The sequence below is a fragment of the Sphingopyxis sp. genome, assembly GCF_035250425.1.
In the GTDB taxonomy this organism is placed as follows: domain Bacteria; phylum Pseudomonadota; class Alphaproteobacteria; order Sphingomonadales; family Sphingomonadaceae; genus Sphingopyxis.
Window position 1 is genome coordinate 1 of the sequence record NZ_DATFFD010000186.1, and the last position, 41943, is coordinate 41943.

A 41943-nucleotide genomic window follows, 5' to 3' on the forward strand; every position below is an offset into this window, starting at 1 on the left:
GGTCCAGAATTTTACCCCCCGCCAGCGCAAGGTGCGCATCCTGGCGACCCTTGGCCCCGCGAGCGCCAATCCCGAGATGATCGCCGCGCTGCACCGCGCCGGCGCCGATGCGTTTCGCGTCAATATGAGCCATGGCGACCACGTCGGCCACGCAAGGGTGATCGCGGCGATCCGTGCGCTCGAAAAGGACACGGGGCGTCCGACGACGATCCTTGTCGATCTTCAGGGGCCGAAGCTGCGCGTCGGAACCTTCAAGGACGGTCCCGCCGAGCTGGTGAACGGCAAGAGCTTCACCCTCGATACCGACAAGGCACCGGGTGATGCGACGCGCGTTTACCTGCCGCACCCCGAATTGTTCGCTGCGCTCGAAGCGGGCACGCGGCTGCTGATCGACGACGGCAAGCTGGTGCTGCGCGTGAAGAGCGTCGCGCCGGACAAGATCGAGACGGTGGTCGAGGTCGGCGGCAAGATTTCGGATCGCAAGGGCGTCAATGTCCCCGACGTCGTCGTTCCGCTCGCGGCGCTGACCGAAAAGGACCGCAAGGACCTGACCTTCGCGCTCGAACAGCATGTCGACTGGATCGCGCTGTCGTTCGTGCAGCGCCCCGAGGACGTCGCCGAGGCGCGCACGCTGATTGGCGGCAAGGCGGCGCTGCTCGTCAAGTTCGAAAAGCCGTCGGGCGTGCAGCGGATCGAGGAAATCCTGGAACTTGCAGACGCGGCGATGGTCGCGCGCGGCGATCTGGGGGTCGAACTGCCGCCCGAGGCGGTGCCGCCGCTGCAGAAAAAGATCGTCGCGACGGCGCGCCGCATGGGCAAACCCGTCGTCGTCGCGACGCAGATGCTCGAATCGATGATCGTCTCGCCCTCGCCGACGCGCGCCGAAGTGTCCGACGTCGCGACCGCGGTTTACGATGGCGCCGACGCGATCATGCTGTCGGCCGAAACCGCGGCGGGAGCCTTCCCGGTCGAGGCGGTGACGATGATGGATTCGATCGCGCGCTCGGTCGAAAGCGACCCCGATTATTTCCGCCGCCTGCATTTCACCGAGACCGCACCCGACGCGACGACCGCCGATGCGCTCGCCGAGGCGGCGGGCAGTATTATCACGACGATCGCCGCCGACGCGATCATCTGCTTCACCGCATCGGGTTCGACTGCACGCCGCGTTGCGCGCGAGCGGCCCGGCGCGCCATTGCTCGTCCTGACCCCGAAGAAGGAAGCGGCGCGGCGCATGGGCCTTCTGTGGGGCGCGCATGCGGTGCCGACGAAGGATATCGGCAGCTTCGAAGAGATGATCGCCAAGGGCAAGCGCATGGCGCTGCGCCACGGCATCTGCAAGGCGGGCGCGAAGCTGGTGATGATGGCGGGGGTTCCGTTCGGCACCCCAGGATCGACCAATGTGCTGCATGTGGCGACGCTGACCGGCGACGAGCTGCGCGGCTACAGCTGACGATCAGATCCTCCCTGCCGCGAGGCGGCGGGGAGGGGGACCGCGCCCGCAGGGCGTGGGAGGGGTGAAGCGTCCAAGCCCCCTCCGTCAGTGGCTTCGCCGCTGCCACCTCCCCATGGCTTTGCCACAGGGAGGATCGATTCACCGTAGATCGATTCAAATCGGCACATAAGTTACCGGCTGATTCACAAAATTTTCGGCGTGATTCAGAACGGGACGTTTAAAAATGGTAAATGGACTTTGCACCATTGACGCTGCGCGGCATAATTGGTGCAAGTAGCGCGTCGGACCCGCGTTGGGGGGCTCCGCATCGCCAGTCCGGAGGTTTTTCCCGCGTGTCCGCACCGTTCCGTTTTCCGCGCTTTTTTGTCACCAGCCCGGCGCCCTGTCCCTATCTGGCGGGCAAGACCGAGCGCAAGGTGTTCACCGAACTCAGCGGCAATAGCGCGAACGAGCTGAACGACGCGCTGGGCCGTATCGGCTTCCGCCGCAGCCAGTCGGTCGCCTATCGCCCGAGCTGCGCCGATTGCTCGGCGTGCGTGTCGGTGCGCGTCTGCGCGAGCGAGTTCACGCCGAGCAGCTCGCAGAAGCGCAACCGGCGCCGCAACGGCGATCTCGTCGCCACCGCATGCAAGCCGTGGGCGACCGAAGAACAATATGCGCTGCTGCGCTCCTATCTGGGTTCGCGCCATCCCGATGGCGGCATGGCCGATATGGACGAGCAGGATTTCGCCGACATGGTCGAGCAGACCCCGGTCGACTCCTATATGATCGAATATCGCGAGCCGGCGGCGGATGGCGGCAAGGGCCGCCTTGTCGGCTGCTGTCTGACCGACCGGCAGGGCGACGGTCTGTCGATGATCTACAGCTTCTTCGACGCGGCGCATCCGATGCGCGAGGGACTCGGCACCTATATCATCGTCGACCATGTCCAGCGCGCGGCGCGGGCGGGCCTGCCCTACGTCTATCTCGGCTATTGGATCGAAGGGTCGGCGCGCATGGCATACAAGGCCCGCTTCCGTCCGCTCGAACGGCTCGGCCCCGACGGCTGGTCGCGCTTCGAGCCGGTCGCGTCGGATCGCATTGCTGCGATCTTCGAGCTTGCCTGAATAACGCTCGGTTTAGCCGTCGCCCCTGCGAAGGCAGGGGCCGCTGGAGGTTTACACTGCCGTCGCCGAGAAAGGACGCCAGCGGCCCCTGCCTTCGCAGGGGCGACGGTCAGTTGCGAACATCTCGCAACCACCAGAATCTCCGCCTCGCCGGTTGACCTTTCCCCGCTTTCAAGGGCATAGCTTTGCGTCCAGGACATTAGTCCGGGTCGCATCCGTTATGAATTCGCCGGGGGGCTGGCGAGAGGGGGAAAGGATGCCCGTGCGCGCGTTCGTCAGCATCATGGCCAGCGACTGCAAAAGCGGCTTCCGCCGCGCGGTGGTGCGCGCATGAGCGAGCCGGTCCCCCTTGATCGCGTGAAGGTCGCGATCATCGGTTCGGGCCCGGCGGGGCTCAGTGCCGCATCGCGCGCCGCGCAGCTCGGGCTCAGCCATATCCTGCTCGAAAAGACCGACCATCTTTCCGATACGATTTTCAAATATCAAAAGGGCAAGCGTGTGCTTGCGACGCCCGAGCGGCTCGACCTGCGCTCCGACTGCCGCTTTGCCGAGGGCGCGCGCGAATATATCCTCGGCAATTGGGACGAGGATGCCGCGAACAACAAGGTCAATGTGGCGTATCACGCCGAGGTCGCCGAAGTGACCGGCGAAAAGGGCGCCTTCGCGATCAGGACCGCCAAGGGCGATATTTATCACGCCGAGAATATCGTCCTTGCGATCGGCACGCAGGGCAATCCGAACCGGATGCGCTGCGAGGGCGCCGACCTGCCGCACATCATCTATCAGGTCGACGATCCCGAGGATTTCAAGGACAAGCATATCACCGTCGTCGGATCGGGCGACGCGGGGATCGAAAATGCGCTCGGCGTCGCCGAGGAGGCGCTCGAAAACACCGTCACTATCCTCAACCGCTCAAAGGATTTCGCGCGCGCCAAGGCGAAGAATGTCGCCGACATGACCGAGGCGGGCGAGAACGGCTTCATGTCGATCCGCACCGAGACGCAGCCGAAGAAGGTCGAGCCGGGCTGGCTGACGCTCGAAACCCCGACCGGCGAGGAACGGATCGAATGCGACGTGATCGTCGCGCGCCTGGGATCGGTCGCGCCGCGCGGCTTCGTCGAATCGATGGGGATCGAGTTCACCGGCCCCGACCGCGAAGCCTTTCCCAAACTGTCGCCGACCTTCGAAACGACCGTCCCCGGACTCTATGTCATCGGCGCGCTCGCGGGTTATCCGCTGATCAAACATTGCATGAACCAAGGCTATGACGTCGTCGAATTTCTCAACGGCAACAAGGCGCTGACCCCCGCCGACGAAAAGGATCTGGCGGCGATTTTTGCGGCGCTGCCGCAGCAGAAATCGGTTAGCGAGTGGCTCGAATTTCTGCGCACGCGCATCCGCATCTTCGCGGATGTGTCACCGCTCCAAATGCGCGAGTTCATGCTCGATTCGAAGGTCGCCTTCTACCGCAAGGGCGATGTCGTGTTCGAAAAGGGCGAGCCGGGGTCGTCGCTATTCGCGATCGCCGACGGTCATGCGCTCGTCGAGGTCGGCCCCGACTTTACGGTGCCGATCGAAGAGGGGTCGATATTCGGCGAGGTCGGCCTGATTTCGGGCCGCAAGCGCGGCGCGACGATCCGCGCCGGCGAGGACAGCATTTTCGTCGAGGTGTCGCGCACCGCGGCGCTCAAGCTGATGGCAGCGGTTCCGGGTGCGAAACGCGTGATCAACCGCATCTCGCTCGAGCGCCAGCTGCTCCAGATTTTCAAGGGCGGGCTGACGGTCGAGGACTTGGAGCCGATCGTCGAGGACCCTGCGATCGAGCGCGTCCCCGCGGGCAAAGTCGTGCTGTCCGAAGGCGACGAGGGCGATGACGTCTATGTCATCCGCTCGGGTTCGATGGTGGTCGAAAAGGACATCGGCGGCAAACCGATCTTCCTCCGCTACCTACCCGCGGGCAGCTTCTTCGGCGAAATGGCGATGCTCAGCGGCGAGCGGCGCAACGCCACCGTCAAGGCCGCAGTCGCGAGCGAAATCATCCGGCTGAAGGGCGAGCAGTTCAAGGCGATGCTCGCCAAGCGGCCGCAGGTGCGCGAGGCGACCGAGGCCGCGGTCGCCGAGCGCGCGGCGATGAACAGCTTCATCGAATCGCGCAAGGCGAGCTATTCGAGCGCGGTCGATCTCTATTCGGACACCGCGAGCTTCATCATGAAGGAGGGGCTGGGCGAGGCGACCGACGCGCTGCTGATCGACGAGAATCTGTGCGTTGGCTGCGATAATTGCGAGAAGGCGTGCGCCGACAGCCACGAAGGCCTGTCGCGGCTCGACCGCGAGGCGGGCAAGACCTTTGCGCATCTGCATGTGCCGACGAGCTGCCGCCACTGCGAGCATCCGCATTGCATGGCCGACTGCCCGCCGAACGTCATCCACCGCGGCCCCGATGGCGAAGTGTTCATGGAGCCGGGCTGCATCGGCTGCGGCAACTGCATGCGCAACTGCCCCTATGGCGTGATCCGCATGGAAGCCGCGCCGCCCGAGAAGCCGAGCCTGCTGCGCTGGTTGCTCACCGGCTTTGGCCCCGGGCCGGGCGAGCCCTCGCCGAAATGGACGAAGAAACAGCTCGGTGATGAGAAGCCCAAGAAGATCGCGGTCAAATGCGATATGTGCAAAGGCATTTCGGGCGGTCCCGCGTGCGTGCGTGCGTGCCCGACGGGCGCCGCGATCCGCGTGTCGCCCGAAGAATTCCTGTCGATCGCGCGGCTCGAAGAGGACGCGGGTTGATGGCCAGCCTGTTTCAGCGGCGCCGGTCGAAGGCGACCCAGACCGAACGCGTCCGCGAACGCAAGCATGAGGGTTTCCTTCGCTACGCCGGTTTTCGCTGGGCCAAGATTTCGGGCGGGCTCTGCCTGCTGATCATCGTGAGTTATGCGCTGGTCGATGTCACGCCGCGGCACAATGGCGGGAGCTGGTACGGCTATACGCTGGGGACGATCGGCGCGGGACTGATCCTGTGGCTCACCGCGCTCGGCTATCGCAAGCGCAAGATGACGAGCACGGCCTGGTCGCTGAAGGCGTGGACGTCGGCGCATGTCTATCTCGGGCTCAGCCTGATCGTCATCGGCACCTGGCACACCGGGTTTCAGCTCGGCTGGAACGTCCATACGCTCGCGTGGGCGCTGATGCTGCTGGTGATCCTGTCGGGGCTTTACGGTGTCATTGTCTATGCGACCTTGCCCGCGGCGCTCTCGAACAACCGCGACGAGATGACGCAGATGCAGATGCTCGAGGCGATCCGTGCCTTCGACCGCCAGCTGCACAGCGCCGCGCAGCCGCTGACCCCGGCGGACACAGCGCCGGTGCTCGCGGCGCTCGACGAGGATCCGTTCGCGGGCGGTATCGCCGCGCGGCTGTCGGGCCGCTATCCGAACTGCGCGACCGCGGCCGCGCTCCGCATGCTGTCCGCCTCGCACAGCAGCGATGCGGAGGCGCGCGCGAAGGTGGTCGGGCTGCTCAAGCAGAAGGAGGCGGCGTTGACCCGCCTGCGCCGCCATCTCAGGATTCGCGCGCAGCTCGAAATCTGGCTTTACGTGCATGTGCCGCTGACCTTCGCGCTGATCGCGGCGCTGTCGGCGCACATCATCAGCGTCTTCTTCTACTGGTAAGGCGGGGAGGGGGACCATGAGCTTCATCCTGCGCCGTATTTCGACGACGAAGACCGGCAAGCAGATCATCCGCGATACGCCGCTGCCCGGCGACGCGATCACGCTCGGGCGCGAGGGCAGCAATGTCATCCATGTCGCCGACCTGGCGGTGAATCCGCATCATGCGACGATCAGCAGCACCGACGGGCGCCATGTCCGCGTCGCGGCGAACGAGGGGCTGGGCTTCGATTTTAATGGCCGCTCGGTCGAAGCCGCCGATATCGACAGCGGCGCGGGCGGTGAGCTGCGCTTTGGCGGCCACCGGCTGACGATCGCGCGCGAGGGCGAGAATATCATCCTGCTCGTCGAGCGCATCGACGAACTGTCGCAATCGTCGAAGGATGTCGACGAGGCCAAGGCCTTCTCGCTGCAGGGCGTGATGCTGGGCAAACGCATGGGGGCGTGGCTGTTTGGCCTGCTGATGCTGCTCGCCTTCCTGATCGGTCCGATCTGGGCGTGGTACAGCTACAAGAATGTGAACGAGCGCCCCGAAGGCTATCATGCCGACCGCGCGTGGCTGTCGGGGCCGCTGTCGAGCGCGCATGCCAGTTTGAAGAACGATTGCCAGTCGTGCCATGTCGAGCCCTTCGTCGCGGTGACCGACAAGGCATGCGTCGGCTGCCACACCGGCGAGCACAAGGCGATGAGCATGGCGCACGCCAATGCGCCGGCCGCGATGCTGCTCGCCGCGCGCCATCCGCCCGGGATCAGTGAAAAGATACTGGCGGGCTTTGCCAAGACGTTCAACAAGCCCCAGGGTCGCTGCGTCGAGTGCCATACCGAGCATGAAGGGTCGGGACCGATGCCCGCGACGCCGCAGAAATTCTGCGCCGACTGTCACGATGGCATGTCGGCGCGGCTGAAGAGTGCGGGGCATCCGACGATGCTCGCCGACGCCGCCGATTTCGGAACGAGCCATCCCGAATTTCGCCCGCTCGTCCGCTCGTCGCCCGGAACGAAGCTGGCGCGCGCGACGTTGGCCAAGGGAAGGGTCGATTACAACGGCCTCAAATTCCCGCACGACGTGCATCTGCAGGCGACCGGCGGGGTGGCGCGCATGGCGGCGAGTTTCCGCGGCCGCTATGATTTCGGCAAGAAGCTCGAGTGCCAGAATTGCCACCGCGTCGAAGCCGACGGGGTGCGCGTCAAGCCGGTCGAGATGGGGCGCGACTGCGCGATGTGCCACAGCCTCGCGTTCGAAACCGTCGGCGGCGTGACGCGGACGCTGCGCCACGGCGAGCCCGACCAGGTCGTCGCCGATCTCACCGCCTATTACCGCTCGACCCCGCCCGCGCGGCCGCTTCAGCTCGGTGGCATGGCGCGGCGGCGGCCGGGCGCCTATGCCGAGGGGCAAGTCTACAACATCTATTTCCGCGAGGTCGCGGTGCGGCCGTCGCGCGCGCAGGACGCGGTGCGCGCGGTTTTCTCGAAGGGCGGCGCCTGTTACGACTGCCACACGATCTTTGCACCGCAGGCTGGTAATAGCTGGCGCGTTGCGACGGTTAGCCAGACCCCGCGTTTCCTGCAAAAGGGCTGGTTCGACCATGACGCGCACCGCGAGACTGACTGCGCGGACTGTCATACCGCCGCACCGGCATCGAAAGCGTCGACCGACCTGCTCGTGCCGGGCCTGCGCCAGTGCCGCGACTGCCATGTCGGTGAGGGCGGCGCGCGGGTGGTGAAGGTGGAAACCGCGACCGAATCGCCCTGCGCGATGTGCCACGAATATCATTCGGACGGCGGCAAACCGTGGATGCCGCCGCGCAGAGCCAAGAAAAATACCGCGGCAATCACAAATAAACGTCTTGGCGCTACCTATAGTGTGAGCATGATCACAGGAACCGGGGGGTGGGACCTTTACGATGTGACGTGGCGCACACCTCCCTTGCACGGGGCAAGGCGAGGCGGGTGAGGTTTTATGGGTCGGGACCAGCCGACCGGAACGGGGGACGGATATGCTGATCGCACAGATCACAGATATCCATATCGGGTTCGATCCGGACAATCCGGCCGAATATAACCGCAAGCGCCTCGACGAGGTGCTCGACGTGCTGATCGAGGGGCCGAACCGTCCCGATTTGCTGCTCGCGACCGGGGATCTTTCCGATCGCGGCGACGACGACAGTTATCGCCGTCTTGCGACCGCCTTTTCGCGCTGCCCCTTTCCGGTGTGGCCAAGCGTCGGCAATCATGATTTGCGCGACAATTTCCATGCCCGCTTCCCCGGCTTCGATGACGGCAACGGTTTCGTTCAGTACACGATCGAGCTTCCTGAACTGCGGCTTGTAACAATAGATACGCTGGAAGAAGGGCGCCACGGCGGCGCCTTTTGCGCGACGCGCGCGGCTTGGCTGGAGACTGAACTGGCTAAGGACAGCGCCAAGCCCACCTATATCGTCATGCACCACCCGCCGATCGAAAGCGGGATCGAGTGGATGAACACCGACCCCGACGAACCATGGGTCGCGGTCTTCACCGACGTGGTGCGCCGCCACCCGCAGGTCCGCGGGTTGATCTGCGGCCATCTCCACCGCAGCGTCACCGTCGCCTGGGAAGGGCGCACCATCGCGATCTGCTCGTCGACCGCGCCGCAGGTCTCGCTCGACCTTCGGCCCATCGACGAGAACAAGCCCGACGACCGCCCGATGATCGTCGCCGAGGATCCGGCCTATGCCCTCCACCGCTGGAACGGACGCGAACTGGTCAGCTTCTACGATCACGCCGGGGCACACACGATGCTCGCCAAATATGACGAGCGGTTGCAGCCGCTGGTGCGCGAGTTGAAGGCCGAGCGGCCGCGTTAATAGCCAAGCGTCAAATCGACCCGCGGCTCGACAGCTTCGCCTTTCTTCCAGCGACCGAGATTTTCGAGGAAGCGCTGCGCCGATCGGACGAACATCTTGTCCTGCGCGCGGCCCGACAGGTGCATCGTGATATGCGCGTTGTCGAGGCTCCACAGCGGATCGTCCGAGGGGAGCGGTTCGGGGGTCGCGACGTCGAGGAAGGCCGAGGCGATCTGCTTTTCGTCCAGCGCCGTGACGAGCGCGTCCTGATCGACGACGCTGCCGCGGGCGATGTTGATGAGTGTCGATGTGGGCTTCATCGCGGCGAGCTCCGCCGCGCCGATCATGCCGTCGGTTTCGGGGGTCGCGGGAACCGCGAGGATCACCCAGTCGAACTCGCCAAGCTGCGCGCGCCACCGGTCCGGTGTGAGCGTGTTCGGACCGGGTGAGCGGCGCACGATCGTGACGTCGACCGCGAAGGCGTTCAACCTTTCCTCGATCAGCTTGCCGATCGCGCCATAGCCGAGCAGCAGCGCCTTCGATCCGAACAGCTCGACCTTGCCGGGCGAATCCATCAACCATTCGCGGCGCTCCTGCGCGCGGACGACGTCGCGATAGCCCTTGGCGACAGTCAGCATGCCCATCACGACATATTCGGCGATGGTGATCGCGTTGATTCCGGCGCCGTTCGTCAGGACGGTGCCCCGCTCGCGCAGCAGGTCGAGCGGCATGCCGTCGACTCCGGCATAGATCGAATTGAGCCATTTGAGGCCGGTCGCCGCGGTGATGATCGCGGCCATGTCTTTCTTGTCGTACATGTCGAACCAGCCGATCTCGGCCTGCGGCGCCAGTTCGAGCGCTTCTTCCTTCGACGCGAAGAAGCGGGGTTCGATCCAGTCGGGCAGCCGGTTTTCGACAAGCGGGCGGATGAGGCCCGACAGGACGGTGACGGTCTTGGTCATAATTTTCCTACTGCTGAAATGCGTGCCAGCCCGCCCAAGCGAGCGGGACAAGGCCGATGAGATCGACGAGCGCGATGGTGCCGAGCGCTGCGGGGCGCCCATAGGACTGATACAGAAACAGGAAGCTGAGCATCGAGATCGCAGCGAGCAGCGTCGCGATCTTGCGCCCGCCGGGATCGAATGCCGCCCAGAGGCATGCAACGAGCACCGCGAAGAACAGCGCGGCGCGGTGGTGCATCAGCAGGAAGATCGGGCTTCCCGGCGCGAGACCATAGAGCCGCGTGATCAGCGCCGGCCGGAACAAAGCCAGCGCCGGGATCAGGTGGACAAGACCGACAAGCAGCCAGCAGATCAGTTGCGACATGCAACGAGGCTAGCATCCCGCGTGCCTGCGACAAGCCTCTAATTGGCTTGCGGTTGCCAGTCCCATCCGAGCGGATCGCCGTCCATCACCTCGACCCCCGCCGCGATAAGTTTGTCGCGGAGCACATCGGAGGCCGCAAAATCCTTGGCCGCGCGAGCCTCCTTGCGGCGCGCTAGCGTGGCCTCGATTTCTTCCTCGCCGATGGTCGCGGTCTTCGGGCGGACGCGCAGGTCGGCGCGTTCGGTCGTCAGCAAGTTTAGGCCGAGCACGGCATCCATCGCGGCGAGAGCTGCACGTTTTTGGCCGGCGTCGATCTTTTTCATCGCCGCCGTTTCTTCGAGCAGCGTGAGCGCCACCGGCGTATTGAGGTCGTCCGACATTGCAGCGTCGAACTTTGCCAGCAGGTCCGTGAGCCGGCGGTCGGTCGGTTCGGCCGGTCCGGCATCGCGCGCCGGGGCGGCCGCCATCACCAGCCGCTTGAGCCGCGTCAGCGCGGCGCCAAGACCGCCCCAGCTGAACTCCAGCTCGCTGCGATAATGCGCCTGCAAGCACATCAGGCGATAGGCGAGGGGGTGATAGCCTTTGTCGATGAGGAGTTGCACCCGCAGGAACTCGCCGCTCGATTTCGACATCTTGCCGCTGCGGTCGACGAGGAAATTATTGTGCATCCACATCCGCGCGCCGCTGTCGGTCGAGCAGCTGTGCGCCTGGTTCTGCGCGATCTCGTTCGGATGGTGAATCTCGCGGTGGTCGATCCCGCCGGTGTGGATGTCGAAGGGGAAGCCGAGCAGCGCCTCCGACATCACAGAGCATTCGAGGTGCCAGCCCGGCGCGCCGCGGCCCCACGGCGAATCCCATTCCATCTGCCGCGTCTCGCCCGCGGGCGTCTTGCGCCAGATCGCGAAGTCGGCGGGATGGCGCTTGCCGTCGACCGGATCGATGCGGCTTTCGCCCTCATCGGTGCCGTGGCGCGCGAGGCGGCCGTAATCGGTCACCGTCGTGGTGTCGAAATAGAGGCCGCCCTCCAGCTCGTAGCAATGCTTGCCCGCGATCGACTTGGCGAACGCGATCATCGCCGGCACATAGTCGGTGGCGATCGACCAGTGCGCGGGCTGGCGGATATTGAGTGCCTTCACGTCCGCCCAATAGGCTTCGGTATAATGTTTCGCGATGTCCCAGATCGACTGCGCGCGCTCGGCCGCTGCCTTTTCGAGCTTGTCCTCGCCCGCATCGGCGTCGTCGGTCAGATGGCCGACGTCGGTGATGTTGATGACGTGGGTGAGCTTGTACCCCTTGTACGACAGCGTCCTGCCGAGCGTGTCGGCAAAGACATAGGCGCGCATATTGCCGATATGCGGGTAATTATAGACCGTCGGGCCGCAGCTATAGACGCGCGCCTCGCCGGGGTGGACGGGCTCGAACTCTTCGAGGCTGCGCGTCAGGCTGTTGAACAGCTTGAGCGGGGAGGCAGGGGCGTCGGTCATAACCGCGCCCATGCCTTGCTCCGCCCGCTGGCGTCAACCAAAAGGCGGTTTACTGCGCCGGCGGCGTCCACAGATCGTCGTTGCCCGCGCCGGTCACCGGATCGTCGAGCAGCGGCTCGCCCGTCATCGGATCGATATCGCGCATCGTGATCAGCGGCTGCGGCAGGTTGTTGCCGTCGCCGCCGCCATCCTCGTCGGCCTTGATCTCTTCCTCGATCACATCCTGCACCGGGAAGCTATTTTCAAAGTCGGCGGTGATGCAGACGGCCGGGCTGGCGATGAAACAGCCGTTGACCGTCGAGCGGCGGTCATAGCTGCCCGTCACCGGCGCGCTGCCTGCGATCGTCAAAAGCTGGAGCGCGTCCAGCCCGGTAACCTGGCCGTTCGGGCCGAGCTGGATGCCGTTGATCGCGATACGCGACGGTCCCTGCGTGAGCACGTCCAGCCCCCCCCCGCCGAAGGTCAGCCCGCGGCGCTGCGCCGCATCGGTGCCCGCACCGCTGTTCTGAACATAGAAGCCGCCCGATATGTCGGCGCGGATGCCGCGGGCGAAGAGCGCGCCCTCATCGAGGGCAATGCCGTCATTCTCGGCCAGCCGCCTGTTGATCGCGTCCATGTCCGTCGCCGCGCCCACCGCGGCAATGGCGGCCGGGGTGGCGACGATGATGTCGTCCGACGCCATGTTGAGTTGTCCGGCGGGAGCACTGTCGTTGACAAGGCGGACGGTGCCCTGGCCGAGGATCACCTCGAGCGCCTCGTCGGCGAGCAAGTTCAGCATGTTGGCATCGGTCAGCCCTGTGAGCTGGACATTGCCGATCACGCGCATCTTGCCCGGTGTGCGGATCCTCAGCGCGCCATTGGCGCCGAGATTCGAATTCGACGCGCCGCCGGTCATCGTGAAGCCGTCGACGATAACGTCGGGCGGTGCGGCCGACCCGACCGAGGAGCCCCCGGCCGCCTGGACCTCCGGTGCGACAATCTCGATCCGCGTGCCATAGAGGCGCGTCATCTCGTCGGCACTGATATGATAGCTGCCGGGCGATCCGGTGCCGCCGACGAAGGTCTGGTTGGCACTGTTGTTGTTGGCGACCGACAGTTGTTGGGTAACTCCCGCGGTGCCGATGCGGCCGGCCGAGCCGATATCGATCGCGCCCGACGCGAGCGAGATCGATTGGCCCGTAACGACGCCGTTGACGCCGAGCGAAGTCCGCGCCGTCGCGGCGAGGTTGCCCGTGACGGTCACGCTGCCGAGAGTCAGCGAGCCGCTGCTATTTTCGAGCGTGGCATTGGCCGCGGCAAGGCTGCCGATATTCATCGTCGCGCCCTGCGTGCGCAGGTCCGCGGCACCCGCGACATTGGCGTTGCCGACCGTCAGATTGCCGGTTCCCCGGACATAGGCATCGCCGACATCGGTAGTGAGCGCCGCGAAATTCATGCCGCTCCCGCCTTCGATGCGGATCGCATTGGCACTGGCGTTGATGGCGCCCGCGGCGGCAAGGGTGCCGATCCGGACATTGCCGTTGCCGCTGTCGAGGCTGGTCGTGCCGAGGGTCGTGACCATATTGACGTCGATACCGTTTGTGCCGGTCAGCGCGACATTCTGGCCCTCGATCGCGGTGATGCCGATCACCGTCGCCGCGGTCAGCGTCGCATTGCCGAGCGCGCGGACGCCGCCGCCCGCGATGCCGGCGGACGAATTGACGACGATGTTGCCGCCGGCGCTCAATGTCGGGGTCGCAGCGCCGCCCGTCCCGGTCAGCGTCGCGAGGCGGACGTCCTGCGCATTGATCGTGATGTCGCGGCCTGCCGCGACCACGCCGGTGAGGTTCGCGAGGGCCGCTGCGACGACGACATCGCTGAAGGCATCGAGACCCGCGAGCGTCGTCGCGCCGCCTTGCGTGCGGATGCTGCTGTCTCCGCCCGTCGCGCCGAGGCCGAGTGTGGTGGCGCCGTCGACGGCGATGCCGCCCGCCGCCGTGAGCAAAATATCGTCGCCCGCCGACAGAGTGGCCGCATCGATCGTGCCGTTCGTTGTGGTCATCACGATGTCGGCGCCGGTTCCGTCGCCGGTAACGATCGTAAAGGTCGGGCTGCCCGATGCCGTCGAAAAGTCGAGGACGCGCGTGTCGGCGCCGGCGCCTGTCGTGCGGACGTTGCGCGTCGTGATGTTGCCCGGCGCGCGGACGGTGATGTCGTCGCCGCCGGTGAGGTCGTTCAGGTTTGCGGTCGTGCCGGCGAGGATCAGCATGTCCTCGCCCGCAGCGCCGCCGGTTACCGATGCGGCCGCCCCCGCGTTGACGCCGAACATGCGCGCCGCGGAGCTGTCGGTCAGCGTCGCATTGCCCGCGGCGATGACGAACAGATTGCCTTCCGCTGCGCCACCGTTGCGGTCTACATAACCGCCGTTCGCTTGTCCCGAGGCGTTGATATTGGCGTCCGAATTCAGGAAGATATTGCCGCCCGCCACATAGGTGCCGGAAAGGTCGGCGGCCGAGAAGATCGAGATGTTGCCATCGACGTCGGCGTCGTTGACCGCAACCGCGCCGCCGGTGCCGAAGGCGAAGAAGGACGCCGCGCCCGTGACATTGCCGGTGAGCGCGATGCTGTTGGCAAAGAGGTTGATGTCCTCGCCCGCGGCGATCGACCCGCCGCGGATGCCTTCGGCGCCCGCCGCCGTCCCGTCCGCCGAAAGCCCGACCGAGAGGCCGGCGGTGATCGCGTTGAAGGCGATCGACTGGCCCTGGACCTGGACAAAACCACCCGCGGTCGAGTTGCCGAGGTCGACGGCACCCGGCGAGGTGATCGAGATGTCGCCGCCGGTGATGATCGAATTGAGCCCGGTGCGGAAGCTGGCGGCGCTCGCGGTGAAATCATTGACCGCCTCGGCATGCTCGACGCTCGCGGCGCCGCTGCCGTTGATCGCGATGTCGGTGGCATCGAGGCGATCGACGCCGATCGTCGTGGCCGGACCTTCGCCGGTCAGCGAGAGCGTGCCCCTTGCGGCAAGCAGGCTGCCCGCCGCGCCGCTGATGCTGGTTCCCGCTATGAGGAACAGGTCGCCGGCGGTCTCGAGCGTCGGTGCTGCATTGGCCCCGCGCAGATCATGGCGGATATCGATCTGGTCGCCCGCCTGCAGCTGCGCCGTCTCGCCGACGGTCACGCGTCCCGCACCCTCTGCATAGAGGCCGATCGAGCCGTCGGTGCCGAGCGTCAGGCTCGCGGCCTCGATCGTCCCGCCCGTCGCGCCGAGAAAGATGCCCGCGGGCGCTGTGCCGGTGTCGTTGTTGGTCGGATTGGCAAGGCCGCGCACCTCGACGTCGAGGCTGGCGAAGTTGACCCGGCTGCCGCTGCGAATTTCGACGCGGCCTGCATTATCGCCGCTGGCAAAGATATTGGTATTGCCAAGATCGATCAGGCCGGACCCCACGGTGGTCGTCAGCGCATCGATATTGACGCGTCCGCCGGTGGTGCCTGCAAAGCCGCCGTTGGAGCCGGGCTGGCTGCCGCCGCCTCCGCCGAGGCCGGCGTTGCCGCCGCTGCCAGATTGACCGCTGACGTCGATTCCCAAGGCCTCGCCGGCCGTCGTGATCGTGCCGCCGTCGGCGATCAACCGTACCGATCCGCCGACGCCGCTGCCGCCGAGACCACCATCACCGCCGCGATTGCCTTCACCGAAATCGCCGGTGCCGCCCGCGCCGCCGTTGCCACCGGTGCCCGTGCTGCCGAATGCTACGGTGCCGCCGGAAGATGAACCGAGCGTCATCGCCGCGCCATCACGCGCGATGACCTCGATCGCGCCGCCCTGCGCGCCGCCTCCGTCACCGCCCGAAGGCGCGATCGCTGCCGACGAGCCGAAGCCGAGGCCGCCGTCGCCGCCGTTGCCGCCGGTCGCGCCGGTGATGAAATTGGTCTGCGTGACCTTGACGTTCGCATTGGCGCCGTCGGCGAGGACGCTTGACGTCCCGCCAAAGGCATTGCCGCCGTTGCCGCCGCGTCCGTCGCGGCCATCGCCGCCGCCGCCGCCCTGCGCCGTCGAATCGAGTCCAATCGCAAGCGTGCCGGCGTCGAAATCGTCGACGATCGCCTGCGCGATGCCGCCATAGCCATCGCCGCCGTTGCCGCCGACATTGTGCGTGCCGCCCAGGCCGCCGATGCCCTGCGCGACTGCGCTGACATCTACGATTGCGCCGGTCGCCGTGGCCACCCCGATCGTCGCGCGCCCGCCCCGGCCGATGCCGCCCGTGCCGCCGACACCGACGCCCGTCGCGCTGCCCGAGCTGCTCGAGTAGAAGGAAGAGCCGCCTTGGCCGCCGATACCCGATGCATCGGCGTTCACGCTGCTCGCCGTGACCGAGCCGCCCGAGAGGTTGACGCTCGCGGTGCCGCCGGACCCGTTCCCGCCATTGCCGGGCGTTCCGGGCAGGGAGTCGAAACCCGCGTTGACGAAGCCGCCGCCGGTGCCGCCGGTCCCGTTGGCATAAGCCTCGATCACGCTCGCATCGACGACGGCGGTGCCACCGATATTGATGACGGCATTGCCGCCGACGCCCGCGCCGCCGGTGCCGCCCGCGGTGATATTCGCCGGATCCTCATCATTGCCGTCCAGCCCCGGACGGCCTACGCCGCTCGCCGATGCGGTAAGGTCGGCGGCGGTGATCGTCCCGCCCGACAGGTCGATCGTCGCGACACCGCCGGTGCCGGTGCCCGACGCGCCCTGCGCGACGCCCCCGAAGCCATCGGCGCCGATGCGCATGTCGCTGACCGAAATGTCGCCGCCCGTCTGGGTGAAGGTCGCGGTGCCGCCGGAGCCGTTCGCGGTGCCGCCGCTACCGGAGCCGTTCGCCGACAGCTCGATGACGCCGCCCGACAGGGTGCCGCCCTGGACATCGAGGGTGATGGTGCCGCCAAGTCCGTTTCCGCTGGTCTCGATCGGTCCGCCCGGAACCTCGAGTTCCACCGCTGTGCGGCCGTCGGTCGACGCCAAAAGTTCGCCATAGTCGATCTCGCTGGCCGGATCGGCGGCTGTCTGGATCAGGATGGTTCCGCCGGTGCCGGTCGGGTCGGTCGCTCCCGCCGTTAACGCGCCGCCCGACGTGCCGGTCGCGGAGAGGCTGGCGCCGACGCCGAGGTCGAGGCGGCCGCCAGCGGCGATCAGCTGGATCGTCCCGCCCGTCGCCGCCGCGCCGGCGGCGCTGCTGCCGGAAGTCGCGCTGGCGTTGAGCTGGTTCGTCGCGTCGAGGGTCGACCGGATTTCTCCGCCATTGCGGGCAAACAGGTCGATCGTTCCGCCCTGCGCGGTGCCGCCCGTGCCGACGACATGGGCCGTGCTGCTGCTGACATCGACCTCATAGACTTCGGCCACGATTGTTCCGCCATCGGCCACGAAGTCGACATTGCCGCCAAGGCCGTTTCCGGCGCTTTGCTTGACGGCGTTGGACATGCTCCCGCCCATCGCCTGCGTCCTGAAAATATCTCCGCTGCTGATCGTGCCCCCGGCGGTCGCGTTGACGGCGATATTGCCGCCGGTCCCCGCTCCAAAATTTTCGCCGGCCGGGGTTGGCGGAAAGGGATTCATCCCGACTGCGAAGAGGTTGATGAGGCCGCTGATGTCGATGGTCGATCCGTTGGTTGCCGCCAATGTCACATTATTCGCGCGGGCAGTGCCCGACTGGCCGGTCGTGCCGCTTGGCGTGAGGGCGATCCCGGCGGCGGCGGACGCGTCCAGAGTGATGGCGGTGAATTGCGCGGTGACGCCGCCATCGACGGTCAAGCTGGCCGTGCCGCCCAGAGCGTCGCCGCCGGTCGTATTTTCGACGCCGCTGGCATTGCCGCCGCGGCCGATCGCGAAGACACCGACCGAGCCCAGCGAGACGGTCGAAGCCGCATCGGTGTTGATCAGTATCTCGGCGATGCCGCCGGTTCCGTCGCCACCATTTTGCGACTGGAAAAAGCCCGCATTTCCGCCGCCCCGTCCTTCGGCGTCGACGAAGCTTTGCGTCGCCGACAGGGATGATCCCGCGCCCGACACCTGAATGCGTGCGGTGCCGCCAGTGCCGGCGCCCGACTGGGTGAGGCCGATGCCGCCAATTCCCTGCGCGTCGAGCGAAAGCAGGGCAGCCGGCCCTACGCTGCCGCCATTGGCCACGGTGAGCGTCGCGGTGCCGCCCGTCCCGCTGCCGTTGACGGCGGGCGGAGCGCTGGGAAAGTCGAAATCGCCGCGTCCAAGGGCGTTGATGGAAATATTGCCGGTGGTCAGCGTGCTGCCGGCGTTGCTGACGGTGATGCTGGCGTTGCCGCCCCTGCCGTTGCCGCCGATGCCGTTCGTTCCGGTATCGGCGATGCCATTGGCTTCGACCACAACCACCGGCGCGGTTACACTGCCGCCGGTGATCGTAAGGCTGGCCGTTCCGCCTTGGCTGTTCCCCCCGGCCGCCGCCTGCGGCTCGCCGTCCGCATATATTTCCAGGCTGTTTCCAGCCGAAAGCGTACCGCCGGAGACGTTGATTGCCGCGTTGCCGGCGATGCCGGCGGCATTGACCGACTCGATGATCAGGCTGCCATCGGCGCCGCCTCGCTGACCCGTCCCGATGGACAGGGTCGCGCTGCTGTCACCGACGAAGATGCCGTTGCCCTCGACAAAGAATTGGCCTTCGGAGGACAAGGGCGACGGTGATCCCGGCAACTGCAGCGTCGGGGCACCGACGAAGGCGCCGCTGGCGCGCGCAATCGTGTTGCTGCGGAACAAAACGTCACCCGCGGCTATATTGGCGGCAGTCGCATTGACCGGCGTGGTCGCCAGTTCGCCGCCGACGATGTTATAGCCCGCCGACAGGCGCACCGCGCCATCTTCTTCCGTTGCCGAGACGGCGTCGTCATAGCCGATCGCACCCGATACCAGCATCGTCACGGCGTCATTTTTAGGAATGGCGACCATATAGATGCGGCTCTGGTCGGTATCGCCATCCTGATGCGCGGGGCCGGTGGTCGTGCCGGTGTGGGTGATCGCGTTGCCGCCCTCGACACCCCGGGTGACGTTGATGTCGAACAGACCGCTGTTGATGCGGATGTCGACCTGTTCGGCGGCGACATAGGCGGCCGATCCGTCGACCCGGACGGCACCCGCCTGGACGACGCGCGGCGCGACGAGCGCGATATAGCTGCCGCCGGGGTTGCCGACCGCGCTCGCGTTGATCGCGCCGTTGACGGTGATCGCCGACGGGCTGCCCGCCACCCCGTTGAACCGGATCTCGCCGGTCGGCCCAAACAGGCCGTCCGTGGTGACGATGTCGTTGGCGGTGAGGACCAAGCTGCCGACGTTGATTACGCCGGACGCGCCGATCAGGATGCCGCCGGCGTTGTAGAACCAGATATTGCCGCCGCGCGGGCCGGTGGTCGAACCGACATAGCTGTTGACCGTGCCGTTGAGCGCGATTTCGCGGCTCAGCGACCCCCCGCCGCCATTCACGAAGCGGTTGAGGACGGTATAGTCGCCGGTGCCGGTGAAGGTCCAGTTCTCGCCGACCGGCAGGAAATCGATCGCGCCCCCGGTTGGCGCGGTATCGGTGGGAATCCAGTTGATGATGCTCTGGGCCTGGGTGACGTTCACCGTCGTGGTGTCGGTGCCGGGGTTGCTCGAGACCGACGTGCCGACGCCGGCGTTTACGAAGAACGAGCTGCCATTGACCTGCGCCAGCGCGGGTCCGCCATAGGCCAGCGCTGCCATTCCGGCGGTGATCGCACAGCTCGTGAGCAGGCGCCGCTTGCCGTTGCGGATCGGCGTAGAAGTGGCGGTGGCACGCATGGCAGTTGTCCTCGATGCAAAATTCATGCTCAGCGCGCCCTCACGCCAAATTGGGTGGTCAGCGACACGAGCAACCGCGGATCGGGCTTTTCGGTCAGGAAGCCGCCGCGATTGAGCGGGACGGCCATCGTGACGTCGAGTCGCGCCAGATCGCCATAGGCGACGCGCACGCCGCCCCCGGCCGAAAAGAGTTTCTGCGGATCGAGCCCGTCGAAGGCGCTATCCTGGTTCCACACCCACGCGGCGTCGAAAAAGACGAAGGGCTGGAAAGCGAAGCTTTCGGTATTGGCGGGAACGAACGAGCCGTAACGCGCTTCCAAAGCCACGCCGATGCCGCTGTCGCCGATTACCGTGCCGGGGTCGAAGCCGCGTCCGACGGTGAAATTGCCGCCCGAAAATTCCTCATAGGCGAGCAAGGGATCGTTCGCCCACTGCGCGCGCGGCGCCGCCGACAGCGTGAAAAGCTTTGCCGGCCGCCATTCGGCGAGCGCGTTGGCGCGGACGAGAAACGCATCGGGTTGCCCCTCGACGCGCGTCAGCGGGACCGCGCCGGGCAGGAAGCACGCCGTGCCGCCGGGGCCGCAATCGTCGCTGGCGCCGAGGAAGGAGGCGCCCTTGCGGGCTTCGAGCGACGTGGAGAGCGACCAGCGCGGTTCGCTGGGGCTGTAACCGCCGCGCCCCGCGATCGAGCCGGGGTCGATCCAACTCGCATCCGCGCGCACATTGAAGACGCGCAGCCGGTCGCGGTTGATCGGGAGGCTCAAGTTAATGTCCTGATCGATGAAATCGAGCCCGCCGCCGATCGTCACGCGCCGCGCCTGCGTCAGCACGAGCGGATAGGCGGTGAACAGGCTGACGATCTGCGTGTTCGACTTGACCGGAAAGCCGGTGATGTCGGGGCGCGTCCAGGCATAGGTATAGCTGGCACCGAAGCGCAGCCCTTCGCCGCCAACGCGAAACTCGTGCGACGCCTGCACGACCTTTTGCTCGTCGAGATCGGGGGTCGCATAAAAGCTGACCGTCGTGAGGTCGCCCATGCCGGTGAGGCCGGCGAAGCGCGCGCGCGCGATGCCGCCCCAGCGGCCGACGTCGCGCGAGCCGAAATTCTGCGCGTTGAAGTCGAAGGTGAAGGGGGTGCGCGTGACGGTGACTTCGCCGACGACTTCGCCGGGGGCAGCGCCGGGGCGCAGCGTCAGGCGCGCGTCCATCCCCGGAATGTCGCGCGCAAGGAGCAGATAGCGCTCGGCATCGACGATGTTGAACACCGGCTGGTCGTCGAGCCGCGACAAATAGCGTTGCAGCAGGCGTTCGTTCGCGCCCGCGTCGCCGCGCACCTCGATGCGCGACATGCGCGCCGACAATATATCGAGCCGGACGACGCCGTCGCCGATCGTCTGCGGCGGTACGCGGACCGCCGCCAGATAGCCCTTTGACCGCAAGATCGTCGCGGCGCGGTCGCGAATGTCGCACACCGCCGAAATCGGCAATTCCTGCCCGACGCGGTCGGACCAGCTCGGCGCCAGCAACGCATTGTCGATGCCCTCGACGCTCGAAAACTCGACCCCGCGCAACGTGAAGCGGACGTTGGCGAATTCGGGATTGGCGAGCGGGCAGGGCGCGCGTTCGATGCCGTCGTCGACCGCGACGACCTGCTCATTGGGCTGGATCTGCGGCGTCGGCGGCGGGCGCTGGATTTCCTCGCGCGTCGGGATTTGCGGGGTCGTCTGCGCCCACGCCGCGGCGGGCAGAACCGCGGCGATCAGCGCCGCGGAACCGGCCAGCGCGCTGCGGATCGCGGCGCGCCTCGGCCGAACAAACGCACTATGTCCCATATCCCCCGACACGGTCATCATCACCCCTTGCTTATGGGCGCGCCGCGACGATCGCGATGCGCCGGCTCCATTGGCCCTGCCGCAAAGCGGCAGCGCAAATTTCGACCCAAGGAAATGTTCCGTCACGCGACCGGCGGAATTTCCTCAGAAGATTATCAGACGGATAGGGCGGGGACAATGGCCGCCGCCCCATCCATTTACCTTATCCCGCTTCAGCTTCCGACATCGTGTCGACGAGGCGGTTGAGCTGCGGCGAGCAGCCCTTCGCCATCAGCATGTCGATCGATCCCTCGACCGTGTCGGGCGCATTTTCCATCGCGGCGAAGCGCACCGTCACCGGCTTGGCGAGGCCGCCGCCCGACAGGCGATAGTCGGTGCCATATTGCACCGGCAGCACATCGGTCGGCCATTTGCGGAAATTCGCGCCGTCGACGATCGCGACGGTCGCCTTTTTGCCGGCGCTTTCGATCTCGAGCGCGGTGTCGCCTTCCATGTCGGGGCGCCACAGCATCAGCACGGCCGGATCGAGGACGCAGAAGGTCCCGGCCTCGCGATAGTCGAGCAGCCACAGGTTCGGGGCGCGGACATTGGCGGGCGTTTCATCGCCCGGACCGCGCGAGAACCCGCCGCGCGACCGCATCGTCGGACCTTTGGCGAGCATGCGCGTGACGTTGCCGCCGAGCGACTGGCTCGCCTGCACCGTGCCGGTGGCGCCGAAGGTGCCGGGCCCCGACAGTGTGCGCGTCTTGCCCGCCTGCATCAGCACGATCTTGTCGCCCGCGACGAGGGTCAGCTTGTCGGCGGACTTGAGCTTGGCCCCGGCGGGATATTTGCCCGCCGACGGGCCGGTCGAGCGGACGACCATCGATTGCGCAGCGGCAGTGCCGACGCAGGCGATGGCGGCGATGGCCGCGGCGGCGGAAAGGCCGATGCGGCGCATCCGGAAATCAGGAAAGGACATAGCTTTCTCCCTCTTTTGTCTCGTTCAGACGTTCTATCAGAAACATGATGGCTGCATCCTGATCGAAATCCGCCTGTATTGCTGTGGCACAGGTCACAAAGGCTTTTTTATCGCCCGCGGTGTGCGCGGCGACCAGCGCGGCGATGCGCGCGCGCTGGTCGGGGGCAAGGTCGGGGCGCGGGTTGAAGACATCGACGGGTTGCGCGCGGCCGCGCAGCGTGACCCGGCCCATCGGCACAAGGTCGTCGCGGCCCGAGCGCGCGGCCGCCTCGGCCGAGATCAGCACGCCCGTTTTCAGGCTCTTGTTCGCGGCCTCGAGCCTCGATGCGGTGTTCATGCTGTCGCCGAGCGCGGTGTACTGGATGCGCCCTTCGCCGCCGAAATTGCCGACGATCGCGTCGCCGACGTGCAAGCCCACCCGCGTCATCCCGATCGGCGGGACGTCTTCGGCGGCCAGGTCGACGCGATATTTCTCGCCCGCCTGATACATGGCGAGCGCCGCGGCGGCGGCCCGCAGGCCATCGTCGGGGCGGCTGAGCGGCGCGCCCCAAAAGGCGACGATGGCGTCGCCGACGAACTTGTCGATCGTCCCGCCATGGTCGAGCACGATGTCGGACAGGCGGTCGAGATATTCGTTGAGCAGCCGTGCGACGGTTTCGGGCGTCACCGCGTGGCTGAGCTTCGTAAAGCCTTCGAGATCGGTGAAGACGCAGAAGATATTGCGCCGCTCGCCGTGGAGCGAGAGCTGGTCGGGGTCACGCATGATCTGCGCCGCGACGTCGGCGGGCAGATATTTGCCGAGCGCCGACTGCGCGAAGGCGCGCTGGCGCGACCCGATCGTGCGTGCGGCGGTGCCGACTGCAGCGTATCCGAACAGCCAGCCCACCGCCCAGCCGAAGGTCGGGAGCGTCGTCGTGTCGATCCCGCGTCCCTGCAGCCAGAAAGGGAAGGCGATGAAGAAGGCCATTTGGCCGAGGAAGGCGAGCGCGACCCAGCGGGCGCGCAGGTCGATGAGGCTCGTCAGTCCGCCCGCGAGAACGATCAGCACCGCGAGTACCCACAGCGTCGGCGCGGCGATCGGCCGCGTCCACGCCCTGTCGAGCTGCTGCGCCAGCATATGCGCGTGGACTTCGAGCCCGATCATCGTTTCATGCTGCCCGGTGATGGCGTCGGGAAAGCGGCTCAATGGCGTGTTGAACTGGTCGTTGTCGATGATGTCGCCGCCGATCAGGATATAGCGGCCCTTGACCAGCTCCGAAAAACCGGCGCGCATCTCGGCATCCATCGGCAGCGCGAAGGTGTCGATCGGGATGTTGGCGAAAACGGGTTCTTCCTGCCCCGCGGCGGCGCGCGCGGGGACGAGGAAGCGGATATTGCCCTGGAAATTCTCATGCGCCGCGTCGACCGGCGCCAGCGCATTCGACATCAAAGGCGGCAAATTCTTCGGCCGGTCGGGCCAGTTGCGGATCACGCTGTCGTCGTCGGTGCGGAACAAGACGCTTGTCGGCTTCGTCTTCGCGGTCGTGACGTCGGCGATATAGGATTGGAGGAACTTCTGCTGTTCGTAGAAGATCGTGTTCGGGTTGCTCGCCTGTTCGGCATAGGCGAGCCAGGTCGGGGTCTTCATCGCGCGCAGCTGCGTCTTCAGCACATCGTCGTCGGGGCGCGGCGAATCGAACGCAATATCGATGCCGATCGCCTTCGCCCCCATCTGGTCGAGATTGCCGAGCGCATTGGCCAGCAAGGTGCGGTCGAGCGGCGAGCGGATACCTGTATTGAACAGAGTCTCGTCATTATAGGTGACGAGGGTGATACGTTTATCCTGCTCGACATGCGGCGCCATCAGCGTCGCGCGCGCGTCGTAAAGCGCGCGTTCGGCCGCGTCGATCAGCGGCATCTGCCAGCTGAAGCGCGCGATCAGGATCGCGACCAAGAGGAAGACGATCGTCGCCGCCATCCGCGACGGGCCGAGCTGCATGACCAGCCGGCGCACCCGCTTGCGCAGGGGCACGGCGGCCTGCCGGCCGTCCTGCGCGGGCGCGTCGGCCGCGGGAACAAGGACGTCGGGTGCGTTCATCGGTTTAGCGAGCAGCGCGCCCGGCAGCCTCGCCGTCTCGGGCGGCTGTCGCGCCGCTGTGGAGCAGCGCTTGGCCGCCATCGCCGATGATCGCGAAGCCCGCCCAATAATAGGGATGCGACGTTTGCTGGTCGTCCATCAGGCGCAGCTGCGTTCCCCATAGGGCGTCGGCGACGCTCGTGCCCTGATTGGCGGCGAACAGCCCGCCGATCAGCCGCTGGGTCGCGTCGAAATCGTCGGGCGCGGGCCAGTGGCTCGCGATCACCGACCGGCCGCCCGCACCGATGAAGCTGCGCACCAGCCCGTCGAGGGCGTTGCCGCCGCCCGAAAGCCCGGCTTCGCGCGTCGCCGCGACGCTCGCAGCGCCCGCGGTGTCGCACGCCGACAGGATGACGAGGTCGGCGTCGATCTTGAGGTCGAAGATTTCCTGGAAGGTCAGCAGCCCGTCCGAATCCTGTCCGCCAAACGAGGTGACGAGCGCGGGGCGCGCGGGACAGGCGGCGCGCGGCGCGGTAACGAGGCCGTGCGTGGCGAAATGGATGATGCGATAGTCGCCAAGGTCGGCGCGATTTTTCACCGCGGTGTCGGTGAAGGCGCCGCCGGTGAGCAAAGTGCCCGCCTCGCGGCCTATCGCGTTGCGCGCAGTGACGAGTTCGTCGGCCGAGATCGGGCGTGCCCATTGCGCGGCATCCCACAGGCAATCGCCATCGACGCCGCCCGCAACGGCGCCGCGGGTGCCGAGCGAGGGCAGCCGTCCGCCGACCGGCAAATTCTCGCCGAGGCCGAAATATTGGTTGGCCGCCTTCGACGGCGCCGCCTGCCGCGCGTTGCGGAAGCCGAGCGTCGAGACCGCGGTGCTCGGCCGTGAGGTCCGGCCGAGCCAGGCGATCTGGCGCATGTCGAACGGATCGGCGTCGGGGTCGAGCAGGCGCTGCTCATAGGCGGCCAGCCCGGTGTCGGCGGTGACGAGAAGGTTGATCGGCAGCCGCAGCATCGCACCATCGGGCTCGAAGACCAGGTGCGCGATCGTCGGCAGGCGCGCCGCGACCGGGCCGAACAGCTGGCCATACAGCTTGTAGGAGGTGGCGGCGTCGAATGGATAGGTGACGCGGCGGCCATTTTCGACGAGCGAAATCGTCGAGCGGATCGTGTCGACCGCGGTGTCGAGCCCCGACGCGCTGATGTCCGATTTCCAGAGCTGCGCCGCGCCTTGCTCGACCAGCATCGCATAAACGCCGTCGCCGACGACGAGCATCTTCAGATAGGCTTCGCCCGGACGCAGAACCTGCTGCAACTCGGCAAGGTCGAGCTTGCCCGGCGCGACGACGCGATATTGCGGGAAAGCCGACAGCGCGACGACGGTTTCGGACTGCTGGACCGACAGATTATCGAGCTGGGCCTTGATGTCGGCGCGCAAGGCGTTGATCTCGGGCGATTCCGGCAGTTGGGCTAGCCGCGCATCCTCGATCCGCGCGCGTTCGAGATCGCGACCCAGCGTCGTCGCCTGACGGAACAGGCGGGCGCCGTCGCTGCTGCCGCCCGACAGTTCGCGCGCGAGCACCGCCTGCGTGTCCGCGACACCGGGGCGGATCTGGAGCTGGCTGGCGACGAAGAAATCCTCGATCGCCTTGGGATCGGTCGCCGAACGCGCGGCGAGCAGCCGGTAATAGGGCGCCATCATGTTCGCCATGCCCGCGGTCGAGCGCTGCGTGCTGGCGAGCGCGGTGACGACCTCGCGATAAATGCCCATCGCCCTGTCGTCCTGCCCCTCACGGGTGAGGAAGGCGGCATAGCGCGCACGCGCCGAGGCGAGCGCATTGGTTTCGGGATATTCGACCGCGAGCAGGTTCACCGATTCACGGAAACGTGCGTCGGCGGCGGCCTTGTCGCCGCTCGCCTCTTCGGCCAGCGCGAGTTCGCCGAGCATCTGCGAACGCAGGCGGATGATCGAGGTGACGCGACCTTCGCGCACCGCGATCGCGTCGGTCAGCCCCTTGAGCTGCGCGGTCTTCGACGCCTGCGCATTGCCGCGCAGCCGTTCGACCGTGCCCAGCAGATGGATCGCCTGCGCATCGATGATCTGCGCGCGTTCGAGCGGCGACAGGCGTTCGCGATCGCCCGCCTGGCGGATGACGCGGGCATTGTCGCCGCTGTTGACCCCGGCGACGATCTGCGGGGTCAGCGTGACCGCATCGCCCGACACCGTGATGCCGGTCGTGAGCGGCGGGATGGGCGTCTGGAGTCGCGCGGCGGCTCCGTCATAATCGCGCTGGTTGAGCGCGTGGATCGCGCGGAAATTGCGGCGGAGACGCAGTTGGACCGGGTCGCCGGTCGGGATTGCCTCGGCCTCGGCGAACAGGCGCTCGGCTTCGGCGAATTCGCCAAGGTTCGAGCGTTGCAGCGCGCGGTTCAGCGTGACTTCGGTCGGGTCGATGTCGGCGGCCGACTGTTCCTCGGCGGCGCGGCGCGACAGCGTTTCGAAAAATTCGGCCGCCTCGGCATAATCGCCGCTGTGGTTGCGGCGGTATCCCTCGGCCAGCGCCTTGTCGACGTCGATCGTCCCGGCGATCGTCCGGGCAAAGCCGTCGTTGCCGCCGACTGAGGTCGTGGCGACCCTGATCACGCCCGGCATGACCTTATGCTCGCGTACCGAATCGAGCGCGAGGCCCAGCGCGTCGGAATAGGCGGCGAACCCTTCGACGCTATAGGCGACATCGCCCTTGGTCTCGATGCGTGTTTGCCACGCGATATTGCTGCCCTTGAGGGTGCAGGCGCCGCCGGCCGAGCAGATGATCGTGCCGGCGCGGGCCTGTTCGATCCGCGCGAGCGCCTCGGCCGAAGTCGCGCGCAGCTCGCGAACGGTGCCGACCGGCTGGCTCGCATCGCGGCAGACGATCGTCCATGCGCGGTCGAACATGCCCTTGACGACGGCGTCGCGGACGGTTGCCTGCACCTCGCAGAGCGAGCCGCCCTGATCGCCGATCGAAAAGCTGTCGCGCAGCGTCGGGTCCATGCCCTGCGCGAGTGCGGTTCCGGGCGCGGCCAAAGCCAGCAACGCCAGAATCGGCACAAGTTGCGGACGTCGAACGGTCATCACAAATCCCCCAAACACAGACGCAGAGACGCCATGCCGATGCGACACCGGCAAGGCGGAAACTTTATTGCTGCGGTGCGACCCATTCCCTTGGGACGAAACCCTAAACCCTTCGCAGGCGAAAGGGAAGTGATCTGCCGCACAGGCGGCTTGCGCCGCGGGGATGCGCGACCTATCTGCGGGGAGGACATTCCATTCGGACGAGGACAAAATGAGCGGATTCGACGATCGTGAACGCGCCTTCGAGGCAGAATTTGCACGCGACCAGGAGGTGCAGTTCCGGATCATCGCGCGCCGCAACCGGCTCGTCGGCGAATGGGCGGCCGAGCGCATGGGTCTGACCCCGGAGGAAACCGATGCCTATGCCAAGGCGGTGGTGCAGGCCGATTTCGAGGAAGCGGGCGACGAGGACGTCATCCGCAAGCTCGCGGGCGACCTGACGGCGGCGCAGGTCGAGATCAGCGACGCCGAAATACGGTCGGTGCTGAACGACAAGACCGCCGAGGCGCGGCGCCAGTTCATCGACAGCCAGAACTGAGGCGATTGCAATGGGTATGCGCGAGGATGATTTGCGGGCGATGATCGTCGCGGCGTTCCCCGATGCCGAGGTCGCGATCACTGACCTTGCGGGCGACAACGACCATTATGCCGCGCATGTCGTCAGCGAATCTTTTCGCGGCATGACCCGCGTCGCGCAGCACAAGGCGGTCTATGCCGCGCTCGGCGGACGCATGGGCGGCGAACTTCATGCCTTGCAATTGACGACCGCCGTACCTTCATAGGGGCATATCCATTTTTTTTCGGCGCGCCAACGCCGACCGGAGACACGACATGACCGACCCCGCCACCCACGACCGCATCGCCAAGCTGGTCGCCGACAATCCTGTGCTGCTGTTTATGAAGGGTACGCCCCTCTTTCCGCAGTGCGGCTTTTCCTCGCGCGCGATCGCGATGCTCGACCGCCTCGGCGTCGAATATGAAACGGTCGACGTGCTGCAGGACATGGAAGTCCGCCAGGGTATCAAGGAATTTTCCGACTGGCCGACGATCCCCCAGCTCTATGTGAAGGGCGAATTCGTCGGCGGATCGGACATCATGATGGAAATGTGGGAAGCGGGCGAGCTTCACACGCTGATGACCGGAATCCCGGCGCGCGCCGAGTAAGCGTCCGTCGAACCTAAAAAAGGGCTGGCGGTTTTGCCGGCCCCTTTTCATTTTCGCTTACGGGACTTAACGGCAGCGCAACTCGCCGCGATCGATTGCCCGGCCGAGCAGCGCGCCACCGGCCGCGCCTGCGATCGTGCCGACCGTGCGATCACGTCCGCCGTCGAGTTCGCGCCCAACAAGTGCGCCGACCGCGCCACCGATAATCAGGCCCGTGGTGCCGTTGTCGCGGCGGCAGTGATATTGGCCGTCACGGCTGCGCCAGATCCGGTCGTCGCTGGAAAGCCTGCGCGGTTCGTAATAGCGCCCATAGCTGTCATAGATTGCGCGATCCTTCGCGCGTTTGCCGTGGGCCGGCGCCCAAGGTGGCGGATCGGCGTAGGCGGTGGTAACGGGCATGGCGACAGCGGCAAAAAGGGCCGCAGCAATAATTCGTTTCACGTCAATGCTCCTGTATGGCGTTTCATATCATAAGTGCGGCAGTTGGAACACGCGATGAACGATCGGGTTCCCCCGGCGGGGTCTTACGGCTGCTCTGCCCCATTTTCGCCGAATGAAAACCGAGGTCCGGCGGTTCAAGCCGCCTCAGCATCCTCATACGCCTGCGCCTCGGCGGCGATCAGGATGTCGGCGAGCATCCAATAAGCCTCGCCCCACGCCGCGAGCACCTCGTCGGTCGCGACCTCCGCGCCCAGTACATCGCGGATCGCGGGCAGCAGGGCTTCGGCGACATGGGGATAATGCTCCGGCTTCACTCCGGTTTCGATATGCCGGGCGACCATGCGCGACACAGCGGTTCCGAGGTTCTGCAGCTTGTCGATGTTTTTCGCATAGGCGAGGATCGCCGCCGCAAGGCGCTTCGGCTGCTCGCCGCTCGTCTGCGCGGCGCGGTCGAACATCGCCTCGATATCCTTGCTTTCGAACAAGCGAGCGTACATCGCGGTGGTGATCGCGAGGCCGTGCTTTTCGAGGGCGGGGGCGGTGGCCTTGACGACCTCCATCGCGTGGGCGGAAGCGGTACGCATATGATATCCTTTGGTCTGAGGGGGAGGGGAGGCTTCAGGCGGCGCGGCGACCGGCGGGGTCGTCCAAGCGGAAGAAAAGCGCGAGCTGGAGGCTTTCGGCGATGCGTGCTGCCTTCGTCTGCAAGGCGGCCGCGGCGGCGGGCACCAGCAGCTCGTCCGTGGTGTCGGCCCAGATCGCGAGCCAGCGGTCGAACATCGCGGGGGTGATCGCTTGCCTGTGCTTCAGATGCTCGGCGACCGGGCTGCCCTTGTAGCGCCCGCTGGTCAGCATCACCGACGACCAGAAGGCGACGAGCTTTTCGAGATGGCCCGGCCAATCATGCACCGCGGCATTGAACAGCGGGCCGATGTCGGCGTCGGCGCGCACGCGGTCGTAAAAGATGGGGATCAGGCGCTCGAGCGCGGCTTCATCGATCTGACCGTCCTGTTTCACGACTCGCTCCAATCATGCATTTAACGCGCATGTATGATCGCAATTTGAAACATGCAACAAAAATACATATTATGGGGCGACCGACATTTTCGAAGGATCAGGATGCGCCTGACGCGCTACACCGACTATGCGATGCGCGTGCTCCTCTATGTGGGCGCGCAGGATGACGCGCGGCTGTGCCCGATCTCGGAGATTGCGCGCGCCTATGGCATTTCGCAGAACCATCTGATGAAGGTCGTCAACGATCTGGTGAACGCGGCTTATCTTGAAAGCGTGCGCGGGCGCTTTGGCGGGATCCGGCTGGCGCGGCCAGCGGCCGAGATCAATGTCGGCGCGGTGGTGCGCCATACCGAGGAAGGCTTCGACCTCGTCGATTGCGCCAGCTGCATCATCGCGCCGGCGTGTGGGCTGACGGGCGCGCTCGCCGAGGCGCTGGCGGCGTTTATGAAAGTGCTCGACGGCTACAGCCTTGCCGACCTGCTCGCCAAGCGTGCGAATTTCGCGGCGCTGTTCGGCATCGACCAACCGGCCGGCACCTGAAAGACGTCAGCGGCGTGCCCAGCCCTTGTCGCGCGCCTGCCGTTCGGCCGCGGCGTCGAGCGGATCGCCCGTCATCATGTTCGCGGCTGCGGCGGCGAGTTCGCCCGACGACGCCTGGCGATAATCGGTGCCCGCCTGCCCCTGCATCGTCCGTTCAAGATGCCAGCCGCCGTCGTTGCGGCAGCCGATACCGTCCAATGACTGGCTTTCGAAACTGCGGCAATAGCGGCCAGCCTTGTCTTCGAAGCTGAGACCGATCCGCACCGCCGCATTCGTCGCTTGATTCGAGGCAAGCTGCGTGTCGAGCGCCTCGGCAAGCGGACCCGCGGCGATAATCGCGCCATTTGATTCCGTGACGCTTGCGGGCGGCATCCACGGCCGCAGTCCGAGGGTCAGCCCCAGCGCGAGCGAGGCTGCGATTGCGCCCCAATGGATCGGTGCGAAGCGCATTCGCTTTGCCTCGCGGCGTCCGGCGAGGCTGTTATCGACCTTGTCGGACGGCGCGAGCAGCGCACGGAGCCGCTCGGGCACCGCTTCATCGATCACGGGGGCATAATGCGCCTGTAACTGGGCTTTCAACCTACGCTGCCGCGCGATTTCGGCCGCGAGGGCTGGGTCGCTTGTCGCTTCGCGCTCGATGCGGCGTGCGGTCAGGTCGTCGAGTTCGCCGTCGACAAAGGCGGCGACGGTGGCGGGATCGAAACTCATGCGGCCTCTCCCAGCCAATGCATCAATGTTTCGCGCCCGCGCGCAAGGCGCGAGGTGACGGTGCCGATCGGCAGTTCCAATATTTCGGCGGCCTCGCGGTATGCATAGCCTTCGACGAGGACGAGCATCACGACTTCGCGCTGTTCGTCGGGCAGGCGCGCCATGGCGCCATCGACATCGCCGCGCAGCGCGCCGGCCTCGACCTCGGCCGCACCGTCGCCGGCGATCTGCGTGGCGGCGTCGTCGATCGGCGTGTGGATGCCGCGGCGCCCCGCCGCTCGGCGATCGTCGATCCAGAGGTTGCGGGTGATGCGGTACATCCAGCTATCCAGTCTCGTTCCTTGTTGCCACTGTTCCTGCGATTTCAATGCGCGCTCGATCGCCGCCTGGCATAAATCGTCGGCGTCGCTGGCGTCGCGCGCCAGTCCGCGCGCAAAGCGGCGCAGACGGGGCAGCAATTCGACCAGTTCCTCTTCGAAGCGCATTTTCGCCTCAGGGTCCGAACCCATCCATTGCGCATTCGAGGCGTCGAAATGGCAAAGATATAGGCTTCGCGTGGCCGCCGCAGATGGTGGTTCCATCTGCAAGGCCGCGCGGGGCCGATATCGAAGCCATTTCGGCGTCCCTTCGGGATTTGACCGATTTTGCCCATGGCTGCGTCATCGAGTCTTGGAATATGATCATATGCCTGCGCCTCGCTTCCTTGCCCTGAGCAAAATCGCTTCAAACCTCGAATGTGCAATGGATGGGTTCGGACCCTCATTATTCGAGGAAGAAACGAGTGGCTTCTATCGTTTCTTCCGTACCATGCTAAATTTTTTCGGGAACCGGTTGAGACGCCGATCCTTGTGAGACTTGCGATGCGATTTTTGACGACATCATTGGCAATGCTTTGCTTCCTGCTCGGCGGGACCGACGCGCGCGTCGCGGCGCAGATTGCGCTGCCGCAAGTGCAGCTTCCCGATGCCGCGCGCACGCTGCCGTCGCTGCCCGAGGTCGATGCGGGGCGGCTGGCCGGGATCGGTGAGCAACTGCTGGATGTCCGCCTCGATCGTATCACCGCGCTGGTCCGCGGCAATCGCGACAGCATCGAGCTTGACGAGCGCGGCGAACCCGCGGTGCGCGGCGTCCTTGTCGCGAGCGGCGTCGATGCGGCGATGATCGCGCGGGCGGGCGAGGCGGGGTTCGCGCTGATCGACCGCGAGCGCATAGAAGGACTCGATCTCGATATCGCCCGTTTTCGCGTGCCCGACGGGCGCAGCCTTGGCCGGGCGCGCAAACAGCTTGCGAAGCTGCTGCCGGGTGCCGAGGTCGATGTCGACAATCTTTATTTCGCGAGCGGGCCGGGCGGCCTGTTACCGGGCGCGGCGCTCGCGGCCGCCCCGGACGGCGGCAAGGCGAGCCTCGGGCTGATCGATGGCGGCGTCGCGGCGCATCCGTCGGTTGCAGGACGTGTCGAACAGCGCGGCTTTGCGAAAGGCGCGCCGTCGGCGAGCCGCCATGGCACCGCGGTGGCGTCGCTGCTTGTCGGCAGCGGCGCGGTGCAGGGCGCGGCGCCCGGCAAGCGCCTGCTTGCGGCCGATGTCTATGGGACCGACGCGGCCGGCGGCAACGCCAGCGCGATCGCGCGTGCGCTCGGCTGGCTCGCCCAAAGCGGCGTTGCGGTGACGACGATCAGCCTCGTCGGCCCGGACAACAAGCTGCTGTCCGCCGCGGTCAGCCGCGCGCAGCAGCGCGGGATGCTGATCGTCGCGGCGGTCGGCAACGACGGCCCTGCCGCACCGCCCGCCTATCCGGCTTCGTACAAGGGCGTGTTTGCGGTGACCGGGGTCGACGCGAAAGCGCGCGCGTTGCCCGAGGCCGGGCGTGCGCTGCATGTCGATTTCGCTGCCCCCGGCGACGCCGTGCTCGCGGCGACGGGGGCGGGAAGCAGCGACCGGCTGCGCGGCACGTCTTTTGCCGCACCGCTCGTCGCCGGACGGCTTGCGCTTCGTTATCCCGCCCCCGCGATCGATCGCATCGGGTCCGCCGTCGCGGCGCTCGTCATGGAGGCGCGCGATCTGGGCAAGCAGGGGCGCGACAAAATCTATGGCCACGGCCTGATTTGCGGGACTTGCGGAGGCCGCTGAGCCCTCCCCGGAATTTTTCGGAAGAAAATCGAACGCGCCATCGTTCTCTCTCCAGGCCCACCCCCTCCGGGCCGCAAACTCAGGAGTTAGGACAATGGCAAATCGCATCTTCATTTCGGCCATCGCGCTCGCCGCGTCGGCCATGGCTTTTTCGGCTCCGGCCACTGCGCAGCTGCTTGGCGGCAGCGGCGGCGGCTTGGGCGGCGGCTTGGGCGGCAGCCTCGGCGGCACGCTGGGCGGGACGCTCGGCAGTCCGACCGGCCCCATCGGCGGCACGCTCGGTTCGGCTGGCGATCTGACCGGTTCAGGCCGCGGCGACGCCCAGGTCGATCGCCGTTCGGGCCGCGTCCAGGGCAGGGGCAACGCCGATGCAAACGGCAAGGGCTCCGTTGACGGCAACGGCAATCTGCTCGGCAACACGATCGGCGGCAACGCCAATGGCTCGGGCAATGCTTCGGGCAGCGGCAGCCTCGACGCGCAGGCGGTGGGGACCGATTTCGTCGGCAGCACCGCGCGCGGCACGGTTGCTACTGCAAGGGGCGCTGCTTCGACCGCAACCGGCACCGCGCGCGGCGCGGCCGGGACTGCCCGTGACCGGACCGGCGCCGCACTGTCGAACGTCTCGGGCAGCGCCAGCGGCGCTGGATCGGTCGCGGGCAGCTTCCAGGGCAGCCTCGGCCAGCTCGCCGCTGCGGGTAGCGGCGCGGCCAATGGCGCAGGGATGTTCGCGGTCGAACCCGGCATGGCGGTCACCGACGCGCGCGGCAAGGTGATCGGCTATGTTCAGGAATTGCGCCAGACGGGCGGCGGCGTCGTGCAGGCGGTGACGGTCGAGGTCGGTGACCGCGTCGCGACGCTGCCCGCGGCCAGCTTTGCCGGGTCGGGCGACGTCCTCGTCACCGGCATGACAAAGGGCCAGCTCAAGAAAACGGCCGAGCAGCAGGAAGCCGAATAAGCAAGATGGGGAGGCCGCCGTTCGCGGCGGCCATATTCTTCTGGGCGGGCCGCGTTGCGGCCCGTCCGTTTTTTCGTTCGGGTGAAAAGCTTCCGGGGGGGCGGGGCCTTTCGGCCGCTCCGCCCCCCGTCTGCATCGGGGGCAAGTGGGGTTTTCCCGGGTGGGGGCAGGGGACATCAGGGACCAGACCGATGCCCCCCACCGCTCCATTTGAGCGGAACACTCGGGAACATTGGATATTATACAATTGCCGTGCCAATTTACGGCGTTCGCCGATTTTGGCGCGCGACGCTGGTTAGCGATTCCTTACCGGGATCGCGCACTGTCAAAAATCCCGACACTTCGATGTTCAGCTTCGTTCAGGAAGCGTTCAGCCCATTGACTACATTTGTAGTCGTATCGGTGACGACGACGCCAATGGGAGGGGTCCGCATGGCAGAACGAGCAAGCGAGTCAGAGATGCAGGTGCTGTCGGCGCTGTGGGAAGAAGCCCCGCAGACCGCCGCCGACCTGACCTCGCGCATCGGCAAGATCAACGGCTGGACGCAGGCGACGGTGAAGACCTTGCTTGCGCGGCTCGTCCAGAAGGGCGCGGTCACGGCGGAGGCTGATGGCCGGCGCTATCTTTATAGCCCAGCGATCGAACGCGCCGACGCTGTCGGCGAGGAATCGCAGCGCTTTGTCGATCGCCTGTTCGGCGGCCGCGTCAGCCCGCTGATCGCGCATCTCGCCGACCGCGAGGCGCTGACCGACACCGACATCGCCGAAATCGAGGCATTGCTGAAAAGGCTCAAGTCGTGAGCGCCGCGATGCTGCTCCAGGCGTGGGCCGACACGCTCGTCACCACGGGCATTCTCGTCCTCTTGATCCTGATCGTGCGCAAGCCCTTTGCGCGCCATTTCGGCCCGCGGCTGACCTATGCGCTGTGGGCGGTGCCCGCGCTGCGGCTGGTGCTGCCGCCCTTGCCTTTCGCCGACCCGGTGGTCGTGACGCCAGCGCCCGCGGCCGAGATCGCGGTGATGGTGCCGGTGGGCCTGCCCGTCGCGGCGCCCGCGCCGGTCGCCGAACCTTTCTGGTCGCTCGCCGAACTGGTGTCGCTCTTCTTCGCGCTATGGGCGGTAGGCATGATCGCCGTTCTCGTGATCGCAATGGTGTCGCATCAGCGTTTCCGCCGCGCGGTGCTGGGCGAGGCGGTCGAGCTCGAGCCGATCGGCAAGATTCGGCTGGTGATGTCCGACGCGGTCGACGGCCCCGTCGCCTTCGGGCTGTGGCAGCGCTACGTCGCCGTCCCGCACGATTTCTTCGCGCGCTATGTTGCCGAGGAGCGCGCGCTGGCGATCGATCATGAACTGTCGCACCACCGCCACGGCGATTTGTGGGCAAACAGCGCGGCGCTGCTGCTGCTCGCCGCCCAATGGTTCAACCCCTTCGCTTGGCGCGCGATCCGCGCCTTTCGTTTCGACCAGGAAGCCGCGTGCGACGCGCGCGTGCTGACGATGACCGACTGCGACGAACGGGGCGAGCGCACCGCGCGTTATGCGACCGCGATCGTCAAGGCGGCGGTCGGCCCGCGCCTGTCGCTCGCTGCGCCGATGGCGGTCCACGATAATCTGCAGGAGAGGCTGGTTATGTTGACGCAAGGGGATATTTCGAAGCAGCGCGGCCTTGTCGGCCGGTTGCTGATCGGCAGCGCGACGCTGGCCGTGCTTGGTGCGACGGCGACGCTCGTCCCCGCGGGGATCGTCGTGGCGAAGGCGCAGACCGTCGACCTCGGCGAACCGCCTGTACCGCCGGCACCCCCCGAACCGCCGTTGCCGCCCGAGGCACCCGATGCGCCCGGCATGATGGTCTTCACCGAAACGAGCGACGAGGTTGCGACCGACGACGACGGCAAGAAAAAGCGCGAAGTCCACCGCATCGTGATCCGCCGCGATGGGGAGGGCGAGGGCAAGGCGCCCGCGGCGATGGATGGCAAGGACAAGCTACGCCGTATCGAAATCCGGTCCCCCGGCGGCTTGTCGCGCGACGATGTCATCGCGACACTGAAGGAACAGGGCATCACCGGCAAGCGCGCCGAGGCAATCGCCGACAAGCTCGAGGCGAAGCGCAAGGAACGCATCCGCACCGTCATGGCACCGATGCCGCCCATGCCGCCCCTGCCGCCCCTGCCCCCAATGCACGGCACCTGGAGCACGTATGGCAAGGCGATGGTGTTGGGCAAATGCGGCGACGGCAAGGCAGCGCCGATCGTCAATCGTGACGAAAGCGACGGCAAGAAGTTCAGCCACGTCTATATGATCGCGTGCGGCAACACGCCCGAGGCCAAGGCGGCGCGGCTGTCGGCGCTCAAGAAGGCGCGCGAAGCCTTTACCGAAGGCGAACGCGCGCGCGGCCTGTCCGACGACATGCGCGCCAAGGTCGCCGCCGACCTCGAAAAGGCGATCGCCGAGATCGAGAAATCGGGCCACTGAACCCGAACAGCTTCGACGTCGGCCCTTCTCCCCGGTGGGGCCGGCGGCAGGGGCGGGGAAAGGGGGCGGCCCATGTCGCTCCCTTTTTCGCGTTCATCCCTTTTCCTTCGCCCCCCGCGATGCCACATGGGCAGCATGAGCGAAGAAAAGCCCTGGCCCGACAGCATCCGCGCCGGCGAGTGCGAGCAGCATGAGCCGCTGGTGCGCCGCGTGCTTGCGCCCAATCCGTCGCCCTACACCTTCACCGGCACCCAGACATGGATCGTCGGCGCGGGCAGCGATGTCGCGGTGATCGACCCGGGTCCGGCGGGCTCTGGCCTGAGCATTGGCGATCCTGCTGACATCAACGGCACCGGCCATGTCGATGCGATCCTCCGCGCGGTGGAGGGCCAGCGTGTTGCCGCGATCCTCTGCACCCACACACACCGCGATCATTCGCCCGCCGCGGCGCCGCTGAAGGAGGCGACTGGCGCGCCGATCATCGGCTGCGCGCCGCTCGCCTTGCGCGACGACGGCCCGCGCGCCGATTCGGCCTTCGACCCCGATTATGCGCCCGATCGCGTGCTGATCGATGGCGAGCGCATTTCGGGCGACGGCTGGACCCTCGAAGCCGTCGCGACCCCCGGCCATACCTCGAACCATCTTTGCTTCGCGCTTGTCGAAAGCGGCGCACTGTTCACCGGCGATCATGTCATGGCCTGGTCGACCAGCGTCGTCAGCCCGCCCGACGGCGATATGGCGGCCTATATGGCGAGCCTGTCGAAGCTCTACGATCGCCAAGACCGCGTCTATTATCCCGCGCACGGCCCCGCGGTGACCAAGCCGCGGCAACTGGTTCGCGGGATGCTCGGCCACCGCAAGCAGCGCGAGCGGCAGATTTTGCGCGAGCTCGAAAAGGGGGCAAACGTGATCCCCGAGATGGTGAAGCATATGTACAAGGGACTCGACCCGCGGCTGAGCGGCGCCGCCGGCCGCTCGGTGCTCGCGCACCTGATCGACCTTCAGACGCGCGGCGCCGTGCGGGTACAGAATGACGAATGGACGCTCGCCTGATGCTGCTGCCGCTTTTGATCGCCGCCGCGCAGCCCGCCGCCGCCAATCCCATTGTCATCGATCTGGTGGCGGGTGAGGGCGAGAGGAAATGCCTGCCCGACAAGAGCCTGTGCCTCGACGTGCCCGGCAGTGCCGAGGCGAGCGGCGGCGGGCTGGTTCTGAGTGCGCCAGTCAAGGGCGAGGCCGACGATCTGGCGCTGCCTTTCAGCCGCGACGACGGCCAGTCGCTGAGCCTGTGGCCGCATTTGATCGCGGTGCCCTCGCCGGGCGGCGCGGAGACCGGTTCGCGCCAATATCTGATGGGCATCGTCGTCGGCACCAGCACGATGTATTCAGGCGGGGGTGGCAACGGCAGCCGGCTGCATCTGCTGCGCCTCGACACGCTGCCGTCGAATACGCGGCTCGGCGACGAGGTGCTCGATGTCGTCTGGGACAGTTCGCTGATGATCCGCGCCTGTTTCTCCGAAAAGGATATGAAGGACCGGCGCGAGGCGTGCCACGACGAATCTAGCTTTACCGGCTCCCTCGCCGCAGGGCCGGCCGAGCCCGGCGAGCTTCCCGCGCTGACCTATCGCAGCGTCGCCACCGCTTATCCGAAGGGCTCGCGCCGGTCGGGGGATAATAGCGGCCTGCGCCTCAAGGCGAGCGACCTGGTCCACGAAAAAGATCCCGAGTGCAGCTATGAACGCACGCTGCGCTACAACCCTGCGACGTCGCGCTATGAAATGGACCGGCCGGCGCCCGAATGTTCGGATTACACAACACCATGACCACGCCAGCCTCTCCGCCCGCGCCGCGCCTGTTGCCGCGCCTCATCCTGCTCGCCGCCGCCGCACTCATGCTCGCTGCCGTCTGGTGGGCGGTCGCTGTGTGGCGCGATTGGCAGCGTGGCTATGATCCCGAAACCGTCGTTGCGGCAAGCCTACAGGGATTGCAGGAACAGAATGTCCTCGTCCCCTTCACCGCGCGCTATGTCGCGGTGGTGACCTCGACGCAGAGTCGCATGGGGCTGAGCGCGAAAAAGACGCTGATCATGCCGGGCACGGTCCGCTACGAACTCGACCTCGGCAAATTGAAGCAGTCCGACCTCGATTGGGATGCTACCACCAACGCGCTTACCGTCACCTTGCCGCCGCTGCGGCTCGCGGGCCCCGAGATCGATATCGACGCGATCAGCGAATATCGCGACGGCGAGATATTGCTGACGCTGACCGACGCCGAACGCACGCTCGACGCCGCGAATCGCAAGCGCGCGCAGGAAGAATTGATCGTGCAGGCGAAGGGCGCGACGCCGATGCGCCTCGCGCAGGGCGCGGCGCGTACCGCGGTCGAGCAGAGCTTTGCGATGCCGCTGAAGGCCGCGGGCATCGATGCGAAGGTCACCGCACGCTTTGCCGACGCGCCGGCTGGGTAAATAACTGGCCTTTCGCATTTTCGAGGTTGCGCTATTCTTGCCCCCGGTCGGGCAGGGGGAACAGGCATGGCTAGCACCGCAGAGGGCGCCGCGCGCGCCGAGCTTTTCTGGCATCGCATGGCGATCGGCCTCGCGACCTTCATCGTCCTCGGTTTCCTGCAATTCGCGCTGAGGGGGTTTGTCGATCCGGTCGCGGCGCCTTTCTGGGTGCATCTGCACGGGGTGGCGATGCTGTCCTGGCTTGCGCTGCTTATCGTCCAGCCGACGCTCGTCTCGCGCGATAATCTCGCGCTGCATCGGCGGCTGGGATGGATCGGCGCGGGGCTCGCGCTGTTCATCACTTGCCTCGGCATTTTTACCGGCGTCGCATCGCTGGTACTGAACCGTTTCCCGCCCTTCTTTTCGCCGCCCTATTTCCTTGCGCTGACCACCGTCGAATCGCTCGTCTTCGGCCTGATGGTGTGGGCGGCGATCCGGCGGCGCCATACGACAGCGTGGCACCGACGGCTGATGATCGGGGCGACGATCGTCATCCTCGAACCCGCGCTCGGCCGCATCCTGCCGATGCCGCTGATGATCGGCTGGTCGGACATTCCGATCGGGCTGATCCAGCTTGGCGTTGTCGGCATCATCGCGCTGTACGACCGGCGAACGCTGGGCCGCATCCATCCCGCGACAAAAGCGATTGCGGCGATTGTCATCGCGGTGCGCATCACCATCTATCTTTTGGCGATGACGCCCCCTGTCATCGCGCTCGCGGAGCGGCTTACCGGTTGACAGCCGAATTGCCCTGCCGCGGGCAGCGGTGTAGGGGGTGCGCCAAGGCAAAAGCCATATAAGGAAACGCCATGACTGCTCCCATTCGCGAGAATCTCTCGGGCCTCGACCTGCGCGCCGAAATCGAGCGCCTGCGCAAGGAACGCAACGCCGTCATCCTCGCGCATTATTACCAGAAGCCCGAGATTCAGGACCTCGCCGATTTCGTCGGCGATTCGCTCGAGCTGTCGCGCAAGGCCGCCGACACCGACGCGGACGTCATTGCCTTTTGCGGCGTCAAGTTCATGGCCGAAACCGCAAAGATCCTCAGCCCCGAAAAGATCGTCATCCTGCCCGACATGGACGCCGGATGCAGCCTCGAGGACAGCTGTCCGCCCGAACAGTTCAAGCGCTTTCGCGAGAAGCACCCCGACCATATCGCGCTGACCTACATCAACTGCTCGGCGGCGGTGAAGGCGCTCAGCGACATCATCGTCACCTCGTCGAGCGCCGAGACGATCATCAGCCAGATTCCCGAGAGCCAGCCGATCATCTTCGGTCCCGACCGCCATCTCGGCGGTTATCTCAACCGCAAGTTCGGGCGCGACATGCTGCTGTGGCCCGGCGTGTGCATCGTCCACGAGGCATTCAGCGAAACCGAGCTTTTGAAGCTCAAGGCGCGGCATCCCGGCGCCCCGGTCGCGGCGCATCCCGAATGCCCGCCGCACATCGTCGACCATGCCGATTATGTCGGGTCGACGAGCGGCATATTGCAGTTCGCGAAGAGCTTCCCGGGCGACACGCTGATCGTCGCGACTGAGCCGCACATCATCCATCAGATGGAACTCGCGCTACCCGAAAAGAATTTCATCGGCGCGCCGGGCGCCGACGGCAACTGCAACTGCAACATCTGCCCATACATGGCGCTCAACACGATGGAGAAGCTCTACATCGCGCTGCGCGACCTGAAACCGCAGATCGAGATGGAGGAGAGCCTCCGCCTTGCCGCGCGCAAGAGCCTCGACCGGATGCTCGAAATGGCGTCGGGCACGGTCGGCAAGGGCGATCTCGGCAAGCGATAGCCCCGATTTCCCGCCGCGAGGTTTGCTTTCGCGGAAAATGATATAAGTTCCGCCTCCTAAGACGCGAGTCTCGCCCCCCGTGCGAGCGTCCGAAGACGAATCCTTGCGTCTAAGCAGGAGGAAAATCGCATGGCAGAAGATTGGCTGGCGGATGTCAGGAAATATGTCGCGGACGCCGATGAAAATGTGGTGTCGGCGATCGTCAAATATCTCGGCATCGCACTCAGAAACCGCGATTCCTCTCTCGTTTCCTTTACCGACAAAAAAGAAACCGACCGCGTCCGCGAAAACTTCCTCAAGAAGAAACTGGGGCTGACCGACGACGACGCGACGCTCGACGCGGCGATCGCCGGCGTTGGCGAACGGATGAAGGAGGACCGGACCAAGAACCGCGTCACCGTCTATTATCTCCTCGCGCAGCATTTCGGCCTGCTCACCCTCTTTGGCGGCGCGGCTGGTGCCGCGGGCGCTGCCGCGGGGCTCGCCGCCGTCGGCGGGCTGGACAGCGATTCCGGCAAAGACGACGACACTTCGGCCGTCCCGCTGGCAGCAGCGGGCCTGGCCGGCGCATCGGCCATTCCCGCCGCTGCGG

Annotated in this window: 33 protein-coding genes; 20 read left to right on the plus strand and 13 right to left on the minus strand. The window is 66.4% G+C overall.

Features of this window, described 5'->3' with window-relative positions; genetic code table 11:
* Window positions 1–31: 31 nt before the first annotated feature.
* The 6 genes from pyk to VJ811_RS11110 all read left to right on the plus strand — a co-directional run bounded on the left by pyk (window position 32) and on the right by VJ811_RS11110 (window position 9067).
* The gene (gene pyk / locus VJ811_RS11085) at window positions 32–1453 is read left to right on the plus strand and encodes a pyruvate kinase (protein WP_324072360.1); all 1422 of its coding nucleotides are present in this window, start codon (window positions 32–34) and stop codon (window positions 1451–1453) included.
* 335 nt (window positions 1454–1788) lie between these two features.
* Window positions 1789–2562: an arginyltransferase gene (locus tag VJ811_RS11090; RefSeq protein ID WP_324072328.1), complete on the plus strand. Its 774-nt coding sequence runs from the start codon at window positions 1789–1791 to the stop codon at window positions 2560–2562.
* Between the two features lie 330 nt (window positions 2563–2892).
* Window positions 2893–5343 (plus strand): cyclic nucleotide-binding domain-containing protein, encoded by a 2451-nt coding sequence (locus tag VJ811_RS11095; RefSeq protein ID WP_324072329.1) that lies wholly within the window; start codon window positions 2893–2895, stop codon window positions 5341–5343.
* Complete coding sequence (locus VJ811_RS11100; RefSeq protein WP_324072330.1) at window positions 5343–6224, plus strand: hypothetical protein; 882 nt, start codon at window positions 5343–5345, stop codon at window positions 6222–6224. The genes VJ811_RS11095 and VJ811_RS11100 overlap by 1 nt, the downstream gene beginning before the upstream one ends.
* Before the next feature lie 16 nt (window positions 6225–6240).
* Window positions 6241–8175: a cytochrome C gene (locus tag VJ811_RS11105; protein ID WP_324072331.1), complete on the plus strand. Its 1935-nt coding sequence runs from the start codon at window positions 6241–6243 to the stop codon at window positions 8173–8175.
* Between the two features lie 43 nt (window positions 8176–8218).
* Window positions 8219–9067, plus strand: a complete 849-nt coding sequence (locus VJ811_RS11110; protein WP_324072332.1) for a metallophosphoesterase — start codon at window positions 8219–8221, stop codon at window positions 9065–9067.
* On the opposite strand, the gene VJ811_RS11115 is transcribed toward VJ811_RS11110, so the two are convergent.
* The 8 genes from VJ811_RS11115 to VJ811_RS11150 form a co-directional block, all read right to left on the minus strand.
* Window positions 9064–10008: a D-2-hydroxyacid dehydrogenase gene (locus VJ811_RS11115; RefSeq protein ID WP_324072333.1), complete on the minus strand. Its 945-nt coding sequence runs from the start codon at window positions 10006–10008 to the stop codon at window positions 9064–9066. The two genes, VJ811_RS11110 and VJ811_RS11115, sit on opposite strands and share 4 nt — an antisense overlap.
* A gap of 7 nt (window positions 10009–10015) precedes the next feature.
* Complete coding sequence (locus VJ811_RS11120; RefSeq protein WP_324072335.1) at window positions 10016–10372, minus strand: hypothetical protein; 357 nt, start codon at window positions 10370–10372, stop codon at window positions 10016–10018.
* 38 nt (window positions 10373–10410) lie between these two features.
* Window positions 10411–11856, minus strand: a complete 1446-nt coding sequence (gene cysS / locus VJ811_RS11125) for a cysteine--tRNA ligase (RefSeq protein WP_324072336.1) — start codon at window positions 11854–11856, stop codon at window positions 10411–10413.
* A gap of 49 nt (window positions 11857–11905) precedes the next feature.
* A complete protein-coding gene (locus VJ811_RS11130) occupies window positions 11906–19657 on the minus strand; it encodes a hypothetical protein (protein WP_324072337.1) in 7752 nt (2583 codons plus the stop codon).
* Between the two features lie 29 nt (window positions 19658–19686).
* Window positions 19687–21510: a ShlB/FhaC/HecB family hemolysin secretion/activation protein gene (locus VJ811_RS11135; RefSeq protein WP_324072338.1), complete on the minus strand. Its 1824-nt coding sequence runs from the start codon at window positions 21508–21510 to the stop codon at window positions 19687–19689.
* A 181-nt stretch (window positions 21511–21691) separates the two neighbouring features.
* Complete coding sequence (locus tag VJ811_RS11140) at window positions 21692–22450, minus strand: hypothetical protein (protein WP_324072339.1); 759 nt, start codon at window positions 22448–22450, stop codon at window positions 21692–21694.
* On the minus strand, window positions 22437–24527 hold the full coding sequence (locus VJ811_RS11145) for an adenylate/guanylate cyclase domain-containing protein (protein ID WP_324072340.1): 2091 nt from the start codon (window positions 24525–24527) through the stop codon (window positions 22437–22439). The genes VJ811_RS11140 and VJ811_RS11145 overlap by 14 nt, the downstream gene beginning before the upstream one ends.
* A 4-nt stretch (window positions 24528–24531) precedes the next feature.
* Window positions 24532–27621 (minus strand): CHAT domain-containing protein, encoded by a 3090-nt coding sequence (locus VJ811_RS11150; RefSeq protein WP_324072341.1) that lies wholly within the window; start codon window positions 27619–27621, stop codon window positions 24532–24534.
* 211 nt (window positions 27622–27832) lie between these two features.
* On the opposite strand from VJ811_RS11150, the gene VJ811_RS11155 reads away from it, so the two are divergent.
* Genes VJ811_RS11155 through grxD form a run of 3 tightly spaced genes read left to right on the plus strand, consistent with a single transcriptional unit; the run spans window position 27833 to window position 28785 of the window.
* The gene (locus VJ811_RS11155) at window positions 27833–28159 is read left to right on the plus strand and encodes a DUF1476 domain-containing protein (RefSeq protein ID WP_324072342.1); all 327 of its coding nucleotides are present in this window, start codon (window positions 27833–27835) and stop codon (window positions 28157–28159) included.
* A 10-nt stretch (window positions 28160–28169) separates the two neighbouring features.
* Entirely contained in the window at window positions 28170–28403 is a 234-nt protein-coding gene (locus VJ811_RS11160; protein WP_324072343.1) for a BolA family transcriptional regulator, read from the plus strand.
* A gap of 49 nt (window positions 28404–28452) precedes the next feature.
* Entirely contained in the window at window positions 28453–28785 is a 333-nt protein-coding gene (grxD, locus tag VJ811_RS11165; RefSeq protein WP_324072344.1) for a Grx4 family monothiol glutaredoxin, read from the plus strand.
* Between the two features lie 66 nt (window positions 28786–28851).
* Here grxD and VJ811_RS11170 read toward each other — a convergent pair whose 3' ends face one another.
* The 3 genes from VJ811_RS11170 to VJ811_RS11180 form a co-directional block, all read right to left on the minus strand.
* Window positions 28852–29226 (minus strand): glycine zipper 2TM domain-containing protein, encoded by a 375-nt coding sequence (locus VJ811_RS11170; RefSeq protein ID WP_324072345.1) that lies wholly within the window; start codon window positions 29224–29226, stop codon window positions 28852–28854.
* A 134-nt stretch (window positions 29227–29360) separates the two neighbouring features.
* Window positions 29361–29810: a globin domain-containing protein gene (locus VJ811_RS11175; protein ID WP_324072346.1), complete on the minus strand. Its 450-nt coding sequence runs from the start codon at window positions 29808–29810 to the stop codon at window positions 29361–29363.
* Window positions 29811–29844: 34 nt separating this feature from the next.
* Window positions 29845–30243 (minus strand): group III truncated hemoglobin, encoded by a 399-nt coding sequence (locus VJ811_RS11180; protein WP_324072347.1) that lies wholly within the window; start codon window positions 30241–30243, stop codon window positions 29845–29847.
* 102 nt (window positions 30244–30345) lie between these two features.
* On the opposite strand from VJ811_RS11180, the gene VJ811_RS11185 reads away from it, so the two are divergent.
* Window positions 30346–30783: an Rrf2 family transcriptional regulator gene (locus VJ811_RS11185; RefSeq protein WP_324072348.1), complete on the plus strand. Its 438-nt coding sequence runs from the start codon at window positions 30346–30348 to the stop codon at window positions 30781–30783.
* Between the two features lie 6 nt (window positions 30784–30789).
* Here VJ811_RS11185 and VJ811_RS11190 read toward each other — a convergent pair whose 3' ends face one another.
* Window positions 30790–31491 carry an anti-sigma factor gene (locus VJ811_RS11190; RefSeq protein ID WP_324072349.1) on the minus strand — a complete coding sequence of 234 codons (702 nt, stop codon included), beginning with the start codon at window positions 31489–31491 and terminating at the stop codon, window positions 30790–30792.
* Entirely contained in the window at window positions 31488–31976 is a 489-nt protein-coding gene (locus tag VJ811_RS11195; protein WP_324072361.1) for an RNA polymerase sigma factor, read from the minus strand. Before VJ811_RS11195 ends, VJ811_RS11190 begins: the two co-directional genes overlap by 4 nt.
* Window positions 31977–32378: 402 nt before the next feature.
* Here VJ811_RS11195 and VJ811_RS11200 point away from each other — a divergent pair, with 402 nt between their 5' ends.
* The 10 genes from VJ811_RS11200 to VJ811_RS11245 all read left to right on the plus strand — a co-directional run.
* Window positions 32379–33620 (plus strand): S8 family serine peptidase, encoded by a 1242-nt coding sequence (locus tag VJ811_RS11200; RefSeq protein ID WP_324072350.1) that lies wholly within the window; start codon window positions 32379–32381, stop codon window positions 33618–33620.
* 94 nt (window positions 33621–33714) lie between these two features.
* Entirely contained in the window at window positions 33715–34575 is an 861-nt protein-coding gene (locus VJ811_RS11205; RefSeq protein ID WP_324072351.1) for a hypothetical protein, read from the plus strand.
* Between the two features lie 432 nt (window positions 34576–35007).
* Window positions 35008–35376 (plus strand): BlaI/MecI/CopY family transcriptional regulator, encoded by a 369-nt coding sequence (locus tag VJ811_RS11210; RefSeq protein WP_248459766.1) that lies wholly within the window; start codon window positions 35008–35010, stop codon window positions 35374–35376.
* Complete coding sequence (locus tag VJ811_RS11215) at window positions 35373–37046, plus strand: M56 family metallopeptidase (RefSeq protein WP_324072352.1); 1674 nt, start codon at window positions 35373–35375, stop codon at window positions 37044–37046. Before VJ811_RS11210 ends, VJ811_RS11215 begins: the two co-directional genes overlap by 4 nt.
* Window positions 37047–37181: 135 nt before the next feature.
* Complete coding sequence (locus VJ811_RS11220; RefSeq protein ID WP_324072354.1) at window positions 37182–38099, plus strand: MBL fold metallo-hydrolase; 918 nt, start codon at window positions 37182–37184, stop codon at window positions 38097–38099.
* A complete protein-coding gene (locus tag VJ811_RS11225; protein ID WP_324072355.1) occupies window positions 38084–38869 on the plus strand; it encodes a hypothetical protein in 786 nt (261 codons plus the stop codon). Before VJ811_RS11220 ends, VJ811_RS11225 begins: the two co-directional genes overlap by 16 nt.
* The gene (locus VJ811_RS11230; protein WP_324072356.1) at window positions 38866–39513 is read left to right on the plus strand and encodes a DUF4230 domain-containing protein; all 648 of its coding nucleotides are present in this window, start codon (window positions 38866–38868) and stop codon (window positions 39511–39513) included. The genes VJ811_RS11225 and VJ811_RS11230 overlap by 4 nt, the downstream gene beginning before the upstream one ends.
* 66 nt (window positions 39514–39579) lie before the next feature.
* A complete protein-coding gene (locus VJ811_RS11235) occupies window positions 39580–40290 on the plus strand; it encodes an adenylate cyclase (protein ID WP_324072357.1) in 711 nt (236 codons plus the stop codon).
* A gap of 71 nt (window positions 40291–40361) precedes the next feature.
* Window positions 40362–41351, plus strand: a complete 990-nt coding sequence (gene nadA, locus VJ811_RS11240; protein ID WP_324072358.1) for a quinolinate synthase NadA — start codon at window positions 40362–40364, stop codon at window positions 41349–41351.
* 129 nt (window positions 41352–41480) lie between these two features.
* A partial coding sequence (locus tag VJ811_RS11245) for a DUF2853 family protein (protein WP_324072359.1) occupies window positions 41481–41943 on the plus strand: 463 nt, incomplete at its 3' end.

Bases quoted from the DNA above. Each gene is read 5' to 3' on its own strand.
- VJ811_RS11095 (WP_324072329.1), top strand. From the start codon at position 2,893: ATGAGCGAGCCGGTCCCCCTTGATCGCGTGAAGGTCGCGATCATCGGT.
- VJ811_RS11100 (WP_324072330.1), top strand. From the start codon at position 5,343: ATGGCCAGCCTGTTTCAGCGGCGCCGGTCGAAGGCGACCCAGACCGAA.
- VJ811_RS11105 (WP_324072331.1), top strand. From the start codon at position 6,241: ATGAGCTTCATCCTGCGCCGTATTTCGACGACGAAGACCGGCAAGCAG.
- VJ811_RS11110 (WP_324072332.1), top strand. From the start codon at position 8,219: ATGCTGATCGCACAGATCACAGATATCCATATCGGGTTCGATCCGGAC.
- VJ811_RS11115 (WP_324072333.1), bottom strand. From the start codon at position 10,008: ATGACCAAGACCGTCACCGTCCTGTCGGGCCTCATCCGCCCGCTTGTC.
- VJ811_RS11120 (WP_324072335.1), bottom strand. From the start codon at position 10,372: ATGTCGCAACTGATCTGCTGGCTGCTTGTCGGTCTTGTCCACCTGATC.
- cysS (WP_324072336.1), bottom strand. From the start codon at position 11,856: ATGACCGACGCCCCTGCCTCCCCGCTCAAGCTGTTCAACAGCCTGACG.
- VJ811_RS11130 (WP_324072337.1), bottom strand. From the start codon at position 19,657: ATGCGTGCCACCGCCACTTCTACGCCGATCCGCAACGGCAAGCGGCGC.
- VJ811_RS11135 (WP_324072338.1), bottom strand. From the start codon at position 21,510: ATGATGACCGTGTCGGGGGATATGGGACATAGTGCGTTTGTTCGGCCG.
- VJ811_RS11140 (WP_324072339.1), bottom strand. From the start codon at position 22,450: ATGTCCTTTCCTGATTTCCGGATGCGCCGCATCGGCCTTTCCGCCGCC.
- VJ811_RS11145 (WP_324072340.1), bottom strand. From the start codon at position 24,527: ATGAACGCACCCGACGTCCTTGTTCCCGCGGCCGACGCGCCCGCGCAG.
- VJ811_RS11150 (WP_324072341.1), bottom strand. From the start codon at position 27,621: ATGACCGTTCGACGTCCGCAACTTGTGCCGATTCTGGCGTTGCTGGCT.
- VJ811_RS11155 (WP_324072342.1), top strand. From the start codon at position 27,833: ATGAGCGGATTCGACGATCGTGAACGCGCCTTCGAGGCAGAATTTGCA.
- VJ811_RS11160 (WP_324072343.1), top strand. From the start codon at position 28,170: ATGGGTATGCGCGAGGATGATTTGCGGGCGATGATCGTCGCGGCGTTC.
- grxD (WP_324072344.1), top strand. From the start codon at position 28,453: ATGACCGACCCCGCCACCCACGACCGCATCGCCAAGCTGGTCGCCGAC.
- VJ811_RS11175 (WP_324072346.1), bottom strand. From the start codon at position 29,810: ATGCGTACCGCTTCCGCCCACGCGATGGAGGTCGTCAAGGCCACCGCC.
- VJ811_RS11185 (WP_324072348.1), top strand. From the start codon at position 30,346: ATGCGCCTGACGCGCTACACCGACTATGCGATGCGCGTGCTCCTCTAT.
- VJ811_RS11190 (WP_324072349.1), bottom strand. From the start codon at position 31,491: ATGAGTTTCGATCCCGCCACCGTCGCCGCCTTTGTCGACGGCGAACTC.
- VJ811_RS11195 (WP_324072361.1), bottom strand. From the start codon at position 31,976: ATGCGCTTCGAAGAGGAACTGGTCGAATTGCTGCCCCGTCTGCGCCGC.
- VJ811_RS11200 (WP_324072350.1), top strand. From the start codon at position 32,379: ATGCTTTGCTTCCTGCTCGGCGGGACCGACGCGCGCGTCGCGGCGCAG.
- VJ811_RS11205 (WP_324072351.1), top strand. From the start codon at position 33,715: ATGGCAAATCGCATCTTCATTTCGGCCATCGCGCTCGCCGCGTCGGCC.
- VJ811_RS11210 (WP_248459766.1), top strand. From the start codon at position 35,008: ATGGCAGAACGAGCAAGCGAGTCAGAGATGCAGGTGCTGTCGGCGCTG.
- VJ811_RS11220 (WP_324072354.1), top strand. From the start codon at position 37,182: ATGAGCGAAGAAAAGCCCTGGCCCGACAGCATCCGCGCCGGCGAGTGC.
- VJ811_RS11225 (WP_324072355.1), top strand. From the start codon at position 38,084: ATGGACGCTCGCCTGATGCTGCTGCCGCTTTTGATCGCCGCCGCGCAG.
- VJ811_RS11230 (WP_324072356.1), top strand. From the start codon at position 38,866: ATGACCACGCCAGCCTCTCCGCCCGCGCCGCGCCTGTTGCCGCGCCTC.
- VJ811_RS11235 (WP_324072357.1), top strand. From the start codon at position 39,580: ATGGCTAGCACCGCAGAGGGCGCCGCGCGCGCCGAGCTTTTCTGGCAT.
- nadA (WP_324072358.1), top strand. From the start codon at position 40,362: ATGACTGCTCCCATTCGCGAGAATCTCTCGGGCCTCGACCTGCGCGCC.